The organism is Dyella acidiphila (assembly GCF_014863405.1).
Lineage (GTDB): Bacteria > Pseudomonadota > Gammaproteobacteria > Xanthomonadales > Rhodanobacteraceae > Dyella_B > Dyella_B acidiphila.
The window spans coordinates 56,315-113,985 of the sequence record NZ_JACZZA010000014.1 but is presented as its reverse complement, the minus strand read 5'-3'; the positions used below and the strand labels follow the sequence as shown (position 1 = coordinate 113,985).

The window sequence follows — 57,671 nt, the reverse complement described above, 5'->3', positions numbered from 1 at the left end:
GGCCTTCGCCGCCGGCAGCGGCAACCTGCTGGTCGACGGCGATGGCGAAGCCGGCACCTGCAGCACTGACTGGTCGGCGGTGAATACCGTGCCGGGCTGGACGGTGACGCAAGGCAGCCCTTCCATCGTTTGCTATTCGATCGGCAGCTTCAGCACGCCCAGCGGCGGCTCGGGCGGCAGCGCGTTTATCGCCGACGGCCCATACGGCGACTCCGCCTTGCGGCAGAACGTGAATGTCGCCAGCGCGGCGACCGCTATCGATGGCGGCAAGGTCACCTATAGCTTGTCCGGCTGGCTGGGCGGCTACACCGTCTACAACGGCCAGGCGGTGGTAACCGCCACCTTCCTCGACGCCAACGGCAAGCCGCTGGGCACGCCCGCGCAATTGGCCGGCGTAAATGCTTCGGCCCGCAGCAGCGAAAGCGGCTTCGTAGCGAAATCCGCCAGCGGCAGCGTGCCGGCAGGTACGCGCAGCATTTCCGTGCTGCTGCAGTTCACCGACACCAGTGCTTCCTACAACATCGGCTATGCCGACAATCTCTCGCTGACACTGTCCACGCCGGTCACTGCCGCCAGCCTGCAGGCACCGGCTTCCAGCGTGCCGGCCTTCGACCACGTGTTTGTGGTGATGATGGAAAACACCGACTACAGCCAGGTGATCGGCGACAGCACCGATGCCCCCTTTATCAACAGCCTGGCCAAGCAAGGCACCTTGCTGGACAACTACAGCGGCGTCTATCACCCCAGCGACGAAAACTATCTGGCTATCGCCGGCGGCAACACCTTCGTGCAGGGCGCGATCTATTTCCCCAACATCAAGGTCACCGCGCAGAACATCGGCGACGAACTGGAAGCGGCCGGCAAAACCTGGAAAGCCTATGAACAAGGCATGGGCACGCCCTGCAACACCAGCAACAACAACGACAGCTACTACGAACCGGACGACGCGCCCTTTATCAACTTCACGGACGTCGCGCAGAACGCCAGCCGCTGCGCCGCGCATCTGTTCGACACCACCCAGCTGAGCACCGATCTGCAATCGGCTGCGACCACGCCCAATTTCGCCTGGATCGCCGCGGACGACTATTACGACGGCGAAGCCTCCGGCAACGGTTCGGCCAAGAGCCTGCAGGTGCAGAACGGCTGGCTGCAGCAGACCTTGCAGCCGATCATGAATTCGCCCGCCTGGACGCAACAGCGATCGCTGATCGTGCTGACCTGGGACGAATCGTCCACCGAAACCGGCAACCACCTCGCCACCATCCTGGTCGGCTCGCCGGGCACCGTGCAGGCTGGCTACATCAGCAACGCCAGCTACAACCACTACAGCACCGGCCGCACCATCGAAAATGCGTTGGGCATTGCCGCGCTCACGCATAACGATCAGTACGCACAACCGATCAACGATGCCTTCGCCGCCACCGCGGCCACCAGCACGCCCACGCTGAGCAGCAGCATGCCCAGCGTCAGCCAGGGCACGTATGTGCACTTCGACTACGCCACGCCCGCCAGCCAGCTCAACAGCAGCAACTGGATCGGCATCTACGCGGCGGGCAGCAGCCCCGGCAACGGCGCATCGACCAGCTGGCAGGTGGCGCCGAACGGCAGCGGCACGGTCACCTTCGACACTTCCAGCCTCGCGCCCGGCACGTACACGGTCTGGTACTGCTACAACAACGGCTATACCGAACTGGCCGGCCCGGTGACACTCAACATCACCAGCCCGTAATCCCGCACGGGGTGCGTAGGTTGGGTTACCTCGGACTTGTTCCGGCGGTAACTCAACCTACGCCACTGCTTCAGCCCGATGCACCATCACGCCATGCGTGGAGAACGCCGCGCGCGTAGCGCGGTCCGCCGAGTGCTCGACCACCAGATGCTGGACGCGTGCGAGCTCGACCACTTGATAGGTCGCCACCGCCGCCAGTTTGTCGTCGGTGGCTACCACCACGGTTTCGTCGCTAGCCTCGATCATCGCGCGCTTGAACAACGCCTCCTCGCTGTCGAAACCCCACAATCCATGCGCCGCATCGATGGCGCAGGCGCCGGGAAAACACAGATCCGCGCGCAGCCGTCGCACTTGCTCCACGGCCTGCGCGCCGATGGCCCCGCCAATGGAAGGATTGATGCGGCCGCCGATCATCTGCACGTCGAAGTCTTCACGGTCCAGCAGCAATTGGGCGATTTGCGGCGCATTGGTGATCACGCAGAGGCCGGCGCCGGCAGGTAATGCCGCCGCAATGGCGAGATTGGTGGTGCCTGCATCGATCAACAGGGTTTGTCCTGCCTTCACCAGGCTCGCAGCCTGGCGGGCGAGTGCCTGCTTGCGCAGTGGGTGCTCGGTGCGGCGCTGCTTGAGCGACGCCAGCGTCACCGCGGGCAACAGTGCGCCGCCATATACGCGCTTGCACAAGCCTTGTGCCGCCAGTTCGCGCAGGTCGCGCCGGATGGAATCCTCCGAAACCGCGAACGCCTCGGCCAGCTCCACCGCCACCACGCGCCCTTCGTTGCGCAGCCGCGCCAGGATCCGCTGCTGGCGCTCTTGCGGCAGGGCATTGCGATCGTCACTGGCAGCGGCGGACTTAGCCATGGCGCATCGCCTGGTTGTCGTGTTCCAGCAGGCCCAGTGCCAGCAAATGCTCGCGCAGACCGGCAGGATCGCGGAACCACCAGCCATGCATGCCCAGCGCCTGTGCGGCGGCCACGTTGCGCGCGGAGTCATCGATATACAGCGCGGCAGCGGGATCGACGGCATAGCGCGTAAGCAGCCGTTGATAAATCCGTGGATCGGGTTTCACCAGGCGCTCCTCACCGGACACCACGATGCCCTCGAACCATTGCAAAAAGGGATACAGCCGGCGCGCGATCGGAAACGTCTCCTGCGACCAGTTGGTAAGCGCCAGCAGCCGCACGCCGCGCGCCTTCAAGGCCGCGAGCAGCTCAACGCTGCCGTCGATCGGGCCAAGCAGGGTTTCCTGCCAGCGCAGGTGATAGGCATCGATCAGTTCGGCATGTTCGGGATAGCTTTCGCGCAGCAGCGCGGTGGCTTCCGCCCACGGGCGGCCGGCATCCTGCCGCTCGTTCCACGCGCTGTTGCACACCTCGCGCAGGAACCATTCCATCTGCGCCTCGTCCTCGATCAACTGGCGATACAAACGACGCGGATCCCAGCCGATCAGCACGTTGCCAAGATCGAAAATTACCGTATCAATCGATTTTCCCGTCACCGCACCATCCTCGCCGACAAACCAACCAGCACCAGCAAGCCGGCCACCGCCGCAAAAGCGAGCGACAAGCTGCTGGCATGCGCGACAAACCCGATCAGGGCCGGTCCGCTCAACAAGCCTACATAACCGAGCGTAGTGGCGGTGGCGATCGACACCGCCGGCGGCGCGCCGGCGAGGCGCCCGGCCGCACTGAACATCACCGGCACAATATTGGAAGCGCCCAGGCCGATCAGCACGAAGCCGGACAAAGCCGCCATCGTCAGCGGCACGCAGGCCACCAGCAGAAAGCCCACCACGGCCAGACTCGCCCCCGTCCGCACCGCCCATACCGGGCCATGCCGCGCGATCAACCGGTCGCCGCAAAAGCGGCCCGTCGCCATCGCCACCGAAAAGCAGGCATAGCCGAAACCGGCCGAGGCTGCGGCCATACCCCGCACATCGCGCAGGAACACCGCGCTCCAGTCCAGCATCGCGCCTTCCGCCATAAAGCTGGCGAAACACATCAGCCCCAGCAACCAGGCGCGCGCTGGTGGCATGCCGGGCCGGCTGTGCGCTTCGATCGCCACGCCGGCTGCGTTCGCCTCGCCATGCAAGCCGTTGCGCAGCCACAACACAGTCAGCGCCAAGGCCACCGCGATGGCGATCGCTGCACCCGGCAACGCCAGCCCAAGCGCCAGCAAGGCGCTCAGCACTGCCGCGCCCGACAGGCCGCCGACGCTGAAAAGGCCATGAAAACCGGACATCAGGCGCGCGCCGCTGCGATGCTCCACCTCGACCGCGTAGGCGTTCATCGCCACATCCACCGCCCCCAGCATCACGCCGAAATAGAGCAAGGTGCCGACCAGCATCGCCACACTCGACACCTGTGCGAGCACCGGCAAGGCCACGCACATCAGCAGGCCGGCCGACACGATCACCGCGCGATTGCCCAGCCGGTGCGCCAGCCAGCCCACGAACGGCATCGACAGCATCGAGCCACCGCCGAACGCCAGCAGCGCCGCACCCAGCTGGCCATCATCCAGGCCCAGGCGCAGCTTTACGTACGGCACCATCGGCGCCCAGGCCGACATGGCCATGCCGGAAACCAGAAAGATCAGCCGTGTCGCCCGCTGTGCGGCACGCAGCGACGCTGCATCACCGGCGGTGGCGGCAGCGGGTTCGGAAGTCGTTTTCACACATCACCAGCCTTGCCTACATCGCGAACAAATATATACAAACGTGCACAAACGTGCAAACGGGCGATCGCCTCGTCATCGCGAAGTACAGCCGGCACTGCATGCCATAATGCACGGCCCACCGGAGCCGATGCCGCCCATGAGCCGACGCCTACTCGTTACCCACGCCCTGCCCTATGCCAATGGCCCGCTGCACCTGGGCCACATGCTGGGCTACATCCAGACCGATATCTGGGTACGTGCGCAGCGCATGATGGGTAGCGAGGTGTATTTCGTGGCGGCGGACGATGCACACGGCACGCCGATCATGCTGGCGGCCGAAAAGGCGGGGCTGTCGCCGGAAGCTTTCATCGACGGCATCCGGGCCAACCACGAAGCGGATTTCGCCGACTTCCATTTCAGCTACGACAACTACTACACCACGCACTCGGACGAGAACCGCGAGCTGGCGTCGATGATCTACACGCGCCTGCGCGACAACGGCTACATCGCCCAGCGCAGCATCCAGCAGCTGTACGACCCCGATAAGCAGATGTTCCTGCCGGACCGCTACATCAAGGGCACCTGCCCCAAGTGCGGCACGCCCGACCAGTACGGCGACAACTGCGAAAACTGCGGCGCCACCTACGCGCCCACCGACCTGATCAATCCGTATTCGGTGGTTTCCGGCGCCACGCCGGTGCTGCGCGATTCGGAGCACTACTTCTTCGAGCTGGGCAAGTTCGAAACGCTGCTGCGCGACTGGTTCGGCGGCAAGCTCACCAACGGTGCGCCGGTGGCCAACGCCGGCGTGGTGGCCAAGCTGAAAGAATGGCTCGATGGCGGCCTGAAGGATTGGGACATCTCGCGCGATGCGCCCTACTTCGGCTTCCCCATTCCCGACGCGCCCGGCAAGTTCTTCTACGTGTGGCTGGATGCGCCGGTCGGTTATCTGGCCAGCTTCCTCAATCTGTGCAACCGCAGCGGCTTGAAGTTCGACGACTTCCTGGCGCCGGACAGCGATGCGCAAATGCATCACTTCATCGGCAAGGACATCATCAATTTCCACGGCCTGTTCTGGCCGGCGATGCTGCATGGCGCGCAACTGCGCACGCCCACCGCGCTGCACGTCAACGGCTATCTCACGGTCAACGGCGCGAAGATGTCCAAGTCGCGCGGCACCTTCATCCAGGCGCGCACCTATCTGGATGTCGGCCTGCATCCGGAATTCCTGCGCTACTACTTCGCCACCATGCTCAGCGATACGCCGGTGGACGTGGACCTGGATCTGAAAGCCTTCGAGGAGCGCGTCAATTCGCACCTGGTCGGCAAGTGGGTGAACATCGCCAGCCGTACCGCCGGCTTCGTGCACAAGTTCTTCGACGGGCGCCTGGCCGCGCAGTTCTCGGCCGAGCAGAACGAACTGTGGGGCGTGCTGCTGTCGCATTACGAAGGCGTGCCTGCGCTGTATGAAAGCGGCGAATTCGCCGAAGCCATGCGCCGCTTCGTGCTGATCGCGGATCTGGTCAACGGCCATATCGCCGCCATGGCGCCGTGGGTGATGGCCAAGAACGAAGCGCAGCGCGAAGAGCTGCACCAGGTGTGCTCGTTCGCGCTGGCCGCGTTCCGCCTGCTCGGCGGCCTGCTGAAACCGGTGCTGCCGGTGACGGTGGCCGCGGCCGAACAGTTCCTGGACGCACCGATCGCCGATTTCGACGCCGCCTGCGCCACCTTGCACAACCACACCATCCAGGCCTTCGAGCCGCTGCTCGCGCGCATCGATCCCAAGCGCATCGAAGCCATGATCGAAGCCTCCAAGGAATCGCTGGGCGCCACGCCGGAGCCCGCCAGCGCCACCGTCAAACCCGCCACCAAGAAAGACAGCAAGCCGATGACCGAGAACACCGCCGCACCCGCCCAAGAAACCGCCACCATCAACATCGACGATTTCGCCAAGCTCGACCTGCGCGTGGGCAAGGTGCTCGTGTGCGAATTCGTGGACGGCTCGGACAAGCTGCTGCGCTTCGAACTGGATGCCGGCCCGCTGGGCAAGCGGCAGATCTTCTCCGGTATCCGCGCCGCCTACGGCGAACCGGCGCAGCTGGTTGGCCGCAATGTGGTGTTTATCGCCAACCTGGCGCCGCGCAAGATGCGCTTCGGTTTGTCCGAAGGAATGATTCTTTCCGCCGGCGACGGCGGCAGCGATCTGTTCCTGCTGGATGCGGACCAGGGCGCGCAGCCGGGCGCCACCGTGCGCTAAACACCCTTCCCCATCGCCCCTGTGGGGAGATGGTTGGGGTGAGGGGCCAAGCTCGCGAAACATTGGAAAGATGCGACCGACATGTCTGAGGCGGCATTGATCTCTGCGGCAAATGTGTCTCCTTTCCCCGCCGGGGAGAGGGCGCACATCGTGGCGGCACGATGACCTCGCTCATCGACCGCATCGATGCCCTGCTGCCGCAAACGCAATGCGAACAATGCGGCTATCACGGCTGCCACCCGTATGCGGAAGCGATCGCCAACGGCGAGGCGGACATCAATCAATGCCCGCCGGGCGGCCAGGAAGGCATCGTCAAGCTGGCCGAACTGCTCGGCCGCGCACCGCTGCCGCTGAACCCCGACAACGGCGTGGAAAAGCCGCGCACGCTGGCGCGCATCGTCGAAGCCGAGTGCATCGGCTGCACCAAGTGCATCCAGGTATGTCCGGTGGATGCGATCGTGGGCGCCAACAAGCTGATGCACACGGTGATCGCGGACGATTGCACCGGTTGCGAACGCTGCGTGCCGGCCTGCCCGGTCGACTGCATCGTGCTGGAGCCAATGCCGCTGGCGCAGGTTCAAAGCCAGCCGCATGCCGACGTCGCGCGCGCGCACTTCCAGCGGCGCGAGGCACGCCTGGCCGCCCAGCAGGCGCAGCGCGCAGCGGAGCTGGCGTCGCGCAAGGCGCAGGTGCATGGCGCCAGCCAGAATGTGCTGGATGCATTGGCCCGCGCCAAAGCCAGGAAACAGGAGCCCAAAGCGTGAAGAAAGCGGATGTGATCGACCTGTTCACGCGCTTGCGCGAACTCAATCCGCACCCCACCACCGAACTGGCATACACCACGCCGTTCGAACTGCTGGTGGCGGTGGTGCTGTCGGCACAAGCCACCGATGTCGGCGTGAACAAGGCCACGCGCAAACTGTATCCGGTGGCCAATACCGCGCAGGCGATCGTCGACCTGGGCGAGGAAAAGCTCAAGCGCTACATCAGCACCATCGGCCTGTTCAACGCCAAGGCCAAGAACGTCATCGCGCTGTGCCGGATTCTGGTCGAGCAGTACGACGGCCAGGTGCCAAGCAGCCGCGAAGCGCTGGAGGCGCTGCCCGGCGTCGGCCGCAAGACGGCCAATGTCGTGCTCAATACCGCGTTCGGTCATCCGACCATCGCGGTGGATACGCATATCTTCCGCGTCGCCAACCGCACCGGCCTCGCGCCCGGCAAGGATGTGCGCGCAGTGGAAGACAAACTGGAAAAAGTGGTGCCGGCCGAGTTCAAGCAGGACGCACATCACTGGCTGATCCTGCACGGCCGCTATGTGTGCAAGGCGCGCAAACCGGATTGCCCGCAATGCGTCATCCGCGACCTCTGTACCTATAAAGACAAGACCAAGGCCTAAGCGTAGGTTGGGTTACCCCGGACCTGATCCGGTGGTAACCCAACGATATCGCCACAAAGCGAGTTCGTTGAGCTACCCCGAAACAGCCCGGAGTAACCCAACCCGCACCATCCAACGCCTAAGCGGCCTTGCGCGCACCCTCCACGCGCCGATGCAAAGCATTCCAATCAACCACCAACTCACAACCGCGCGTACCCGCATTACGCCCCCAGTCCGCCAGCAACTCCAGACAGGCCTGATCCACGTGATGCAAACGCTCCACTTCCAGCAGCAGGCGCGTATTCGGCGGCACGCGCTCCAGCGTACGCGCCAGTGCGGGCACCTTGAGAAAGGTTGCGGCGCCATCGAGTTGCAATAGCGCAGTGCCCGGCTGGTCGTGCTTGTCCAGCCCCACCTTGAGTCGCGACGACTGCAAGGCCAGCCGCAATAGCGACAGCGCGAAGCCGATCAGCACGCCGGTCAACAAGTCAGTCGCGACGATGGCGATCGTCGTGGCCAGATAAATCAACGCCGTACCGCGTCCATACTGGGCGAGGCTGTTGATCTGCTTGATATTCACCATCTTGATGCCGGTATAGACCAGGATGCCGGCCAGGCAGGCCACCGGCGTCATGCGCATCAGCCACGGCAGCAGCATGGCGAACACCAGCAGCCAGCCGCCATGCAGGATGGTGGCCATGCGCGTGGCCGAACCGGCCTGCACGTTCGCCGCACTGCGCACAATCACGCCGGTCATCGGCAACGCGCCAAGCAGGCCACACAACATATTGCCGATGCCCTGCGCGGTGAGTTCGCGGTCGTAGTGGGTGCGTGCACCGCTATGCATGCGGTCGACGGCTGCGGCCGAAAGCAGTGTTTCCGCGCTGGCGATCAACGCGAAGGTCAGCGCCGCCACCAGCAGCGACGGCTGTGCCACGGCGGAGAGGCTGTCCCAAGTCGGCAAGGCGATGCCGGCAAACAGGTTGGACGGAACCTCCACTTTTTTCACACCGGTGCCCAACCATTGCACCGTGGCCGTCACCAACACCACCGCCAGCAAGGCACCGGGCACGAACTTCAGCGACGCAGGGCGCAACTTCTCCCAGCCCAGCATGATGGCGATGGTGCACACACCCACCAGCAACGCCGCCACGCTGCCCGCTTCACCGCCGACTGCGCTGGCCAGCGCACCCGGCAACGCGGCGAAATTCTCCAGGCCGCGCGCTTTGGGCATCGCGTCGATCAGCACGTGCAACTGCGACGCCACGATCAGGATGCCGATGCCGGACAGCATGCCCGCCACCACCGCCGGCGAAATCATGCGGAACCACACACCCACGCGCCCGATGCCGGCCAGCACCTGAATCAAGCCGGCCAGCAACACCACCGGCCCCAGCGCCGCAACGCCGTGCTCGCGCACCAGCTCGAACACCAGCACCGCCAGTCCTGCCGCAGGACCGCTCACCTGCAGCGGCGATCCGGCGATCGCCCCCACCACAATGCCACCGACAATGCCGGTGATCAGCCCCGCCGCCGGCGGCATGCCGGAAGCGATGGCGCTGCCCATGCACAAGGGCAGCGCCACCAGGAACACCACGATCGAACCCAGCAGATCGCGCCCGAACAAACCTTGCGAAACATATCCTCGAATCACGGCACGCTCCTTACGCTGCACTGGCCACCGCCGCCGCAAAACGCAGATGCGGCGTGGCTTCGGGCAATTGATCGTGGCCAGCGCGGATTTCGACAAAACGCCCGCGCTGCGCATCGAACGCCTGCAGCTCCGCAAGGGCGATGTCGTAAACCCAGCCATGAATGCTGAGACTGCCGCTGGCCAGTGCCGCGGCCACCACCGGCAGTGTGCGCAGATGTTCGAGCTGGCCCACCACGTTCTCGCGCGTCAGGCATTGCAGGCATTGCTCGTCCGACAATTCGGCATGGTTCTGCTCCACCACATAGCGCGCGACATCGGCATGTTTCAGCCATGCAGCGACGGACGGCATGCTGCGCACCAGTTCCGGTTTGCGCAGCGCCTTCATCGCCCCGCAATCGGAATGCCCGCAGATCACGATGTGCCGTACCTGCAACACGCGCACCGCATATTCGATCGCCGCCACCACGCCGCTCACGTGCTGCGCATACGGCGGCACGATGTTGCCGATATTGCGATAGACAAACAGTTCGCCCGGCTGGGCGTTGAACATCAGTTCCGGCATCACGCGCGAATCGGCGCAGGTGATGAACATGGTGCCGGGGCTCTGGCCCGAGGCCAGCTTCTTGAACAGCTCGCGCTGCAGCGGAAATACCTGCTGGCGGAAATGCTCGAAACCATCGATCAAACGTTTCATGGGGAAACCTCACGTGCAGTAGGCCGCGGTGGTCATGACCACCGTGCAAAGGAATGACGCGATAAAGCGGATGCGCGGCGATGCCACGCCATATGCGCGCTTATCGGTAAATCGCAAAGGCGGCGACGCTAGGCCGCCGCAACCATCACGCGAAGCGTGGCGGCCTCAGCAAGGACGCGGAGGGGGCGCTATAAGTGTCCGCAGCAGCACTCACGGGTGCGGCCGGGACAAGGTAATCCAGCGCGAAACTCAGGGGAAAGAGCAGCGCCGGCTCGTCATCGCTGTCGCTGTCCTGCATGGCAGCGCAATCGCCGCAGGCATCCGCGTCGCCGGCGTTCTGCCAGGCAAGCACCGTAACGCCGGCGGCTTGCGGTGCCACGCCATGCGGCGAGGCATCCGCATGCATCTGCACATGCGCAAACGCGCTGCCGTTCATCAGCACCAGTGCGATGAAGATGCAGAGCGTAAGCAGCAAGGAAGATGTGCGACGTAAAAACATGCGGACAAAGTTATCGGATTGCCATGCTGCACTGCAAGCCGAAACGCATGCATGCGACATGTGTCCGTTCACGTTGGCGATGCACGCACAGCACGCGCATCGCCAACGCACAAAAAGCAAAACGGCGGGCTAAGCCCGCCGTTTTTCCGTCCTTGGGTACAACTCCCTTCAGATAACCATTTACATCGAACAGCGCGCCACCGATTAGAACGGGTAGTAGCGGAAGCTGGTGAAGAACATGTTGTCCGCGGCCGTCGGCGCAAAGCCCTTGTTGTCGGAGTACAGCTGACGGGACAGATGCGAGAACTGCGTAGCGAACTGCACGCGGCCGAACTTGCCCTGGTAGAACTTCCAGGTGAAGCCGATCGTCTGTTCCTTGACGCTGCGGTTCTGGCCCGTGCAATCGGACGGCGCACCGTAGATCAAGCAGTCGCTGTTGTTGTAGCCCAGGTCAGCAGCGCCGTAGCCGAGCGGCTTGCCGTTCAGGCCGAGGGTCTGGTAGCTGTCCTGCTGCTCGCGGCCGCCTTCGGCATACAGATCGAAAGCGTCGGAGACATGCCACGTCAGCGTGCCGAGCGCCATGTTTTCCTTCAGCGGATGCGGCGCGCCGCTGGCCGTGTAGGTGATGTCGTTCAGACCCGAGGTGCCGTAGCGGCCAATGCCCTTGCCGTCCATGCCGGAGAGCTGGAAGTCCAGCACCTTCGGCACCAGCGGCAGCAGCATGCCGAAGCCAAAGCCACCGCCGTGCGCGGTCTGGTTGCTGGTGGCGCCGGGGCCGCCGTTGGCGGTGGTCGGCGTGACGCGGGTGGTGAACTGGCGCGAGATGCCGAACAGTTCGTAGTGGCCCCAACCCGGATCGGCCGCAAACTTCACGAGAATGTCGGGAATCTGGTTGAGCGACACGGTGTTGAGGGTGTCATACAGCGAACCGGCCTGGACCGTCGCGGTGGTGGTCGCATAACCCTTGGTGCCCGTACCGGCGGTGGCGCCGATGCCGGCGGTCTGCGGATTTTCAACCGAGATACCCAGCCACCACTTCTTGTCCCAATCCTTGACCAGGCGCAGCTGCGTTTGGCGAGCCCAGTTGAAGCCCGCGCCGTACTGCGCGTCGATGGTCGGCGGCAGCACTTCCTTGGTCGGGGTGATACCCACGCTGTCCAGGGTCATCAGCGACCACGCCTGACCGCCCAACAGATGCAGGCCGTAGTCGTCCCAATCGATGTTGGTCCACAACTGGCGGATACGCATGTTGAACGAGTTGCTCTCGTTCATGTTCGCCGTCTGGGCGCCACCGAGGAAGTCCGTCTCGTAGTAGCCGGTCACGTGGGTGGTGTCGTTGATATCGCCTTCAGCCTTGATCGACAGGCGGCTCTGGCGCGCGCTGTAGACGAACTGGCTGTTGCGGGCGTTGGTCACCGGATAGCTGGTGGTAGCGCCGCTGGCCGTATTGATCGGCGCGGTGCTGGTGCCACCCTGGAACGGAATGGCGGTGAACTTGGTGGAGATATCATCCGCGGTGTCGCGCGAGCGGTACGCCGTTTCAGCAGCCAGGAAGCCGCCGAAGGTCCACTTCACGCCACCGGTGCCGCCCAGGATATCGCCCTTGTGCTCGGTCGTAGCGGCAACCACCTGCTTCTGCGTGGCCTGCACCTGCGCCTGCGTGGCCTGCACGGACTGCGCCGTTTCGACCTGCGCCTGCTGCTGCGCCTGCTGCTGCGACTCCAGGTCCTGAACCTTCTGTTCCAGTGCCTGGATCTCGGACTTCATCTGCGCCAGTTCGGCGGCGCTGACGGTCACTTTCTGGGACGTCTGAGCAGACACAGCAGTAACGCTGGTCAAGCCCAAACCGGCAGCAATGGCCACCGTGAGCATCTTGGAACGCATGGAATATCTCCGCTTTATTGATGAAGCCACCGGCGCTCTAGTTTTCCCCTGGAGGCAGCCGGCGGGATGCGCGCATCATCGGGCGGGAGGTTTACCGTTAGATGGATGTTATGTGACAGAAGCAAGACAAAACCATACGGTTCGGTCATTCAGCTGTTACACGAATCGGTTATTAGGCGTGCGCCCGGAAGCGCGGCCATGCATGCATATAGATGAAGCGACACCGACGCGGCCGACAGCCCAGCGCCCGCGACCGCTACCGCGCTCTTGTATGCTTGCCGGATGGAGCAACTCAATAACAGTCTGGCGGCCCGCATGGCCGAGCGTTTCCGCGGTTTTCTGCCCGTGGTGGTGGACGTGGAAACCGGCGGTTTCGATGCCGAGCGCGATGCGCTGCTGGAGATCGCCGCGGTCACCATCGGCATGGACCAGGAAGGCAATCTTTATCCCCATCCGGCCGTGTCCACGCACGTGGAACCGTTTCCCGGCGCCAACATCGACCCGCGCGCGCTGGAGATCACCGGCATCGATCCGGACAACCCGCTGCGCGGCGCCCTGGACGAACGCCTCGCCCTGGACCACATCTTCCAGGCGGTGCGCCAGGCGGTGCGCCACAACGATTGCCAGCGCGCCATCCTGGTCGGCCACAACGCCGCCTTCGACCTGGGCTTTCTCAACGCCGCCGTGCGCCGCGTCGGCCACAAGCGCAACCCCTTCCATCCCTTCAGCTGCTTCGACACCGCCACCCTGAGCGGCCTGGCCTACGGGCAGACCGTGCTCAGCAAGGCCGTATTGGCGGCCGGCTACAGTTTCGATTCGCGCGAAGCGCACTCGGCGGTCTATGACGCCGAGCGCACCGCCCTGCTTTTCTGCCGCATCGTCAATCGCCTGCGCCAGTTGGAAGTGCTGGAGCTGGAGCGCGTCGGGAGCGTGCTCCCGGGCTGATGTCATCAAGATTTTGCGATTGTCATCACACTGCAATATTCATCTCATCTCATTGCAACACCCAGACCCTGCAATACGCGGAATCGGCAAACGCTTTCACAGATTCGCCACTTACCGCTCAAGGAGCCTTTGTGTTGACCTCAATCAAATCCCCGTCTCGCCTCGGCGCGCTCGCCATTGCGCTCGCTGCCTCCATGTTCGGCCTGACGGCGCAGGCCACCGACATCACCGGTGCCGGCTCCAGCTTCGTGTATCCGGTCATCTCCAAGTGGTCGGCGGCTTATGCCGAAAAGACCGGCAACCACATCAACTACCAGTCGATCGGTTCGGGCGGCGGCATTGCGCAGATCAAGGCCGGCACCGTGGACTTCGGCGCCTCCGACATGCCGCTGAAGCCGGAAGACCTGGCCAAGTTCGGCCTGGGCCAGTTCCCTGACGTGATCGGCGGCATCGTGCCGGCCTTCAACGTGGCCGGCGTTGCGCCGGGTGCGCTGGTGCTGGACGGCACCACCCTGGCCGACATCTACCTCGGCAAGATCACCACCTGGAACGACCCGGCCATCGTCAAGCTCAATCCGAGCGTGCACCTGCCGAGCTCGCGCATCACCGTGGTGCATCGTTCGGACGGTTCGGGCACCAGCTTCAACTTCACCGACTACCTGTCCAAGGTGAGTCCGGAATGGCAGAGCAAGGTGGGCGAAGGCACCGCCGTGCAGTGGCCGGCCGGCATCGGCGGCAAGGGCAACGAGGGCGTGTCCGCTTACATCAAGCAGATCCCGAACTCGATCGGCTATGTCGAATACGCCTACGCGCTGAAGAACAACATCGGCTACGCCAAGATGAAAAACGCGGCCGGCACCGTGGTTGAACCCAACACCGCCAGCTTCCAGGCCGCCGCCAACACGGCCGACTGGAAGAACGCCAAGGACTTCAACCTGCTGATGACCAATGCCCCGGGCGCCCAGGCATGGCCGATCACCGCCACCTCGTGGGTGATCATGTACAAGACGCCCAAGAACGCCGCCAACACCAAGGTTGCCTTCGACTTCTTCAAGTTCGCCTACAGCAGCGGCCAGGAAGCCGCCCGCTCGCTCGACTACGTGCCGCTGCCCGATTCGCTGGTGCAGCAGATCCAGGCCTACTGGACCAGCGAATACAAGCAGTAAGCTGCACGCTGTCGCAAGGACAGCAGGCAGTGTGACTCCCGCGGCGCGCGCACCGGACGGTTGCGCGCGTCGTTCTGATTGATAGATACAAGCAACCGCGGAAACGCCTCAGCATGCACGCTACAAGCGCCGAACCGCTCGCCCGTGATACCGAACATCGTTCGCGCGCCGATGCCCGTCATGACCTTATCTTCCGGCTGCTGCTGCGCTGCTGCGCACTGATCGTGCTGGCCGCACTGCTGGGTGCGGCGCTATCCACGCTGTGGGGCGGCCGCGACATCCTGTTCAAGGACGGCCTGCACTTCCTGTTCAGTTCCGAATGGAACCCGGTGGAAGACAAATACGGCGCACTGGCGCCGATCGTCGGCACCCTCACCACCTCGCTGATCGCCCTGGTCATCGCCGTGCCGATCAGCTTCGGCATCGCCCTGTTCCTCACCGAGATCGCGCCCAACTGGATGCGCGGCCCGGTCGCCACCGCCATCGAATTGCTGGCGGCGATTCCTTCCATCATCTACGGCATGTGGGGCCTGTTTATCTTCGCGCCCTTCATGGCCAGCATCGAGCCGTGGATGAACGACACGCTCGGCAATATTCCGCTGATCGGCCAGCTGTTCCAGGGGCCGCCGCTGGGCCTGGGCCTGCTCACTGCGGGCATTGTGCTGGCGGTGATGATCCTGCCCTTCATTTCCTCGGTGATGCGCGAAGTGTTCCGCACGGTGCCGGCACGCCTGAAGGAATCTTCGTATGCGCTCGGCTCCACCACCTGGGAGGTGGTGTGGGACATCGTGCTGCCCTACACCCGCTCGGCGGTAATCGGCGGCATCTTCCTGGGGCTGGGCCGCGCGCTCGGCGAAACCATGGCGGTGACCTTCGTGCTGGGTAACTCCTACAACATCACGGCCTCGCTGCTGATGCCGGGCACCTCGATTTCCTCCAGCATCGCCAACGAATTCAACGAAGCGGTGGGCCTGCACCGTTCGGCCCTGATCGCGCTGGGCTTCCTGCTGTTCGTGGTGACCTTCATCGTGCTGCTGATCGCACGACTGATGCTGCGCCAGCTCGCCCGCAAGGAGGGCCGCTGATGTCCGCCGTCTACGCTCGCCGCCGCATCGTCAACGTCGTCGCGCTCGGCCTGAGCGGCGTGGCCACCTTGATCGGCCTGATGTTCCTGGTGTGGATCCTGTGGATCACTGCGCAAAGCGGCTTCGGCGCGCTGAAGCTCAGCCTGTTCACCAAGATCACCGCCTACGGCGCGGATGGCGGCCTGTCCAATGCCATTGTCGGCAGCCTGATCATGGATCTGCTGGCGATCCTGATCTGCGCGCCGATCGGCATCCTGGCCGGCACCTACCTGGCCGAATACGCCAGCACCACCCGCCTGGGCGCAACCATCCGCTTCCTCAACGACATCCTGCTGTCGGCGCCGTCGATCGTGCTGGGCTTGTTCGTGTATGTGATCGTGGTGCTGCCGATCAACAGCCTCACCGGCGGCGCGATCAGCTTCTCCGGCTTTGCCGGCAGCGTGGCGCTCGCGTTGATCGGCCTGCCGGTGATCGTGCGCACCACCGACGAAATGCTGCAGCTGGTGCCGGGCACCTTGCGCGAGGCGTCGCTGTCGCTGGGCATTCCGCAGTGGAAGCTGACCATGCAGGTGCTGATGCGCGCAGCCTTCTCCGGCATCCTCACCGGCGTGCTGCTGGCGCTGGCGCGGCTGGCCGGCGAAACCGCGCCGCTGCTGTTCACCGCCTTCGGCAACATGTACATGACCGCGCATCCGCTGGACAAAATGGCCAGCCTGCCGCAAACGATCTTCCAGTACACCAACGATCCCGACCCGGCATTGCATGCGATCGCATGGGCTGGCGCGCTGCTGATCACCCTGTTCGTGCTGGCGCTGAGCCTGCTGACCCGCATCCTGTTTTCGCGCAAGAAGGTGAGTTATGAATGACCTCGCCGCCGCCACTGCGGCGCCCCTGACCGGCGCTGCGGTGCCTGCCAAGATCAAAGTGCGCGATGTGCACTTTTACTACAACGGCTACCATGCGCTGAAAGGCATCAACATGGATATCCCGGAGAAGCAGGTGACTGCGATCATCGGGCCGTCCGGTTGCGGCAAGTCCACCTTGCTGCGCATCTTCAACCGCATCTACGCGATCTATCCGAAGCTGGAAGCCAAGGGCAATATCGAACTGGACGGCGAGAACATCCTCGACCCCAGCTACTCGATGAACCGCCTGCGCACCAAGGTCGGCATGGTGTTCCAGAAGCCGGTGCCGTTCCCGATGACCATTTTCGAGAACGTGGCCTACGGCATCCGCCACCACGAGCGCCTGTCGCGCGCCGACATGGAAATCCGCGTGGAGCAGGCCCTGCGCAGCGCCGCGCTGTGGGACGAAGTGAAGGACAAGCTCAAGCAGAGCGCGCTGGGTCTTTCCGGCGGCCAGCAGCAGCGTCTGTGCATTGCGCGTGGCATCGCCCTGCGCCCGGAAGTGCTGCTGCTGGACGAACCCACCTCCGCACTCGACCCGATCGCCACCGGCCGCATCGAGCAGTTGGTGGAAGAACTCAAGCACGAGTACACCATCGTGATCGTCACCCACAACATGCAGCAGGCGGCGCGTTGTTCCGACCGCACTGCCTTCATGTACCTGGGCGAGCTGATCGAGTTCGACAACACCGAAAAGATCTTCACCAAGCCGGGCAAGAAGCAGACCGAAGACTACATTACGGGTCGATTTGGTTGATGGCGCAAAGCGCCCACCTTATTCCCCTCTCCCCTCCGGGGAGAGGGCCGGGTGAGGGGCCAACCTCGCGAGATCCAAATCACTCTCGGCGAATGCCCCACCCCGACACTACTGACACGAGGCAACACCCATGAGCGGCAGCAGCAAGGAACACATCATCAAGAGCTACGACGACGAACTGATGCGCCTCACCGGCGAATTGGTACGCATGGGCGAGCTGGCGGTGAGTCAGCTGGAAGCGGCCATCGATGTGGTCGACCGCCGTGACGACCGCGCCGCCCAGCACGTGGTGCACAACGACGACGCCATCGACCAGCTCGAGCAGGAAATCAGCCACGACGTGGTGCGCCTGCTGGCCCTGCGCGCGCCGATCGCCGGCGACCTGCGCAACGTATTTGCCGCGCTGCGCATCGCCGCCGATATCGAACGCATCGGCGACTACGCCGCCAACGTGGCCAAGCGCTCCATCCCGCTGTCGATGGCCGCGCCGCTCACGCCCACCGGCGGCCTCGCCCACCTCGCCGAACTGGCTGCCGAAGAAGTACGCGAAGTGCTACGTGCCTATCGCGATCGCGATGCCGAGCGCGCCTACAAGGTGTGGCAGGACGACGTGGCGCTGGACGAAGCTTATACCGCCTATTTCCGCGAACTGCTCACCTACATGATGGAAGACCCGCGCGTCATCACGCCGTGCACCCATCTGCTGTTCATGGCCAAGAACATCGAGCGCATCGGCGACCACGCCACCAACATCGCCGAGAACGTGTGGTTCCAGGTCAAGGGCGAACCGCTGATCGCCCAGCGCGACAAGCGCGACCTCACCTCCAACCCGGAGCCGGTGAAGTTGGGTGATCGGCCGGATTGAGGGCGTGCTCTGCTGATTGCGGGCCGCACCACCGTCATCGCGGCGCAGGCGGGGATCTAGTGTCTTTCACGCAGTTAAAGTCGCTGGATCCCGGCTTTCGCCGGGATGACGGGCGGGTGGTATTGGGCTAGGTAGACCGGCACGCATCTGCTCCACCGTCATCCCAGCGAAAGCTGGGATCCAGTGTCTTTCGCGCACTCAAGTCGCTAGGTCCCGGCCTGCGCCGGGATGACGGGCGGGGGTATTGGGCTAGGTAGAACGGCGCGCATCTGCCCCACCGTCATCCCAGCGAAAGCTGGGATCCAGTGTCTTTCGCGCACTCAAGTCGCTAGGTCCCGGCCTACGCCGGGATGACGAGCGGGTGGTATTGGGCTAGATAGACCGGCACGCACCTGCTCCACCGTCATCCCAGCGAAAGCTGGGATCCAGTGTCTTTCGCGCACTCAAGTCGCTGGGTCCCCGCCTGCGCCGGGATGCCGGGCGGGAGGTATTGGGCTAGGTAGACCGGCGCGCATCTGCCCCACCGTCATCCAGCGAAAGCTGGGATCCAGTGTCTTTCGCACACTCAAGTCGCCAGGTCCCGGCCTGCGCCGGGATGACGGGCGGGGGGTATTGGGCTAGATAGACCGGCACGCATCTGCCCCACCGTCATCCCAGCGAAAGCTGGGATCCAGTGTCTTTCGCGCACTCAAGTCGCTAGGTCCCGGCCTGCGCCGGGATGACGGGCGGGTGGTATTGGGCTAGGTAGAACGGCGCGCATCTGCTCCACCGTCATCCCAGCGAAAGCTGGGATCCAGTGTCTTTCGCACACTCAAGTTGCCAGGTCCCGGCCTGCGCCGGGATGACGGGCGGGTGGGTTCTGTAGCGGCATTGTTGGGTTACGCTGCGCTAACCCAACCTACGGCGGTTACCACGGCGAGGTTTTCTGCCCGCTCTCCCGCGCCTCGCGCCGCAGCCGCGCTCCGCGCCCGATCCCGAACACGCCAATCAGCAGCCAGGCCAGCTGCATGAAAAACGCCGACGCGTTGAACGCGCCGAACAGCAGCGACAGCATCACGCCGACCGCGCCCAGCACATTCATCACCTGGTATACCAACCCGTTGCCATGCAGCTTATGTGCCTGCAGCAGCAGAAACGCCAGCAGCACCAGCACCACGCCGACATAGCCGGCCCAGTCGTACCAAAAGAAAGTCATCGCGCACTCCTTTGACGCAGCGCCTCGAACAGCACCACACCGGTGGCCACCGACACGTTCAAGCTTTCCATCGTGCCGGGCATCGGAATCTTGGCCACGAAATCGCAGGTCTCGCGGGTCAGCCGGCGCATGCCCTCGCCTTCGCTGCCGAGCACCAGCGCCACCGGTCCCTTCAGATCGATGTCGTAAATGGATTGATCGGTATCCCCGGCCAGGCCGGTGATCCACACGCCGGCATCCTTTAGCGTGCGCAGGGCCCGCGCCAGATTGGTCGCCGCCACCAGCGGTACGCGATCGGCACCGCCGGCCGAAGCACGGCGCACCACCGGGGTGAGGCCCACGGCGCGATCCTTCGGCACCACCACCGCGGTGACCTTGGCCGCCGCCGCGCTGCGCAGGCAGGCGCCGAGATTGTGCGGATCGGTGACGCCATCCAGCACCAGCACCAGCGCGTCGTTGCCGGCCTTTTCCAGCAATCCGGGCAGATCGTTTTCGCTAGCCATCGGCGGCGGTTCGTACAGCGCCACGATGCCTTGATGGCGCGCTTCGCCAGCCAGCTTGTCGAGCTGCTCGCGCGGGCGATGATGCACCGGAATCTTCAGCGCCTTCGCGCGCTCGGCCAGCTCGTGCACGCGCGCATTGCGCTGGCCGTTTTCCACCAGCACTTCGCGCACGCGTTCGGCGTCATTGCTCAGTGCGCCTTCGACCGGGTTGATCCCGACGATCCAACTCTCGCTCATCGTTTGCCTTTCGGTTTCTGCGGGGGCCGCTTGGCGGCATGCGGCTTGGGCTGGGCGCCCGTCTTGTCCTTGCGCGGCGCGGATGCCGTCGGCTTGCCGGCGGCGCCCTTCTTCACCGGCTTGCCTTCACCGTGCTTGGCCGCACCGCGGTCGCGCCCCGGCACCGGCGGCAACGACGGCAGTGCGCCGCGGCTGCCCGGCAGCGAATAGCGATCGCCCGATGCGCCGTAATCGTAGCGCTTGCCGGTCGGCGCAGGCGCCGCCGCTTGCTTCTGGCCCGGCGGCACCAGCCGGAAATCGATCTTGCGATCTTCCAGGCTGGCGCGCAGCACCTGCACGCGCACGTGATCGCCCAGGCGGAACTGCAGGCCGGTGCGCTCGCCCTTCAGCAGATGGCGCACCGGATCGAAATGGTAATAGTCGTTGGACAGCTGGCTGATATGCACCAGGCCGGAGACCTTCGATTCCTCCAGCTCCACAAACAAGCCGAACGAGGTGACGCCGGTGACCGTGCCTTCGAACTCCTCGCCCACATGCTTGGCCATCCAGGCGCAGCGGAAGCGTTCGTCCACATCGCGCTCGGCCTCTTCCGCCCGGCGCTCGCGCTGCGAGCAATGGATGGCCATGGCCGCCATCGCGGCATCGTTATACACATAGTCGGACGGCTTGCCGCCCACCAGCGCATGGCGAATCGCGCGATGCACGAGCAGGTCCGGATAGCGGCGGATCGGCGAGGTGAAATGTGCATACGCCGTCAGCGCCAGGCCGAAGTGCCCGCGATTGTCCGGCTGATAGGCCGCCATGCTCTGCGCGCGCAACAGCACCGACTGGATCAGCTCGCGCTCCGGGCGATCCTGCACCATGCGCAGCACGTCGGAGAAATCGGCCGGCGTCACTTCTTCCACCGGCGGCATGCGCAGCTTGAACTCGCGCAGGAACTGCTGCAGGTCTTCGTACTTCTCCACCGGCGGCGGCTCGTGCGCACGGTACAGCGCCGGAATCTTGCGCTTGGACAGATACAGCGCCGCCTGCACGTTGGCGGCGATCATGCATTCCTCGATCAGCTTGTGCGCATCGTTGCGCTCCACCGCACCCACCGCCTGCACTTCGCCGGTCTGGTCGAGGCGAAACTTCACTTCCGGCGTTTCAAAATCGATGGCGCCACGGCGGCGGCGCTGCTCGGCCATCGCCTTGTACAGCGCATGCAGGTTTTCCAGCTGCGGCAGCACGTCGGCCACTTCGTGCCGCGCGTCCGCGTCCTGCAGGCCGATCGCCTGCCACACCTTGTCGTAGGTAAGGCGCGCATGCGAGCGCATCACCGCATCGCAAAACTTGGCCTTCGCCACCTCGCCGCTCGCATCCACCTGCATATCGCAGACCATGCATAGCCGCTCTACCTTCGGGTTGAGCGAGCAGATGCCGTTGGACAAGGTCTCCGGCAGCATCGGCACCACAAAGCCGGGGAAATAGGTCGACGTGCTGCGCTCGTAGGCTTCCTTGTCCAGCGCCGTGCCCACGCGCACGTAGTGCGACACATCGGCAATCGCCACCACCAGCCGCCAGCCGCCGCCGCGCCGCGGCTCGGCATACACGGCATCGTCGAAATCGCGCGCATCCGCACCATCGATGGTCACCAGCGGCAGCTTGCGCAGGTCGACCCGGCCTTCGCGCTCGGCCGCGGTCACTTCCGGCTCGATCTGTGCCGCTTCGCGCAACACTTCCGGCGGCCATTCGTGCGGCAGGTTGTGGCTGGCAATCGCCATCTCCACCAGCAGCGATGGCTGCAGGCGTTCGCCCAGCACCGAACGGATCGCGCCCAGCGGGCCGCGCTGCGAAGTGGGCGGATCGGTGATCTCCACCACCACGATCTGGCCCGAACGGGCGCCCTGCTCCTTGCCCGGCGGAATCATCACGTCCTGATGCAGCCGGCGATCGTCCGGCACCACCACGGTCACGCCGTTATCAATCACCACCCGCCCGACCAGGCGCGGCGAACGGCGCTGCAGCACTTCCACGATCGCACCCTGCCGGCGGCCGCGGCGATCCACGCCGACTACGCTGGCCAGCACGCGGTCGCCGTGCATCACGCTGCGCATCTGATACGGCGACAGATAAAGATCCTCGCCGCCTTCGTCCGGCCGCAGAAAGCCATAGCCTTCGGCATTGGCCAGCACCAGGCCGGGGATCAGGTCCAGCTTGCGCGCCGGCGCATAGCCGCCGCGCCGCCCCAGCAGCAGCTGGCCATCGCGCACCATCGCATTGAGGCGCTTGGCCAGGGCGGTGATGCTCTGGACATCGTCCAACCCCAAAGCCTCGGCAATGCGCGCCTCGGTCAGCAGCTCGCCGCGCTCTTCCAGCAGCGTGAGGATCGCCTCGCGGCTGGGAATGGGACGCTCATAGCGCTCCGCCTCGCGCTGGGCGAATGGATCGCTGCGCGAGGCCGCCACCTCTTCGCGCGCCTCCCGGGGCCGCCGACCGCCCTTCGGCTCGCCGCCGCCTACCTTGGGAACCTTCGCCGACTTGCGCGGCGCCTTATCCTTGCCTGGATCTTTTCGCTTTGTCATACCCGTAAGTATCGCCTCGATGATTAACGAGATGAACCGTTTCGCCGGGCCATCCGATGAAATCGCAGCATGGCGATTCACCAGGTGAAGAAATAGTTGACAAGGTATCGGATGATCCTTACTCTACGCGGCTCGCACAGACCGAAAGTCGAAGCGGCACCTGCCCAGGTGGCGGAATTGGTAGACGCACTAGTTTCAGGTACTAGCGGGTAAAACCGTGGAGGTTCGAGTCCTCTCCTGGGCACCAAATATCGAAGAACCAAGGCACCGCAAAGGCCTTGGTTTTTTAGCTTCTGGGGTTTGCATGACCCGCGCATCCACCCACACGATTTCATCGATCGCTGTGGCCGTTGATGACGCCGGGCATTGCTACCAAAGCCGCATTTTGGGCAGTAGCCGCACATTTGCTATTTGCCATTTGAGCCGACGGCCTATATTGTGCGCGGGCTGAGTTTCGAGGGCCGCCGTGATTTGCCGCCCGATGCTGTAGATGCAGGCTTCACTACACCGTTGTACACGCCTCCTCCTTGCGACCAGCCTATCCGCCGTTACCCGGCTTTACTCGTTACAAGGAAAAATTATGTCCCAGCAAGAAACCGGCACCGTAAAGTGGTTCAACGACGCCAAGGGCTTCGGCTTCATCAGCCGCGACCAGGGTGGCGATGATCTGTTCGTCCATTTCCGTGAGATCCAGTCCCAGGGCTTCAAGAGCCTGACCGAGGGCCAGAAGGTCTCCTTCAACGTGACGCAGGGCCAGAAGGGTCTGCAGGCTTCGCAGGTCCAGGTGATCTGAAGCAGCACGTGCAAGTCAAAAACAAGAAGCCCGGCTTTATGCCGGGCTTCTTGTTTATGGGGCAACGCATTTCGCCGGCAACCCGCGTATCTCCAAGATGCCGGCCGATCATGCATCCTTGCCGGGCGGTGTAACCGTCCCAGGATCATTCTTTGAGACGTCGCGTGCCGCGACTTTCTTGGCCTGTTTCGTATCCTGCTTTTTCTTCTTCGCGATTTCGCGCTGGCGCTTCTCAAAAGAGTAGTTGACCTTCGGCAAGATGGCGCTCCTGTATGCAGTGGTGGGAAGTGTTTGTCGACACCATCATGGGAGTGATCATCCAGCACTGCAAGCGTGTAGTGGTGAACGGCAGATCCACTGGCGCCTGATGGCTGTGCCGATACGCTCCCTCCCCTGCTCGGCAGGGGAGGGTTGGGTGGAGTTGCACGCGCTTGCCTCAAGCCACCCACCAGACGGCAAGCAGCTAGCCCTTCCGCTCCCCGAGATAATGGCTCAACGACTCCAATGAGGCGTGCATCCATTCCAGTTGCCGCGCATTGAACGGCATCGGCACGGTGCGCTCCATGTGTGGATGCTGTTGCTCGAAATTCCGATACGCCTGCAAAGCGTCCTCCAGTACCGCCATACCCAGTGCAATGCCCTCACCGGGCTTGAAAGAGAATGTCGTAGGGCGCACTCGCCCGTCATGAGCCTGCTTGGTCATGATTTATATCCTTGGCTTGGTTTTAGTTAGTAAAACGCTAGAAAAACGTACCGCCTGGCCACCATGCCTCCGCCCCATGGAGGGAGGCAGACAGTGTGGAAGGCCTGGAGACGGACGACTTCACGGAGCAGCCATGGGCTGCATAGGTGCACCGGCGCTAGGTAGCAACAAAGACGTAGCGCTGCGTGGTGGTGGACTTTCGAAAATGGGACCGTTGCGATCCGAAGGGCAAACACGTGCCGTATGATCAATGGTAGCCATGATCAACTCCTACTTAGTTGGTGGTGGTCAGCGGGTCGTGCGAGTTGCTGCTCTCACGATCCGCGCTTCGCTCTCACATCGCTGCAAGAGTCATCGACGCCGGGCGTAAAAGGTGGCGTCGATGACGGTACCAACGTTAGCAAATATGCGGGTACACAAACCCCATTCGAAATCCGGTTGATGTGTAGGCATTGGCGTACAAAGGCATCAGGCGATGCCGCCGAAAGCGCCGGTTATCCCAACAGCACCCCGCAAAAAAAACGCCCCAGCAAGCGGCTGGGGCGACGGGGGAACGCCAACGTCGGCGTGCGGTAACTTAGAGCTTGAAGTTGAGGCTCAACATATAGGTGCGGCCGTTCTTGTAGGAGTTGAGCGGAATGTTCGGGTTGTCGTCGTAGGCGTAATAGGTTTCGTTGAGCAGGTTGGTGGCTTCCAGCGATACCTGCAGATGGTTGTTGATCTGGTAGCCCACCGACGCATCCAGTTCGGTGTAGGCATCGGCCATCTGCTTGGCGCCGATCGAGCCGATCTGGGTGAAATACGCCGAGCGCCAGCCGAGGTTGACGCGCGTGGTCCACGCCCCGCTCTCGTAATACGGGGTGATGTTGTAGGAATCGCGCGAGTTGTACGGCAGGTTGTAGCTGTTGGTGGTGGTGGCGTCGGAATAGGTGTAGTTGGCGTATACGCCGAAGCCGTAGCCGATATCGCCCTGGTAGGTCACCGACACGCCCTTCACCTTGGCGTCGGAGGCATTGATCGGCACGGTGGTCTGGTAGATGTCGGTCTGGTGCAGGGTGAAGTTGTACAGCGGCTCCAGCACCGTGGTGGAAAGGATGTACTGGGAGATGTTGCGATAGAAGAATTCCGCCGACACGATGCTCTTGGGCGTGAAGTACCACTCCAGCGAAGCGTCGTAGTTGGTGGACTTGTACGGCTTCAGATCCGGGTTGCCGCCGGAGGCCGTCAGCGAAATATCCTGGGTGGCCACGTACGGCGTCATGTCCTGGAAGCGCGGGCGGGCAATCACTTTCGCGGCAGCCAGGCGCAGCAGCAGGTCATCGGTGAGGTTGTAGGCGAAGTTGGCCGAGGGCAGCACGTCGCCGTAACCGTGCACCTTGGTCAGCGGCGCATACGTATCGTTGCCGGCGTAGGTGTAGCCATCCACTGCATCGCGCGTGTACACGTAGCGCACGCCGATATTGCCGCGGTAGTCGTTGCCGGAGAAATTGCCCTGCAGGTAGCCGGAGCGCGTGTGCTCACCGATGTGATAGCTGCCCGACTGCACCAGGCTCAGCTGGTTGGCGCCCGGCAGATTGTTGATGTAGCTGGTGATGGCGCCCTGGTCCACGGTGATCCAGTTGCGCATGGTGTCGGTGGCAGGCAGACCGCTGAGGTAATTGCCGGGCGTGTTCACGCCGGCAAACTGCGCCAGCGTGAGCTGGTTGGCGGGATCCGGATCCTGCACCGGCGGCAGCGTGGCGTTGTAGTCGTTCTGGCCGTTCAAGTGATTGGTGGCCTTGATGCCGGCCTGCAACTGGGTAAACGGCCCGAGGTTGATGTCGTGGCTGAAGTCGAACTGGAAGTAGCGCTCGCTATCGTAGGACGGCGCGTAGTTGAGACCGGTGGCATCCAGGTTCGCTGCGGAGGCATCGGTGCCAGGCACGCCGTAGTTGATCAGCGGATTGTGGCCGTCCATCGACCAGTTGTAGGGCCCCAGGGTCTTGAACGACAGCAGGTAGATGCCGTCGGAACCGCCCATGGAACGCGTGTAGCCGACCTGGCTGGAAGCGTCCCAGCCTTCGCCGTACCAATCCGCGCGCAGGTTGTAGCTGCTGGTCTTGATCTTGCTGTCGCGGTAGTAGGCATCCAGATGCGTGGGCGCGTTGGCGTTGTACGAGCCGCTGGTGGCGCTGCTATTGGTGGGGCCGATGCCGAGTGCATCCTGCGCGTTGTCGCCCCAGTAGGCGTAGCGGCTCTGGTTGAAGTTGGAAAGATTGTCGACCGTGTACAGGCCGGTGAAATTCAGGTCGAAGCCCTTGGTCGGCTTCCACTCCAGCGCCACCTGGCCGCCATCGCGCTTGCGCTGCTGCTGGAACCACGCGGTGTTCATGGAGGTGGGATAGCTGCCGTGCGCATTCGGCGGCACGATGCTGGGCGAGAAATAGTGATCGCCGCCGGGCTGTGTCTGCGAGTCGGTAGGATCGTTGAATTTCTGGTAGCCGAAAATTTCGGTGCCGTAGCGGTCGACGATGCGGTCGTCGTGCATCAAGGTGCCGAGCACGCCGAAGGTGTCGTCGCTGTTCTTCCAGCTATACAGCACGGAAGCATTCGGCTTGCCCTGCTCCGCATTGCTGTTGTAGCCGTAGCTGACGGTGCCGGTCAGCGTATTGGCCTTCAGGTCGAGCGGACGGCGCGTGTTGACGATCACGGTGCCCCCGATGCTGCCTTCGTCGATGCGCGCCTGCGGGGTTTTGTACACCTCCGCGGTGCCGATGATTTCCGGCGACAGCATGGTGTAGTCGAACGAGCGGCTGTCGGGGTTGTCCGGATCGCCGGCCCAGTTGGTGGAGGCCAGCGTCTGGCCGTTGAGCAGCAGGCGATTGAGCGCCGGATCGGTGCCGAGAATGCTCACCCGCTCGCCTTCGCCGAAGGTGCGATCCACGGTAATGCCGGGCAGATGCGAGAGCGATTCGGCCACGTTGTTGTCGGGGAACTTGCCCACGTCTTCGGCCGTGATGGCATCGACGATGGAATCGGCATTGCGCTTGATGTCGAGCGATTTCTGCAGACTCGCGCGGTAGCCGGTAACGGTTACTGCAGAAAGCGTCTGGGTGTCTTTGGCGTTTTGCGGCTTCGCGCCGGACTGTGGCTGGTCCGTCGGCGAGGAAGAGGTCTGCGAGGTATTGGTGTCCTGGGCCTGGGCCTGGACGCTGAACATCAGCGTTGCAGCGATGGCTGCCGAAAGCACTGCCTTGCGGTACATGATTCTCCCCATTTGTTCTTTTGGCGGCGCAGGGCCGGCGCCACAGCAGGCGCAAAAGCCCTCTCATGAGCCGTGTTTTGCACAGCCCTGCTATTGGTGTTGCAAGGGTTTTCCTGTCGCTGGCGGCGCCCCTCTTCACGCATTGCCAGCTGACTTTTTATCCATGCCTTTGCGGCTCGTGGGCGGCCGCATAAATGGCGCTGGATAAGCGCTCGACTTGATATATCCGCTAGCTCAAGTCGGGTTATTGGTAAGCCAGGAAAGCGGGGCTGTCAACAAAATTTCTATCGATCTAAATTTCACATTCGGCATGCTAAGCCCATGACTTTCATGGAATAGATAGTTATCGCCATGCTGCAGGGCAAAAGATTTACGTGATTAAATTTGGATCGATTCAATAATCGTCGAAATTTCTTGAGTGTTGCGGCGCGGGATTGGCTTTTCTAAATGCGCGGGGCAATGGGGTATTAGGCAAATGGCATGTGGCGCGTTCCGCGGCATGGGGACTTCACCCCACCCCAACCCTCCCCTACTTCGACGCCAAGCTAGTCCCGTGGGACACGTAGGGAGGGAGTGCATTGCGCAAATGTGGGAATACCGCAACTCGCCGACACAGCTCCCTCCCCTGCTTTGCAGGGGAGGGTCGGGGTTGCACGCGCTTGCCTCAAAACCCAAAGGCAACGCGCGGACCGCGTAGGTTGGGTTAGCACCGCGTAACCCAACGATGTCGCTACGAAGATGGATCGTTGGGTTACGCGGTGCTAACCCAACCTACGTCAGCTGCATGCTTAAAGTTCGCGCAAGATGCGGAAACCCACGCGCCCACTGCGAATGCTCGCATCCGCTCCCTGCCGATACGCCGAATTCGCCTGCTCGGGCGAACTGCCCCACGAGCCGCCGCGCACCACATGCACCGAGCAGCCGGGATTCACCCACGCACTGCCATCCACCGGCGCACGCACGTAGTTGTCGTGCCAGCAATCGGTCATCCATTCGGAAACGTTGCCGTCCATATCGAACAGGCCGAACGCATTCGGCGCAAAGCTCATCACCGGCGCCGGGCCCCAATAACCATCGTTATAGCCCTGGAAAGCATGGCTCCAGCGGCGCCCGCTCGGCGAGCGGTCGAACGAACCGGTGAGGTTCTCCACCTTGCTCTTGGGCGTGCCGCTGCCCCACCAATAACGCGTGGTGCTACCGGCGCGCAGCGCGTATTCGAATTCCGCTTCGCTCGGCAGCCGGTATTTTTTGCCGGTGCGCTGGCTCAGCCACTGCACATAGGCATTGGCATCGTTCCAGGAAATATTCACCACCGGCAGATTGCTGGCAGCGGTGTGGCCGGCGTAATCGTCCTGCCAGTTAGCGCTGGCATCATCGCGCATCACGCCGGTGCGCTCGTCGTACACGCTGGCGCCGCCGGCAGTGATGGATTCGGGCTTGTAGCCGCTGGCACGCACAAATTCGCGGAACTGCGCCACGGTGACATCCGTTTGCGAGAGCGCGTAACCCTTGCTGAGCGTGACCTGATGCTGCGGCATCTGGTTATCCGCGCGGCCCGATTCGTTATCCGGCGCACCCATCATGAAATCGCCGGTGGGTACCACCAGCATGGTGGGCGACTGGCCGTTCATATCCACAAAGTGATCGGTAAACACCTGGCCCGGCTTGTAGTTGGCATACAGGCGCGCGTTGGTGAGTTGTTCTTCGAATTCGGCAATGCCGGCCAGCTGCGGACTGATCGCCTGCGCCTGCCCGGCCAATTGCTTGGCCAGCGCGATATTGCCGGCATCCAGCGCCGAGCGCGCTTGCGCCAGCACACCGGTGGCGCGTTGCTGGCGGATGTTGTCGACCTGACTGCGCACATCCTGCAATTGCGGCGAATCGGCGCGGATCGCCTGCGCTTCGGTAATAGCCGCTTCGGCGCCGGCAAAATCGTTCTGCGCCACGGCGGCCAGCGCGCGATCGAGCACCACGTGCTGTACCTGCAGAATGCCTTGATCGGCCACGGCGTTTTCCGGATCCAGCTGCAGCACTTGGCGATACAGATCCAGCGCATCGTTGCCATCGGGCTGGTCGGCCTTGCCCTGCTGCAGCAAACCGGCGGCCTTGGCCAGCATCGGGCGCACCGTCACCAGCGTCTTCATGCTCGCTTCCAGCGGCGCGACATCGTTGGCGGTGTTGGGAATGGCCTTGAGCTGATCCAGCAGGGCGGCAGCCGATTGGGAATCGCCAATGGCGATGTCCTGGGTGACTTCGGCAATTAGATGTGTGCGCACTTGATCCAGGCCCTGCACCGCCGCGCGGCTGTCGGGCTTGAGCTTGATGGCTTCCTCATACAAGGCCGCCGCGCTGTTCTTGTCGCCGGCCACCTGCCCGGCCAGGAATGCCTTGCCGGCGCGCTCGATCAGCGCACGCACGGGCGGCGGATCGGCGGTGAGCTGTTCCGGCAGCGGCGCGTTGGTGCGTTTGAGGCGCGCGGCGATCACCGCGGTAGGCGCCAGCGTAAGCGGCGGCCCGGCGTTGATTTCCTCCTGCGGCGAAGGCGGCACATTGGCAGCCCGCACCGGCGCGGGCCGCGAAAAGCCGCCGGCTACCGGGGATGGCGGATTGGCCACTTCTTCCGGGCTGACGTGGAAGATCTCCGGAAAAAAGTGGTACGTAAGCCCGAACGCCAGCACGAGCACGCCGAGCGCTCCACCGAATGCGCGCTGACGTTGGACGGTTTCCTTGCTCGGCATGGTGGGCGTTCCGGGGCTGGCCTGCTATGGTTCGCCGCTTACCATATGGCACCCATGATGACGGGGCAATCGCGGATCGCGCGCCCGTTCATCCCGAGGAAATCGCATGCCCCTGCCCGTAGAGCCGCCCCAGGCCGACTGGATCGATCAACACAGCCAGCTTGAGCAATGGCTAGCCCCGCTTGCCTCCGGCGATGTACTGGCGCTGGACACGGAGTTCATGCGCCGCAATACGTTCTATCCGCAATTGGCGCTGCTGCAATTGGGCCTGCACGAACGCTATGCGCTGGTGGACCCGCTCGCCTTCGACATCGAGCGCGCCCTGCAGCCGCTGGAAAACCCCAACGTCATCACCGTGATGCACAGCGCCAGCGAAGACCTGGAAACGCTGGCCCCCTGGCTGCCGGAAGGCCCGCGCGTGCTGTTCGACACGCAGATTGCCGCAGCCTTTGTGGGCATGGGCCTGGGAATCAGCTATCGCGGCCTGGTGGCGGAATTCACTGGGGTAGAGCTGGACAAGGGCGAAACGCGCTCCGACTGGATGCAGCGCCCGCTCACCGGCTCGCAGCAAACCTACGCCACGCTGGACGTGGTCTATCTGCAGACCATCCATCAAAGGCTGTCCGAACGCCTGGCCCAGTGCGAGCGCAGCGCATGGCATGCGGAAGACTGCGAACGACTCAAACGCAAAAGCTGCCAGCGCCACGGCGATACACAACCGCAGCTGGCCCTGCGCAGCGCCGCCGAGTGGCCGCCGGAAAAGCAGGCCCTGCTGCGCCGCATCCTGCTATGGCGCGATGCCGCCGCACGCCGCCTCGACCGCCCGCGCCCCTGGCTGCTGGAAGATTCCCTCATCCTCAGCCTGGCGCAGCAACCGCCCAGGCATCAGGACGAACTGGACCAGCGCAGCAGCGGCCAACGCGCCCTGCGCTCGCCGCAACGCGCCGAGTTGTTCGAATTGCTGGCGCCGCCGGTCAGCAGCGAAGAACTCGCCGCCACCAGCGCGATCCCGCCGTTTCCGCAAGGCCAGGCCAAGCAGGCGCTCAGCGGCATGAAGGAGCTGATCGACCGCCTCGCCACCGAACTGGATCTGCCCCCCGGCCTGCTCTGCTCGCGCAAGGTGCTGGAGGAATACGTGGTGACGCGCACCTGGCCGGAGGTGCTGGAAGGCTGGCGGCACGCGATTCTGCACGACCGGCTCAGCGCCCTGCTGCCCGGCTGAGGGCCGGCAACAAGGGGCTTGGCGCCCCCGCGGCTCCGCTGCTACCATGTGCAGCTCGCGTGGGGCGGTAGCTCAGCTGGGAGAGCGTCGCGTTCGCAATGCGAAGGTCGGGAGTTCGATCCTCCTCCGCTCCACCAATTCATTCCAGACCAGAAGCCCCGGAAACAACCTGTTTCCGGGGCTTTTTATTGCCGGCTACCGCGCGCAGCGCGGAGCAGATCTCAATGTGTGCGACCGGCGGATGCTCTAATCGCGCGCCGATTGTCAGATGCACCGATGGACACCATGCCACCTATCACTTCCAGCCATTCCACTGGCCGCACGCTTGCCGTGGGGATCCGAGCAAAGATTTGCATCACCGCCTCGCTGCTTGCTATCAGCGCCGTCGCCCTAAGTGCTCCCCGCCCGCCGAGCAATTTCTTCGGCGGCGTGCTCCATGCACGGGGGCCGCATGGGGTCTACACCGAAATCCGGTTCGAACCGCATCGCCTGGTAGCGCAAGTGCATGAGCCGCATATGTGCGTGCTGCATGCGCACCTGGTGCACGGCGATCCGCACGCCAGCCGCTATGCGATCGAGCCGCCGCAGGGTGGGCGCTTTTGCGATGAGCTGGTCGACGGGGAAATTGTGATCAGGCCGCATTCGCCGAATGAAGTGAGTGCGGAATTCCGGTCGATGCGCATGGATTGGTCGGGGGAATTTCGTCGGCGTCCGCCTGGGCACTGAACGAAATCGAGCGCAGATAATTAAAGCTTTTAATGATCTGCGTCCTGATTTTTTGGCTGACTTTCCAAATGACCTGGCTGTCGTTCCCGCGAAAGCGGGAATCCATCTTCGCTCTTGCACCGGAGCACAGGGATTCCCGCTTTCGCGGGAATGACGGCATCATGGAATCCGCCTGCATAAACGAAAATTCGAGCGGTCTGGGACGGAGCTGCTTAAAGCTACTGACCAGCTGTAGATTACGGTGACCGCTGAACAGGGTTCCGGCACGGTCTGAACAATGCGCTGGTGTCGATCACCTTGCTGCCGCCCCCCAATCAGACCATCCGGCCGCCCGCCGTTTCACGTTTGGCTCAACTGGGACACGACGCTCGGACTGACTTGGTCTGGTACGGGGCGTGTCACGCGGCTCGTTGTCGTAATGAAAGCCATACGAGCAACGCAGCCAGCACGGTCATCACAAGCGGAAACGCAGGATTGAACAGTGCCTTGGCGTAACACAGGTAAGTTCCAAGTCCGACGGTGCATGTGATGATGCACGCGCCCACGGGTGTCCAGCGCGGCCATAAAATGAGAAGCGCACCGACCGCGTCGAAAAATCCCGAAACGTAACGAAACCACTGTCCCCAGCCGATGGCATCAAAGAATGGGACCGTGCCCATGCTGCCGGTGAGTTTTTCGATGCCAATCACAAGAAACGTCACGCCCAAAATCACTCGGAGAATCCACGTCACCACGCGCTGTGCTTTGCGATTCGGTCGAGGAGTCATTGTCGTCCCTTATCCATAGAACACGCTTGGCTTTATCATAGGCGCAATCCCCGGTGGCTTTATATCAGGTCGGAAAAATAGAGCCATGATCCGTCGCACACCGTCGAATGGACGCCATCGCGGGAGTAAGGGCAGTAAGGTTCTCGACGATTTCATAGACGTATTCCGTCATTGGCCTTGCGCAAGCCGGCGTAGAAGCTGAGCGAACGCGGCCCTGGCTAACGAGATCTAAACATACGTGCGCCTCTTGCAGCTTCGTGACCGACAGTCGCACTAATTCTGCGTTCTCAAAGCGTACCTGTATTGCACGAAGCATGCCGCGCGTTAACTGGCTTCCTCGGCTGCAACACTACGTTTTAGCTCTTGAACAATAGCGTCGAGTGGTACACCCCGCTTTCGTAGACGGTGAAAACGTCCTCTTTGGGTCGGAAGCCGACGCGCTGGTCAGGACAACCAAATGACCGCGTCGTAATCGAAATCGGCGTTCTGGCAGAGTGCTCTCCTTTCTCTATTCTCTTGACCCGCGAACCACCAAAAAGCACGTGTTGTGATTCCTGTATGTCACCGACGTGTCCTTTTCATGGTCATGATGAACGATCAACGAAGTTTCTGTATATCCGGAGTCCTTGCCTGGAAATCCTATTGAGCCGTTGTCTGCGGGGATCGCTTGAACACGAGAAGTCCGAGGAATACTTCCAACTTCGTTTGCCAATAGAGCCTCACTTGGACAGAAGCCGTGTTTTATCTCAACTCGAAGTTCCAGCACGAATGTATCTGCGGTATCTGGCAACCACGAGATAACCACATGGGTAATATTCAAAGAAGAGTGAGGTGGATCGTATACCGCGTAGAACCTAGGCCATTCAGCATGAATCAGTGGTCCATACCAGGTCAGTGCGCCAGGTTTATCGCGATAGGGCGCTATTTCGGGAAGCTTCAGCTGAGCCGCGACAGCCATGACGTCAACTTGGTCGTTGGTCCGCGCAAGGCTCGCAATGCCCGCAGCAATGCCATAGCCGGGCGCTGCAGGTGAAATATTATTTTCGGGTGCTGACGTTGCAGACATACACGCTAAAAGGCCATATCCAGCAACAATAGAGGCAACGAGTCGGGGACGATTCACGGGTTCTCCAAAGAACATCTCCAAAAGAGCTGGATGTAGTTAACTAGTCCGTCTTTGGTCCGCTCCGGGTCGAAAGCGAACCTAACACTGCGGGTGACAACGTTTAGCGGGAAACGATATTAGTCGACCAGCACAATATCCAGGCCGTAAAGCAATCCAATGGCCTCGGACCGTGTGAATGTCGCATCTTTGATGACGTTTTCGCGTATGTCGATGGCGTAACCCGTGGCCTCACTGAAATCGGCTTTCGCCAACATCGTCCTGCCAAACAAGGATTCGGTGAAAACGGAATAGACGAAACTGGCTTTTGTAAAGTCGGCCTCCCTTAGGTCCGCGCCGACGACGCGACACTCTTCCATGATCAACTCTGGGAGCGATAGCCCGAAAAAATTGCAGTAGTCCAACAGCGATTTCTTGAAAGTCAATTTCCCTGGTGAGGCATAGCGAGGCCAATCAGCCTTGGTCCAGTCCACGCCCAATAGCTTGCATTCCTCGAACACGGCGCCGACAAATTTTGTGTTCAACAGCTTGGCATTGCTCAAATCGCACGATAGGAATTCGCAATTTACGAACTTGCATTGCTTGAGCGTCGCCGTGTTGAACGAACACCTCGTAAAAGAACACTCTTCGAAGGTCTTCTTTTCCCATGTCGCATCGGCCATATCCAAGTCCGAAAAGCTTTCTTCGAAGAACTCGCTGCGTTCAAGCCTTTGCTCATTCATAACGTCCCTTCGCATCTCCATCGGCGCCATTGAGCCGAGCTACTGACGATCGTACGGGCGAAATGCCCGCTTGGGGCAAAAGCGGCCTTCGCCCAAGGGCAGTGCGTCATTAACCAAGGGCGCACACGCCGGATGAACGCACCTACTTTTCCGCAGCATGTGCGTCAGCCTGGAGACAGTTTCCGATCAGTTAGCGACAATGAAAAACACCGGCTCGCACCGTCGCTGCACGCAAGTTCTTACTCGTTGCAGAAGCCTCCTCACGCGGTGCTAGCATGAGTCGTCGATCACGGTTGTGACGGCTATCTGGTAACAACGTATACCGGAGCGTGCCATGGGGGAGAAGGGGGATCCGCGCGTGCCGGCGATCGTCTTGGGCCGTGGCCCGACCGCGCTGGGCATTTTGCGTTGTCTAACGATGGCCGGCATCCCGGCTTATGTCGCCTGCCCTGCTTCCGATCACGTCACCCACTCGCGTTGGTATCGGCCCACACCTGGGCAGAATGCGTGGGATGGTTCACTCGGGCCGCATACCCATGAACTGCTGCGCCAGATGCCGTTGCAAAAAGCGGTCGTGATTGCCGGTGCCGACGACGCCGCACTGTGGCTGACAGACCTTCCGAATACCGACCTGGCGTCGCGCTATTTTCTCAGCACGAGCTCACGCGAGACGCAGGAAATTCTGCAGGATAAGTCGCGCTTTTCCGCATTCCTGCAAAGCGTGCATGTTCCGCACCCCCGCACTTTTCGCATCGAATGCGACGCCGATATCGAAGCGATACCCTTCGACGATCTCGACCGCGTTTTCATCAAACCGGTGAACTCGCAAAAATTCAGCGACGTCACCGGCGTAAAAGGCATTTGGGTCACGCGCAAAGCCGAACTGCACGATGCATGGCGTCCCCTGCACGAGCAGGGCTTTCGCCTGATGGCACAGGAATACGTACCCGGCACACCGTCGGATCATTATTTCGTCGACGGATTTATCGATGGAAGCGGCGAAATGGCCGGCCTGTTTGCGCGCCAACGCATTCGCATTTCACCGCCGGATTTCGGCAACAGTTCGTACTGCCGCAGCATTCCGCTCGAACAGCTGCAAACACCGATCGACGATGTCACGCGACTGTTGACGAAGCTGAACTATCGCGGCATTTTCAGCGCGGAGTTCAAACGCGATAAGCGCGATGGCGTTTACCGCATTCTTGAGGTCAATACGCGCGCCTGGACCTACGTGGAGTTTGCCGCACGTTGCGGCGTCAACGTTTGCGAAATGGCTTATCAGGACGCGCTCGGCTTACCGGTGCATCGCGCGGCGGTCGACTACAAGGTAGGCGCCGGCTGCGTCGATTTCTATCGAGATTTCAACACCGTTCGCGTGCAAAGCGTGCAAGCACGCGGACCGCTTCCTAACATTCTGCTGCAGTGGATGGGAGCGCATTTTCACTCCTTCCGTTTGAACGATCCAAAGCCGGGCCTGCACTTTGCCACGCAGATTTTGACGCGGCGACGGAACGGCCGCACGTCAGGCTAATCGCCTCATTCGGGCATAAAGTTCAAGCATGGTTCGCTCCAACGTCGCCGATCCGCCACTATCAGCGCCCTGCCGAAATTGGCCCTGATACAAGCAGAAGCCGGATGCTGATGAATGAGCCTACTTCGCCGCCAGCGCAGCCCGCGCCTCCGCCAGAAATTGCTTGAACTCATCCGGCGTGGCCAGGTTTTTGCCGATCTCCTGCAGCACTTCTTCCAGATCGGATGCGCTGGAAAATGCTTCGTCGCAAATCAGCGCGGCAATCGGGCCAAGGAAACCCAAGGCGACTTTTTCAATCACCTTGCGCTGCGCCAAAGGATCGGCGTTCGGTGAAACACTGCGGCTTTGATCAGGCGCGGCTTGCCTCTGGGCGCCAGCATGGCTTTCAAAACCGCCAAGCAACCACTGCAACGCCGTTTCGCTCAGCAGCGTCTTCCCAGCTCCTTCTCCGACGGCGCTGGGCTGAAAACTGGCGCGGGCGGTGGATACATTAGCCAGCTGCCTGACTGCGTCGTCGTTGCGATAGCGGCTGAAGGTAACTTCGTCGATGCGGCCGTTGCGCAACAGAACAGTGGACGACTGGTTACCCTCGGTCGCGATAAAAAAGTAGCCCGAGGCCTTCTTTTGCGCGAGCTTCTGCAGCTCGCGCAGCACCTCGATCAACGGGCGAAAATTATTGACCATGTCGATTTCCAGCCTGGTTCTGCCACCGCATCAAGAACGCATCACTCAGCGCTTGCTCAACCGATCCATCGCCAGCCGGACACTGTTTGAAAGGCGGGCAATGGCCTTGGCCAAGGTGCCGATCTCGTCCTTGAGCGCAACCTCTGCAATGACGTTATCGAACTTGCCCATGCTCAAGGCGTCGGCCACTTGGGTCAGGTTCTGAATCGGGCGCAGCACGCGGTTCTGGATCAGCAGGTACTGCACGCCTAGCACCAGCACGCACATCAGCAGGCCGACCAGGCCGATCCATACGGTCTGCTGCACGATCAGTTGGTCGATATCGCTATTGGGATAGGCTGCCACCAGCGTAAAGCCCCAGTTGGGGACGTTGTATTTTTCAACCGTCCAATCGGTCGGCTGTTGCTGGATGATTTTGCTTATGAAGGAAGCGTCGGCGGCGGCCGCGGTATTGGAGTGGAAACGCGGCACGTCCTTGCTATCGAGCAACGCGATAAAGCCGGATCCGAGCACGCGGCTATTGCTGATGACCTTGTTCAAGACATCCAGGTCGGTTTTGTAGCCCACGTACCAGATACCGATGGGCCGGGGATCGCCATGGTCGTAGATGGGCTCATACCCGGTCACGTAGGGATTGCCCAGAATATCGACCACTCCATAAAACGACCTGCCCTGGCGGATTTCCCCGATGACCGGCCCCTTGGGGTCGAGCATGGTGCCCACGGCACGGGTGCCGTCGGCTTTCTTTACATTGGTGGAAATGCGGACGTAGTCGTCGCCAGTCTTGGTGAAGAGCGTGGCAGTACCACCCATCACTGCCGTAACGCTATCCACCAGCTGGAACACGTTGGCTTGCGATTTGCCGCCGAGCAGCAGGTCGTTGGCCTGGCGTCCCGCCACCGTCACCGGCTGGCCCGCGCTGGCCACACCCTGTTCATCGCCTTCCTGGCGCAGCAGCAGCATGGAGCTTCGCACCCGGTCCAGCATGATCGAATGGGTAACGTCGAGCAGGCTTTGCAGCGCACTGACCTGACCGTCGATCGACGCCCTGGCTTCGTTGCGCACGCGAGCGGCCTCGACGTAGGCGAGCGTGATGGCGGTTGCAATCACCGCCGCCAGACCCAGCGCAAGCACCGGCAGCAGCAGGCGCGCCCTCAATGAATTTCCGAACATTTGATCTTTCCCCTGACGGCGCGTGCCGGGCGAACATGTCCCGAGCGACCGCTTAGCAACTTTAATGACAAGTTATGTGACGCAATATTTCAATAAATCTAGCTTGTTTCGTGCAGATCATCCAACGCGGATTATTTGGTTTTCGCTGAAACTATTTTGTGCCGATCGGCAACTGCAATATTGGCAGTTATCAAATGGACGGCCGAATCCAGGCCGTCGACCAGTCCCGATGCAAGCAGCGCAGTCGGCATGACCGACTTCGGTGGCGCGGATCGTCCAGTACTGGTTCGGCGCCGGAAACAAAGAATCGGACGGCAAGCAGCCAGCAGGTAAAACAGGCATGTTCCCCGGGCCAAGCACTCCCGGTAAAAACTAGCGACCGCCCATGTCAGTCTCGTGACTTTCGGCCAAAAACAAGGCTTGGCGGCGATTCTTGTGAACGGGTTCGTCGCCCCCTTCCATCGGCGCCGGGACCGACCATCCCCGGCCTGCCTTCCCGGGGGATCATCCCGCACTTGTGGTCAGGCCCATTTCATGTATACAGTGTATACATGACAAGCTCCCCCACCGCCGTCAAGGTCGCCACCGCCGCCCGCGAGCTGCTGGAACAGGAGGGTTTCGAGGCCGTGAGCATGCGCCGCGTGGCCGGCATGGTCGGCATTACGCCGATGGCGATCTATCGCCATTACCCGGATCGGGAAGCGCTGTTGAATGCGATGACCGATGCGGGCTTCGAGGAACTGGCTGCGTCACTGAAACGGCGTCGGTTCCGCGGCAGCCTGGAAGCACGCCTGCTGCATATGGCGAATGTTTATCTCGATCACGCGCTGCAAAATCCCCGGCTATTTGAATTGATGTTCCTGCGCAAGCGCGAAGGTGCGCGGGTGTATCCGCAGGACTTCAAGGCACGCCAGTCGCCCACCGCGAATCAGATGGCTGATCTGGTCGAGGAAGGCATGGCCAGTGGCGAACTACGCCAGGACGACTTGTGGGAAGTGGTGTTCGAGATGGGTGCTTTATCACATGGGCTGATCATGCTTTACCTCGGCGGGCGCATGGCGCTCTCGCCCGATCAGTTCCGCGCTTACTACCAACGATCATTCCGGAGATACATCCATGGCATCCTGGCTTGATTCCAGAGGCGTCGGCGCCAGTGCGGCGGCGATTGTGCTCAGTGCATTGCTGTTGTGGTGGGGCACCGGCCTGGAGCCGCTGTGGCCGCTGCTGTGGCTGGCGCCCATTCCGGTGCTGCTGGTCGCCACGCGGGCCTCGGTCGGCCGCACGGCCATCGTCGCATTCGCTGCATGGTTTATCGGCACGCTCAATATATGGCACTACCTGCACGGGCTGATCGAGGTGCCTGCTGGCGGTTTGCTGATCAGCTTTGCCGCCATGGCGGGGTGTTCACTGTAGCCGTGCTGCTGTTCCGGGCCTTATTGCGTCGCGGCGCCCATGTAAGCGCGCTATTGGCGTTGCCGGCGACATGGGTATCGTTCGAATACATCGCCAATCTCACCAGCTCCTCAGGCACGGCCGTCAGCCTCGCGTATTCGCAGCTTCGCTTTCTGCCATTCCTGCAACTGGCGGCGCTGACCGGTCCGTGGGGCATGAGTTTTCTGTTGCTCCTGTTTCCGGCAACCGTGGCGATCGGCATCGCGCTATATCGTGGCGCACCCCGGCATGCCATCCGACTGATCGGGGTGAACCTGGCCGTGCTTGCCGCCGTGCTGATTTTTGGCGCCGTGCGCCTGGCCACGCCGGTCGGCGGCCAGTTGCTGAAGGTTGGACTGGTGGCGTCGGATGCGCCCGGCAACGACGACGTAGCGGCAAAAGGCGCGCCCACCGCGGCACTGCTCCAGACTTATGCCGATGCAGCGACCAAGCTTGCGAGCCAGGGTGCCGAGGCCGTGGTGATTCCCGAGAAGATCGGCACCCTGGTCGATGGCGAGTCGCCGGCATCGGACGCGACCCTGCAGAGCATGGCGGACCGCAGCGGCGTAACCCTGGTGGCGGGCGCGGACCATATGGCAGCGGACGCCGAATACAACGCCGCCCGCGTATACGTCCCGCATGCAGCAGCACTGGAATACCACAAGGAGCACATGCTGCCGCCGTTCGAACTGAAGTTCACGCCCGGCAAAACGTTGACCCTGCTGTCGCGTCCGAGCGGCACATGGGGTGTCGCCATCTGCAAGGACATGGATTTCACCGGCTTGTCGCAACGCTATGGCCATGCCGGTGCCGGACTTATGCTGGTACCGGCCTGGGATTTCGATGTGGACTGGATCTTCCACGGCCATATCGCCCTGATGCGCGGCGTGGAGAACGGCTTCAGCATTGTTCGCGCGGCCAAGAACGGCAGCCTCTATGTAAGCGACAACCGCGGGCGGGTGCTGGCTGAAGTACGCACCAACACCGCACCGTTCGCTACGTTGCTGGCCGACGTACCCGTTGCGCATGCGACCACGCTCTACCAGCTTCTTGGCAACTGGTTCGCGTGGGTCGCATGCGCACTGCTGTTGTGGGTAATCATGCAGTGGCTGCGGCTGCGCAAGCGGCCGCTCGATGAGCTAGCCAGGCCCACCTGATCCAGGCGCTGTCATAGCTGCCTGGAAGCAATCTGCGATCAGTCGGCGAAACATTGATGGCCGTGCGGGCCCGGATGCGTGCCAGGCGGACATACCAGGCCGGTCCTGGCATCCTCGACGCAGCCGCTCAAGGCGGCGAGCATCAGGGCACAAAGAATAAGCAGAATGCCGTGTTTCATGTTTTTCATAGCAGGACGCCCCTCTAGCGTTTGATGATCCACTGACTTGCCTACGTTGGAAAATCATGACCGTGGACTTGCCGTGATCTCCTCGTCGCCGTAGCCCGCGACATATCTACAAAACGCAAGCAGTCCATCTGCGCTGACCGAGCACGCCTCGCTGTGTGGGATGCGGTTCAGCAAACTGCCATACCTAACGCACGCTGAGCGTGCGCTCTGTGCGATGGTCAACATCACTGCTTTCCGCTCCGTTGTTCTCGATAACGTTGTCGCTGGCGTCTGAAAGATGGCCTACAACTTCAGTGGGCATGCTTGAGACGCCACCTCATTGCGTGCGGAGTGGAAGCCGCCCAAACGTCAGCCTGGCGTAATGCCATATGCCATCGCCGCAGGACGCGCCGACCTGTACTCCTGCCCAGCATGCACCCTCGTCCCAGCGACAATCGGGACCCAGTGCCTGCTGTGCAGAAAGACGCTGGATCCCGGCTTTCGCTGGGATGACGGGCAATAAGGCACTCAGCAACAGAGCGCACTTCAAAAAGGACGAACCATGCTCAAGGCCACCCGCTCCGCTCTTTTCATCGTCCTGCTTTGCGCCGGCACCATGGCCGAGTCCCGGGCGCAATCCGACATCAATCCGCCACAAGCTTCCAACCTGTTGGCCACGGTCAAGATCGATCCGAATGCCGCGCAGAAATCGATAGCCCCCTCGTTCCTGGGGCTATCGATGGTCCTCAGCGAAACACGCTATACGATCGGCACCAGCAGTTCATCCAACCCTTATTTCCAGCAGTTGCTGCAGAATCTGCTCGCGCACGGCAACGGTCCGATGGAGATCAGGGTGCTGAGCGACAAGGCTTTCAGCCCAACCACCGTCTCGGACGATCTCCCTGCACTGTCGAATCTTTATCGGGACATGCAGACCACGGGGCATGCCGTGAAGTATTTCGTCGGCGTGGATTTTTCCGGCAATTCCGACACCAACGACAACGAAGACGGCGCGGCTGCCAGCGAAGCGGAAACCATTCATCGCATCCTGCCGGACGGCAGCTTGCTGAGCTACGAGATCGGCAACGAACCGGATCTCTACAACACCAGCGGCATCCGCTCGGGCTACAACTACCCCAAATACAAGCACGAATACGAACAGACCGCCGCCGCAATCGAAGCGAAACACACGGGCGTGCCCATGGCGGCGCCCGTGTTCTCCGGCTACCCAGGCGGCTTCATGGACAATGTGGACGGCTTCATCCTTGCCGAGCATGCACACCTGGGCATGCTGGACCTGCATTACTACGGAGGCAGCCATTGCAACGGCAAAACCACGCCGTCGGATTACCTGCTCTCCAGCGAAGCCATCAATCACATCACCTCAACCGCGCGTCCCGACAATGTCGCCGGCTACATCCGCACCCTCAATCAGGTCGGCCGGGGCAATTTCCGCATCGGCGAAATGAATTCGATCGCCTGCGGGGGGCAGGATGGGGTGAGCAACACCTTCCAGTCCGCGCTGTGGTTCCTGGACGAGGCCATGAGCTATGCCAGCGCCGGAGTAAGCGGCGTCAATCTATTCACTATCCAGAATGCCAGCGCCTACTACAGCCCATTCCGCTTCAATCACACCGGCAACTTCCCCTCCAGCCACTACGGCATTGCCCAGATCAATCCCATCTATTACGGCATCCTGGCAGCGGCGGACATGTTGCAGTCCAAAGCGGCGATGCTTCCGCTGAAGCTCTCCACGCCGCTCAATATCAAGGCATACGCGACCAAGGACGAGCACGGCGTGGTGCGCGTGCTGCTGATCAACAAGGAGGAAACGGCATCGGGCGATGGCGATATTGCGCTGTATTTGCCTGGCCGCGACGATGCCGTCGTTTCGGCCTTGCGCGCCACCAACAACGATTACCGCGTCAGCGACTACACCCATTACACCACTCATGACGAAATCACGTTTGCAGGCCAGACCTTCAAAGTGACGGAGGGCCCGCAGGATGGGCACCTGCATGGCATCGCGGAACGCATTACGGTACGGCCCATCGACGGCCTGTACAGAATTCCACTTGCACACGCGAGTGCCGCTGTCGTGGAAATCCATCGCGACAACAGCCTTGGAGCGGAAGGTGAAAAGGCCGGCCAATGATGCGGCGGATCGCTGCAGCGCGAAACTTCTTGCGAAAGGATCGGCCCGCCCTTCGTTGTTCCTTTCGCGAGCATCCGTCTTGTCATGCCGGCACATTATTTTCGGCACAGTGACACCCAGCTCCGGCTTGCCATAGCATCCCCCAATGACCAACCTCCCTTTAGCTCCGAATGACACGCCTCGCGGCAGTCTGGCCTGTGTAGGCATGGGCATGACGCTGGGCTCCCATCTGACGCCGCTGGCACGCAGCCATATCGAACAAGCGGATGTGGTTTTCTCCGCACTGTCCGATGTGGCAGTGGAGAAATGGCTGGCGCGCATGAATCCGGATGTACGCAACCTGCGGCCCTATTACAAAGAGGGCAAGCCGCGTATCGAGACCTATCAGGAATGGGTCGACCTGATGTTGACTGAGGTGCGCGCCGGCAAACGTGTTTGCGCGGTGTTCTACGGTCATCCGGGGATTTTTGCGTGGTCGCCGCACAAGGCGATCGAAATCGCCCGCGCGGAAGGTTTCCAGGCGCATATGGAGCCAGGCATTTCCGCCGAGGATTGCCTCTACGCCGACCTGGGCATCGATCCCGGCAGCCACGGTTGCCAGCACTTCGAGGCCAGCCAGTTGCTTTTCAGCGAACGACGCATCGATCCTGCCGGCTATTTGGTGCTTTGGCAGGTCGCACCGCTGGGAAACTGGTCGGTGGGAGCGTTTCCGAAGGGCCCCGCGTATCGGCAAGTACTGGTGGATCTATTGAGCCAGGATTATCCGCTTGAGCACGAGATCATTATTTACCGCTGCGCGACGCTGCCGATCGAAAAGGCCAGCATTCGCCGCGCCGCGCTGCGCGATCTGCCGCACCTGCAGTTGGGTACTGAAGAAACCGTAGTACTGCCGCCATCCCAGCCCGTAAAACCGAATCTCGCCATACGCGCACGCCTGGCGGAATTGGACAAGCTGGAACAGGCAGACATTTCAGCGTAAGCAAGTCATCCCCTCCGTCGCTATTTGACGGCTACCGATAAAAGGAACATGGCATGTTGGACACGATCGAATGGCTGGAAACCATCGGCCAGAACGCAAGCTTGCGCCACGCCCCAGCCGAACAGCTTGTATCCACGCTGGATCAGGCCGGTGCTTCGGCCGCGCTTAAAGCCGCGGCCATGAGCGGCGACAAATCCAAGCTGTCCAGCGAATGGGGTGGTGGCGGCGACGGCGGCACCGGTGGCGGCGAAGGTCCGTTCGGGGTCGACCATAGCTCGCACTCCGCCTGGATTGATAACGATTGATGGAACCTGGCATTCGCTACTCCGCTTGCCGAGCAGGCGGCCGCACCACCCACCTCACACAGGGAATAAGCATGTTAGACACGATCGATTTGCTGGAAGCCATTGGCAAAGATGCTTCGCTGCGTCACGCATCCAGTGAGCAGCTTGCGCATACGCTGGAACAGGTCGGCGCTTCGACGGCACTGAAGGCCGCGGCGATGACGGGCGACAGATCCAAGCTGTCGGCCGATCTGGGCGGCGGCGATGGTCCGATTTTTGTCGACCATCATTCCAACGCGGTGTGGACCGAGCAGCATTGATCCTGCATCCATCCACGATGACTTTGCGCAGATCACTTGATCGGGCAAAGGACCATCAAACGCAATAACCGAGAGCAAGTTCCGGATATTGCGCCGACAAAGCTTCCCGCCATGGCCTGCTTACGCGGCCATGGCTTTTGTTTTTGAGGCATATGCCTGCGAAACGGCGCCTGCCGACTATCGCCGGCTGCGCATCGCAATATGATTATTCTGATCTGGCGTTTTTTCTTATTACCTAAAAAACCGTCGACAGACATCGATATCAATTAACGAATCAATTCATTCGCAAAACACAAAAATCACTCTCAGCCAAATGCCAGAATAACGGTAATCGTTTACTTCGAATAAATCGATCCAATTAACAGCATTTTTCACAGGCCCATCACACCCCTCTGTGGCCTGCTGAGCAGTGTCTCTTAGCTACCGCCCCGCACCCGCTGCGTGCGCAGCTCAGGAGCCGAATGGCCGTTGATGTTGGCGGCATCACTCACCATCCAAACCAGGGTATAGAGGGGAAAGATTTATGTTCAAGCTATCTCGTGCCGCGCTCGCCGTGCTTATGGCCATGGGAGCGACGGGAGTCGCCTTTGCCGGCAATCCGCCGAGCACGGGCTTGGGCCAGGCGTGGCCGAATGCCACCGACGTCAGCAGCAATCCGCACTGGCATGTGTATGTGTTCCAGTTGAACGGCATCAAGTACGTGCAGGTGAACGATCTCAACGGCAACGTGCTCGGCGCCATCGGCACGGCCGGCGGCCAGTTCATCACCTTGCCGATCGGCGAATCCGCGCAGCACGTGTCGACGTCGCCACAGACTGCATCGAGCAGCGCGCTGGCCAAGTCCGCTGGAACGGTGGTCTACCAGGATGGCGCCACGGTTATTACCGCCACGCCGCAGGCCGATGGCAGCACCCAGCTGAGTGCGCTCCCGATCAGTGAAGATACGACGTGCTCCGGCAATGACCCGGAGGAATGCAACAAGCACGGTTCCTGATGCGAACCTGAGCAGTGGCTGCCCGGCAATTAATCGTTGCTGGGCAGCACCGGATCGAACAGCAGCGCCGAGATGCGCCACCCGTCGGACCAGGCACGGGTGCGCGTACGCCCACCGAACAGCCCCGCCCTGTCCCTGATCGCCTGCAGGCCCAGGCCGCTGGTTGAGCGCGCGATGCGCGGCAGCAGATCGTCCCAGCGCGCCTGCTTCAGGCGAACCGGATCGGCATGGAAATGCACGCTCACGATCGCCCCCTGCCGGCCGCCGGCGTGGATGCCGCGAATGCGCAGCTGGATATCGCTGATGTCCTTGCGGGCGCAGGCTTCGGCCACGGCTTCCCAGACAATGCGGTAAATGGTCAGGCGCAGCGTGTAGGAAAGCTGGCTCAACGGGCCACGCAGATCGCAGGAATAGGTCAGTCCGCCCTCTTCGAGCAGGCCGGCCATGGTGCCGTCCTTGAGCGCATTGAGCAGGCCGCGATCACGCAATGCGCGCGGATACAGGCTGTCCGCCAGACGGTGCAATTGATCCTGCGCTACCCGCGCCTGGCGCTGATAACCGCGATCGTCCACCGCTGGCTGCAACTGCCGCAGCCGTCCCATGATGGTGGCGAAACCCATCTGCACGCTTTCCTGGATCTGCTCCACTGCGTGCGAGGTCATGCGCAGCTGCATTTCGCCGATATAGACGTTGCGCTGAGCCAGCGCATAGGCCATGCCGATGTCGTATTCCTCGCGCTTGGCGCGCCCATCCAGCGCCGTGATGCGCGCGCCCATCAGCAGCATGGTGGAGATGGCGAAGGCGAGCACCACTTCGGCCTGCAGCGTACTGGGATCGCGCAGCTCCGGCATCAGCAGCATCACCGCACCGCTGGCCAGCGTGCCGCCCACGGCGCCGCCTTTCGAACCATGTCGCAAGGCCAGCCACACCACCGGCAGGAACATCGCTACCTGCACCATCTGGCGCATTGGCGCATGCGGCGGCGTGTTGATGCCGAGCCAGAGCAGGAACGCGAATACCGGCAGCGCCAGCGCCGCCGTTTCAAAGAAAACCGAATTGTTGACGGCCCGGCGATACAGCACCCGCCAGCCGGCGCCACGTGACAGCTGGTGGATGAACAAGGCCAGCGGCGTCACCGTCAGCGCGCCCAGGTAGTTGCCGATCAGGTAGCGGGAAATCAATTCCAGATTGTGGATCTTGTAGCCCGGCGGAAGCTTCATCACGTAGAACAGCAGCATGCTGATCGACATCACGCATATCGACACCAGCAGCGCGCCACCCAGCAGCGCGCCCATGTCGACGGAATAGTCTTTGGCCACCGGGCGCAGGCGTTCACGTATCCAATACATGAGCGGCGCCACGTACAGGCTGGAAGGGATGGCATTGAGCACGGCCCAGGCCATGCCGTAGTCCGGGCCGCACTGGAAACTCAGTCCGATGAAATAACCCGACTCGCCCACGATCAGCGCCGGCCAATACGCATACGGGGCCAGCAAGAAGACGGTCAGGCGCAAGCCGGTGAGAACGTTCCACTGTGCGATCGAAATCTCGCGGAACAGGCCCACAGCGAGCCCATAGCCCACGGCAATCGCTAGATGTCGCGCCCATGGGCGCGCCCAAAGCCCCTTCCCCATTCGATTCACCCCGTGTAAGTGACGAAGTCCATTACATCGTATGCGTGTGGACGTCTAAACGGCGCGATGATTCGATTCCCGGCGTGAAACTGTAGTGAAGCGTGGAATGTCCTATTTTTCAGGCTCATCGCGCACGCAAAGTGCGATTCCCGCGACATGCAATGTGCGATTCCTGTCACAGGCATCGGCGCCGTTGGCGGCCCAGCCCGCCCTGCATGCTCGCCTCGACATTGCTGACCGAACCTGCCGCACCGGGCAAGGAGGCGGGACAAGGCCTTGATAAGCCTGATTAAGGCTAAAATCCCCCCAACCTCTGTCACGCTGTTTCTATGCGCATACCCGGCTGCACGGCCGGCATGGAGCCACACGTCTTCCATGCCCGGACAATCTCCACGTTTACCTGCCAGCGCCTGCCGTGAGCCGGCCCGGACAGCTCGGCTATCCCACCGTCGAACCGGGCCTGATGGTGATTCACGGCAATCGCCAGGAAGATCTGCGCGATCTGCTGGCGGCATGGCTGCAGCGTACGCCGCTGGCGCCGCTGGAAAACGAAATCATGCTGGTGCAGAGCAACGGCATTGCGCAGTGGCTGAAGCTAGCGCTGGCACGCCCTCCGCAAGCCGGCGGCCTGGGCATCAGCGCCGCCGTGGACATGCAGCTGCCGGGGCGTTTTCTATGGCAGGCCTATCGCGCCGCGCTGGGCGAAGCCGCCGTGCCGGCCACCTCGCCATTCGACAAAAGCCGGCTGGCGTGGCGGCTGCTGCGCCTGTTGCCGGAATACCTGGACGATGCCGCGTTCGCGCCCTTGCGCAACCTGCTCGGCGAAGGCCGCGACTGGCGACGCCAATACCGGCTGGCGCTGCAAGTAGCCGACCTGTTCGACCAATACCAGGTGTTCCGGGCCGACTGGCTGGACGACTGGGAACACCGTAACGATGTGCTTCGCGATAACTTGCGACAGCGCGCGACCGAATTGCCCCCCGCGCAACGCTGGCAGCCGCTGCTCTGGCGGCGCCTGCTGAACGATGTGCCGGCGGCTCAACGCGACAGCCACCGCGCGGCGGTGCACCGGCGCTTCATGCAGCAGATGCAGGCCGCCGATTTCCAGCCGCAGCACCTGCCGCGCCGGATCGTGGTATTCGGCATCACTTCGTTGCCGCAGCAAGTGCTGGAAGCGTTGACGGCGCTGGCGCGCTTCAGCCAAGTACTACTGCTGGTTACCAATCCCTGCCGGCACTATTGGGCGGACATCATCGAGGATCGCGAGCTGCTGATGGCGCAGCAGCGGCGCCATGCCGCCAAGCCGGAGCTGCCGCCGGAGCCGCGCTACGAAGATCTGCACCTGCATGCCAACCCGCTGTTGGCCGCATGGGGCAAACAGGGGCGCGACTTCATTCGCCAGCTCGATGCCTTCGACCAGCCGGACCGCTACCGTGATCGCTTTGCGTCGATCAAGCGCAGCATCGATGTGTTCCAGGACATCGGCAACGACTCGCTGTTGCATCAGGTGCAGCAGGCCGTGCTGGATCTGGAGCCGGTGTCGGCGCAGCGCAAAGTGTTGCCTGATGAACGTACATCGCTGCATTTCCATATCGCGCACAGCCCGCAGCGCGAAGTGGAAATCCTGCACGATCGCCTGCTCGACCTGTTCGAGCAGGCCGCGCGCCAGGGCCGCCCGCTGGCCCCGCGCGATGTGATGGTGATGGTGCCGGATATCCGCACCTATGCACCGCATGTGCAGGCGGTGTTCGGGCGCATTGCGCAGGATGATCCGCGCTATCTGCCCTATAGCGTGGCCGATCAGCCGGGCCGTGGCGCATCGCCGCTGCTGGTGGCGCTGGAGGCGCTGCTGGGCCTGGGCGAATCGCGCTTCACCGCCAGCAACGTGCTCGATCTGCTTGACGTGCCCGCGCTGCGCCGCCGTTTCGATATTCACGAAGACGAGCTGCCGGTGCTGCGGCGCTGGATCGACGAAGCTGGTATCCGCTGGGGCCTGGACGGCGAGCAGAAGCAGACCCTGGAACTGCCTCCTGACGAACAGAACAGCTGGCGCTTCGGCCTGCGCCGCATGCTGCTGGGCTATGCCACCGGCGATGCGCCATCGCTGGACGACATTGCGCCGTATGCCGAAGTCGGCGGCCTGGACGCGCGTCTGCTCGGCCCCTTGAGCGAATTGCTGGACACGCAGGAACGCTACTGGCAACTGTTTTCCAGCCATGCCACGCCACAGCAATGGAGCGAGCGCCTGCGCCGCCTGCTGCGCGACTGCTTCGACACGCGCGGCGACGACCTGGATACGCTGCGCATCGACCGGCTGGAAGAAGCACTCGATGCATGGCTGGATGCCTGCCACGAAGCAGGCTTCAACCAGGCGATACCGATCGCGGTGGTCGGCGAGGAGTGGCTGCAGGCGATCGATCAGGCGCACCTGTCGCAACGGTTTATGGGCGGTGCGGTGAACTTCGGCACCTTGCTGCCGATGCGCGCGATTCCGTTCCGCGTGGTGTGCCTGCTGGGCATGAACGATGGCGATTATCCGCGCCGCCTTTCGCCGCCCGACTTCGATTTGATGGCGCGCGCCGGCCAGCATCGCCCCGGCGACCGCTCGCGGCGCGAAGACGATCGCTACATGTTTCTGGAAGCGCTGCTGTCGGCGCGCGATGTGCTGCACATCAGCTGGATCGGGCATAGCGTGCGTGACAACAGCGAGCTGCCGCCCTCGGTGCTGGTGGGCCAGCTGCGCGACTATCTTGCCGCCGGCTGGCGGCTGCCCGGCGATGAACGCGGCGCCGGCGACATGGACAGCAGGCTGTTGGCGGCCATCACCACCACGCATCCGCTGCAGGCTTTCAGCCCGCGCTATTTTTCCGCCGATGCGGCATCGAACCTGTTTACGTATGCATGGGAATGGGCCCATGCACGCCGCGGCATCGCCCCTGCGGAGGATGCTCCACTGGCGCCATGGCAAGCCGAGCCGGTGCTGGCCGTGGCCAAGCTGCAGCGCTTTCTTGCCAGCCCCGCCGCGAGCTTCTATGCCGAGCGCTTGAAAGTTCGCTTCGACGAAACCGATACCGGCCTGGCGGATGACGAGCCGTTCGCGCTCGATGCACTGGAAAACTACGCGGCCAAGGATGCCTTGCTACAGGGGGCGCTCGCCGCCGGCGAAGACCACGCAGCGGCCACGCTGACCGACGCCACCCGGCAATTGCGCCAGCAAGGCGTGCTGCCTGCCGGCGGTTTCGGCGCACTGGCGATGGACGATATCGGCCACGACGTGCGGCAGATTCTCAAGCGCTGGCATGGCGCGGTCGCCCGCTGGACGCAGCGGCTGGATGTGCAGGAACTGGATTATGTGTACCGCGCCGGGGCCATCGATACATTCCGCGTAGAAGGCTGGCTGGACGATATGCGTGCGGCTGGCGACGGCAGTCTTGCGCGGCTGTTGCCGATCGCCGGTCGGCTGCGCCAAGGCAAGCACATTCGCTACGACCGCCTGCTTGGCGCCTGGGTGCTGCAGCTATTGGCCAATGCGTGCGGCATCGCCATGTCCACCCACATGCTGGCAGCCGATGCCACCGTGGTGCTCGAAGCCTGCACGGATACCGAAGCGGCCGCGCTGCTCGATCAGCTGCTGGATACCTGGCAGCAAGGCATGCAGGCGCCGTTGCCGATCGGCCGCCGCAGCGCCTATGCATGGCTGCTGGCGCAGGCCGCCGGCAGAGATCCGCACGATGCCGCGCAAGCCAGCTACGAAGGCATCGATGTGCCGGGGGCGCCCGCTGGCGAAGTGCATTACGAACCCTGCCTGGCGCGTATGTGGCCGAGTTTTTCAGCGCTCTACGCCGCCGGCTTCGAACACTGGCTGGCGCCTTATCGCGGTCTGCTGGAGCACGCCCGCATGGAGGCTGAGGCATGAGCACGATGCAGCCGCTCGATCCGCTGCGCCTGCCGCTGCAGGGCATCCGCCTGATCGAGGCCAGCGCCGGCACTGGCAAGACCTGGACACTGGCGGCGCTGTATCTGCGCCTGGTGTTGGGACACGGTGGCCAGACACCGCAGCTGCCCGCACAGATTCTGGTGGTGACCTTTACCCGCGCCGCCACCGCCGAATTGCGCGAGCGCATTCGCGAACGCCTGGCAACCGCCGCGGCGGTATTCCGCGGCCAGCAACCGGCCGATGCGTTCCTGCAGCAGCTGATGGCCGACTACCCTTCCAACGATGCGCGCGCCGCCGCCGCGCGCCAGCTCGACTTGGCCGCGCAATGGATGGATGAAGCGGCCGTGCACACCATCCATGGCTGGTGCCAGCGCATGCTGGCGCAGCATGCTTTCCAGGGCAGTGAAGCCAGCGATGAAGTGGCCGACGACAACGCGCGCATCGGCGAAGCCGTGCGTGATTACTGGCGCCGTTTCTACGCCACGCTGGAGCAGGCCGATGCCGCCTGCGTCGCCCGGCATTGGCACGATCCGGCTGGCCTGCAGCGTGCGGTAAAGTCGCTGCTGCGCCTGCCGGCCAATCATCTGCGCGTGCAGACCCGGCCGCTGCCGGTGGTGGACGATCTGGTACAGGCGCTGCAGCGTTGCGAAGCACCGCGCCGCGCTGCGGAAGCTGCCGCGCACCAGGCTTGGTCGACCGATATTGACGCCATCGAGCAAATGCTGCGCGAGGCGGTGCTGAGCAAGGCGCTGAAGAATTCCATTTTCCGCCCCGACAGCCTGGAGCGTGAGCTGGTCGCGCTGCGCGCATGGCTGGAGGGTGCCGACACCGACCCTGCCCTGTTCGCGCGCTACACACAGGCCAAGCTGAATAGCGCCGCAAGCAAAAATGCGCTCGCGCCACAGCATGCGGCATTCACCGCCATGCAGGCGCTGAGCGACAATCTGGCCACGGCCACGCCACTCGAACCGCTGCTGCTTGCGCACGCCGTGCCGTGGATCAATGCACGCGTCGAGCAGATTCGCGAACGCCAGGCCACGCCGGGCTTCGACGATATGCTGCGCCAGCTGGAACAGGCGCTGGCCGGGCCGCATGGCGAGCAACTGGCCGCCACCATCGCCGCGCAATACCCGATCGCCATGATCGATGAATTCCAGGATACCGATCCGCTGCAGTGGCGCATCTTCCAGCGCATCTATGCAGCGCGCGCGCAGACCGGGCTGTTGCTGATCGGCGATCCCAAACAGGCGATCTATGCATTCCGCGGTGCGGATATCCACACCTATCTGGCCGCCCGCGACGAAGCACAGCCGCCCACCTGGACGCTGACCACCAATTACCGCTCCACCCCCGCACTGGTGAAGGCGGTAAACCGCGTGTTCGAACATGCGCAGAGCCAGCCGCTGGGCGCGTTTGCGTTCGGCAGCGGTGCACGCGATCTGTCGTTTGCGCCCGTACACGACAGCGGCGACAAAGCGGTGCTGCACGATGGCGAGCAGGCATTGCCGGCGATGCAGCTGCAGGTACTGGCCACCGACAGCAGCCTCAGCGGCCGCGCCTATATCGAAGCCGCGGCGGCGCATGCTGCCGCACATATCGTGGACCTGCTCGACGCCGCCCAAGCCGGACGCTGCGCTTTTGCCGCGCCAAAAGGCACGCGCACGCCATTGCGCCCGCGCGATATCGCGGTGCTGGTGCGCAGCGGACGCGAAGCGGCTGCGGTTCGCGCCGAACTGCGCCGGCGCGGCGTGACCAGCGTGTATCTGTCCGAACGCGATTCGGTATATGCCTCGGCCGAAGCGGCCGACGTATTGCTATGGCTGCAAGCCTGCGCCGCCCCCGGCTACGACCGCGCGTTGCGCACGGCCCTGGCCAGCGTCAGCATGGATCGCAATCTGGCCGAACTGGACCGGCTGCAACACGACGAAGCGTATTGGGAACATTGCGGCGAACAGTTCCGCCTGTTGCAGGCCACCTGGCAGCGCCATGGCGTGCTGGCGATGCTGCACAACCTGCTGCATGCCTTCGACCTGCCGGCGCGCCTGCTGGCCAAGCCGTATGGCGAGCGCGCGCTGACCAATCTGCAGCATCTGGCCGAGCTGTTGCAGCACGCCGCCACGACGCTGGATGGCGAGCATGCGCTGATCCGTTATCTGGCCACGCAGCTTGCACGCGCCGCCGAACGCGATGCGGAAACCGCCGAGGAACAAGTGGTGCGGCTGGAAAGCGAGGCCGATCTGGTCAAGCTCGTTACCATCCACAAATCGAAGGGCCTGCAGTATCCGGTGGTGCTGCTGCCGTTTGTCTGCCGTGTGCAGGATGCGCCCAGAAACAGCCTGCAAGCCTGGCACGACGATCTGGGCCAGACCTGGATCGACCTGGAGCCTGACGATGACGCCAGGGCGCGCATCGAACGCGAGCGCCTGCAGGAAGATCTGCGGTTGCTGTACGTGGCGCTGACCCGCGCCGAACAGGTTTGCTGGCTCGGCGTGGCCAGCACCGTGGACGGGCGCAGCAAGGCACCGATGCTGCCGCGCTCGGCCTTTGGCTACGTGCTCTCCGGCGGCGCAGCGATCACGCCCGAGATCTTGCTGGAACGATTGCAGGCCTTGCGCGGCGACGTGCCGGACATCGATATCCGCATCGCTACCGAACCGGCCAGCGCGCGTCATTACCATGCACGCGAAAGCACGCCCGTACCGCGCGCCGCACGCAGCTACCGGTTGCCGTTGCCGGAACCCTGGTGGATCGCCAGCTACAGTTCGCTCGCGCACGCCCCTGGCGAAACCCTGCGCCCCGCAGCGCCGGAAACCGCCACGCAGGACGTGCTTGCCGAAGCCGCACGCGAGCCGACCGACCGCATCGCCACCGAGCTGGAGCAAGGCATTCACGCCTTTCCGCGCGGCGCCGAACCCGGCACCTTTCTGCACGATCTGTTCGAATGGGCGGCCGAAATAGGCTTCGCGCAGGCCGCCGACGATCTGCCGGCACTGGAACAACAGCTCACCCGCCGCTGCCAGCGCCGCGGCTGGCCGATGTGGGTCGCGCCCTTGCTGCAATGGCTGCCGGCCTTTCTCAAGACGCCGCTGGCGCTGCCGGATGGCGGCAGCATGGCGCTGGCCGATCTCGACGATCGCCGCCGCTATCAAGCAGAGCTGGAATTCTGGTTCGAGGCCAATCACGTCGATACCCAGCAACTGGATCAGCTGGTTTGCCGCTACACCTTGCAGGCGGCGCCACGCCCGGCGCTGCCGCCCACACGCATCAACGGCATGCTGAAAGGCTTTATTGACCTGATCGTCGAGCACGCCGGGCGCTATTACGTGATCGACTACAAATCGAACTGGCTGGGCGACAACGCAGCGGCGTATACGCCGGAGGCGATGCGCGAGGCAACCCTGCAATCGCGCTATGACCTGCAGTACGCGATCTATACGCTGGCCCTGCATCGCCAGCTGCGCGCGCGGGTGGCCGATTACGATTACGAGCGCGATATCGGCGGCGTGCTTTACCTGTATCTGCGCGGCGTGGACCAGGCCGGCCACGGCGTGCATGCCGAACGCCTGCCATTTGCGCTGATCGATGCGATGGACCGCCTGTTCGCCGAAGGAGCGCGCGTCCATGTCGCATAAGGCCATGCTCGCCATGCTGGACGATGCGGTCACGCACCATCTGCTGCGGCCATTGGATCTGGCCTTCGCGCGCTTTATCGGCGAACGCGATCCGCAGGCCGATCCACGCCTGTTGCTGCTGGCCGCACTGACCAGCCAGTTGCTCGGCGAAGGCCATCCCTGCCTGGATCTGCAAGCCTTGGAAGCGCTGGCCGCCGAACACGCCTGGCCGCGCGAGTGGCTCGATCTGCTCGCCACCACAGCGCTGCCGGTATCGCCGCTGTTGGCGAGTGCCGATGGGCTGCCGGCCAACGCGCCGCTGGTGCTGGACCGTCATCGGCTCTATCTGCGCCGTTACTGGCGCTACGAATGCGGCGTAGCGCAACAGATGCTGGCCCGGCTTGGCGCGGTGGATATTGATGATCACCGCCTGCGCGCAGAACTGCGGCAACTGTTTCCGCCGACCGACCACGCGCATGTCGACTGGCCACGCGTGGCCTGCGCGCTCGCCGCGCGTGCCGCATTCAGTGTGATCACCGGTGGCCCCGGCACTGGCAAGACCACCACCGTGGTGCGCCTGCTCGGCCTGCTGCAGACCTTGCAGTTGCAACGTGCGGCGGCACCCCTGCGGATCCGGCTGGCCGCACCGACCGGCAAGGCGGCCGCGCGCCTGAACACCTCCATCGCGCGACAGATTGCCCAGCTGGAAGTACCCGACACCGTACGCGCAGCCATTCCCATGCAGGTGGAAACACTGCACCGCTTGCTCGGTGCGCGAGCGGACAGCCGCCGCTACGCGCATGACCGCCGCCATCCCCTGCACCTGGATGTGCTGGTGATCGACGAAGCCTCGATGATCGACCTGGAAATGATGGCCGCGGCGCTGGATGCGCTGCCACCGCATGCCCGGTTGATCCTGCTGGGCGACAAGGACCAGCTCTCCTCGGTGGAAGCGGGCTCGGTGCTAGGCGACTTGTGCCGGCGTGCCGAGCAAGGCCATTACCGCGCTGACATCGCGACATGGCTGCGCGAAATCAGTAGCGACGATGTCAGTGCCTATGTGCGCGAGGACGCCCAGGCATTGGATCAACACATCGCGATGCTGCGCCATAGCCATCGTTTCGCCGCCGATAGTGGCATCGGGCAGTTGGCGGCCGCCGTCAATGCGGGCGATGCACCGCAAGCGCATGCCCTGCTTGCCGCCCCTTGCAGCGACATGGCGTGGCTGGCCAGTGCCGCGGCGGATACGCCGCTGGCGGCGATGGCCCTGGACGGCGACGCCGACCGCTTTGCATCCGGCCATGCATCGGACGACGCGCCGCAAGGCCTGCGCTTCTACCTGCAATGCCTGCAAAACCAGCGCCCCGCCAACAGCGCGGACATCGCGGCCTATCAGCAGTGGGCGCACGCCGTGCTGGAAGCGTTCAATCACTTCCAGCTGCTTTGCGCAGTGCGCCAGGGGCCGGCCGGCACCGAGCGCCTGAACCGCGAGATCGCTGCCAGACTGCACGCCACCGGCTGGATCGAAGCCGACCGCGGCTGGTATGAAGGCCGGCCGGTGATGATGACGCGCAACGACTACAGCCTGGGCCTGATGAACGGCGATGTAGGCATTGCCCTGCGCATGCCGGGTTCGGATGGTGTGGTGCGCTTGTATGTCGCCTTCCCCGCCACGCGCGACGCGCAGGAGCAAAACGGCGCGCAGGTGCGCTTTGTGCTGCCCTCCCGCCTCGGCGACGTGGAAACGGTATACGCGATGACGGTGCACAAGTCGCAAGGTTCCGAATTCGAGCACACCATGCTGGTGCTGCCGGATGAGGATTCGCCGATTCTCACCCGCGAACTGCTCTACACCGGCATTACCCGCGCACGCCGCTGGCTCAGCCTGGTCGGCACTGCCGCCAGCATCGAGCAGGCCTTGTCGCAGCGCACGCGGCGCTATTCGGGGCTGGCTGAGCGCTTGTCGAGCTAGCGCACTACCAGCAGCGGCCGTTGGCAGGTTCGGCGGAGCTATCTCGCGCCGGAAGGGTGTTGCCGCGATTGTCGATCGACAGGCTGCCGCACTCATCGGCGGCCTGTGCAAGGAGCGGGTGGGCGGTGGCAACAAATGACTGTGCCTGGTCGCCATCGACGTGTAGCGTCAGTTCGTAGTAGCCGTTCGGTGTTGTGGCTGCCTTGCTGTAGCCGAGCTGGGCCAGCTCGTCCGCATAGCGCTGATGCGTGGCATACCAGCGCTCCTGGCTGTTGGCGATGGCTAGCAAGGCCTGTTGCGCATCCGCGCGGCGTGCACGCCGTGCATAGCGGCCGTAGGCGGATACGGCCATGGCGGAAAGTATCGCCACGATGGCGACCACCACGATCACCTCCAGCAAGCTGAAACCGCGTGCGCGATGCATGCATTTCTCCCGTGCGTTTATTCGACGGGCATCACCGCAAACCAGGAGCGTCGGCGCCATAAGACGCTGTCGAAAGTCAGTGGCGCTGCCAAGGCACCATGCGCGGACATCAGCTTGCTGCCCGGCAAAATCAGCTTGCCGCCGCCGATCTTGGTCGCTATCGGCAGCGTGCCGCTGCCAGAGGTGCGGTCCAGCATGGCACCGGCATGGT

The 57,671-nt window shown here is 62.8% G+C and carries 47 protein-coding genes and 2 tRNA genes (2 of these 49 running past the window's edge); 27 read left to right on the top strand and 22 right to left on the bottom strand.

Annotated elements, in window-relative coordinates; translation table 11 throughout:
• On the top strand, positions 1-1,729 hold the 3' portion of the coding sequence (locus IGX34_RS19490; protein ID WP_192557412.1) for an alkaline phosphatase family protein. It extends 74 nt beyond the left edge of the window; 1,729 of the gene's 1,803 nt are visible here — the last part of the coding sequence; its start codon lies beyond the left edge, outside the window; it ends in the stop codon at positions 1,727-1,729.
• A 57-nt stretch (positions 1,730-1,786) separates the two neighbouring features.
• Here IGX34_RS19490 and IGX34_RS19485 read toward each other — a convergent pair whose 3' ends face one another.
• Genes IGX34_RS19485 through IGX34_RS19475 form a run of 3 tightly spaced genes read right to left on the bottom strand, consistent with a single transcriptional unit; the run spans position 1,787 to position 4,402 of the window.
• The gene (locus IGX34_RS19485) at positions 1,787-2,590 is read right to left on the bottom strand and encodes a DeoR/GlpR family DNA-binding transcription regulator (protein WP_192557411.1); all 804 of its coding nucleotides are present in this window, start codon (positions 2,588-2,590) and stop codon (positions 1,787-1,789) included.
• Positions 2,583-3,227, bottom strand: a complete 645-nt coding sequence (locus tag IGX34_RS19480; RefSeq protein WP_338015516.1) for an HAD family hydrolase — start codon at positions 3,225-3,227, stop codon at positions 2,583-2,585. Before IGX34_RS19480 ends, IGX34_RS19485 begins: the two co-directional genes overlap by 8 nt.
• Complete coding sequence (locus IGX34_RS19475) at positions 3,224-4,402, bottom strand: MFS transporter (protein WP_338015515.1); 1,179 nt, start codon at positions 4,400-4,402, stop codon at positions 3,224-3,226. The genes IGX34_RS19480 and IGX34_RS19475 overlap by 4 nt, the downstream gene beginning before the upstream one ends.
• A gap of 139 nt (positions 4,403-4,541) precedes the next feature.
• Here IGX34_RS19475 and metG point away from each other — a divergent pair, with 139 nt between their 5' ends.
• The 3 genes from metG (at position 4,542) to nth (ending at position 8,037) form a co-directional block, all read left to right on the top strand.
• Positions 4,542-6,641, top strand: coding sequence for a methionine--tRNA ligase (metG, locus tag IGX34_RS19470; protein ID WP_192557410.1), 2,100 nt, complete (start codon positions 4,542-4,544; stop codon positions 6,639-6,641).
• A 161-nt stretch (positions 6,642-6,802) separates the two neighbouring features.
• Entirely contained in the window at positions 6,803-7,405 is a 603-nt protein-coding gene (locus IGX34_RS19465) for an RnfABCDGE type electron transport complex subunit B (RefSeq protein WP_192557409.1), read from the top strand.
• Positions 7,402-8,037, top strand: a complete 636-nt coding sequence (gene nth / locus IGX34_RS19460; RefSeq protein WP_192557408.1) for an endonuclease III — start codon at positions 7,402-7,404, stop codon at positions 8,035-8,037. Before IGX34_RS19465 ends, nth begins: the two co-directional genes overlap by 4 nt.
• 118 nt (positions 8,038-8,155) lie before the next feature.
• On the opposite strand, the gene IGX34_RS19455 is transcribed toward nth, so the two are convergent.
• From IGX34_RS19455 to IGX34_RS19440, 4 genes are all read right to left on the bottom strand, one after another.
• Positions 8,156-9,784, bottom strand: a complete 1,629-nt coding sequence (locus tag IGX34_RS19455) for a SulP family inorganic anion transporter (RefSeq protein WP_192557407.1) — start codon at positions 9,782-9,784, stop codon at positions 8,156-8,158.
• Positions 9,681-10,364, bottom strand: coding sequence for a carbonic anhydrase (locus IGX34_RS19450; protein WP_192557406.1), 684 nt, complete (start codon positions 10,362-10,364; stop codon positions 9,681-9,683). The genes IGX34_RS19455 and IGX34_RS19450 overlap by 104 nt, the downstream gene beginning before the upstream one ends.
• Before the next feature lie 145 nt (positions 10,365-10,509).
• A complete protein-coding gene (locus IGX34_RS19445) occupies positions 10,510-10,863 on the bottom strand; it encodes a hypothetical protein (protein ID WP_192557405.1) in 354 nt (117 codons plus the stop codon).
• 204 nt (positions 10,864-11,067) lie between these two features.
• A complete protein-coding gene (locus IGX34_RS19440) occupies positions 11,068-12,747 on the bottom strand; it encodes a coiled-coil domain-containing protein (protein WP_192557404.1) in 1,680 nt (559 codons plus the stop codon).
• Positions 12,748-13,029: 282 nt separating this feature from the next.
• Between IGX34_RS19440 and rnt the strand changes: the two genes are divergently transcribed.
• The 6 genes from rnt to phoU all read left to right on the top strand — a co-directional run bounded on the left by rnt (position 13,030) and on the right by phoU (position 18,470).
• Complete coding sequence (gene rnt, locus IGX34_RS19435; protein ID WP_192557403.1) at positions 13,030-13,692, top strand: ribonuclease T; 663 nt, start codon at positions 13,030-13,032, stop codon at positions 13,690-13,692.
• Positions 13,693-13,823: 131 nt separating this feature from the next.
• On the top strand, positions 13,824-14,858 hold the full coding sequence (gene pstS / locus IGX34_RS19430) for a phosphate ABC transporter substrate-binding protein PstS (RefSeq protein WP_338015513.1): 1,035 nt from the start codon (positions 13,824-13,826) through the stop codon (positions 14,856-14,858).
• A 113-nt stretch (positions 14,859-14,971) separates the two neighbouring features.
• Positions 14,972-15,943 (top strand): phosphate ABC transporter permease subunit PstC, encoded by a 972-nt coding sequence (gene pstC / locus IGX34_RS19425; protein WP_192557401.1) that lies wholly within the window; start codon positions 14,972-14,974, stop codon positions 15,941-15,943.
• Positions 15,943-16,809 carry a phosphate ABC transporter permease PstA gene (gene pstA / locus IGX34_RS19420; protein ID WP_192557400.1) on the top strand — a complete coding sequence of 289 codons (867 nt, stop codon included), beginning with the start codon at positions 15,943-15,945 and terminating at the stop codon, positions 16,807-16,809. Before pstC ends, pstA begins: the two co-directional genes overlap by 1 nt.
• Positions 16,802-17,605: a phosphate ABC transporter ATP-binding protein PstB gene (gene pstB / locus IGX34_RS19415; protein WP_192557399.1), complete on the top strand. Its 804-nt coding sequence runs from the start codon at positions 16,802-16,804 to the stop codon at positions 17,603-17,605. The genes pstA and pstB overlap by 8 nt, the downstream gene beginning before the upstream one ends.
• A gap of 130 nt (positions 17,606-17,735) precedes the next feature.
• Positions 17,736-18,470: a phosphate signaling complex protein PhoU gene (phoU, locus tag IGX34_RS19410; RefSeq protein WP_192557398.1), complete on the top strand. Its 735-nt coding sequence runs from the start codon at positions 17,736-17,738 to the stop codon at positions 18,468-18,470.
• 907 nt (positions 18,471-19,377) lie between these two features.
• On the opposite strand, the gene IGX34_RS19405 is transcribed toward phoU, so the two are convergent.
• Genes IGX34_RS19405 through rnr form a run of 3 tightly spaced genes read right to left on the bottom strand, consistent with a single transcriptional unit; the run spans position 19,378 to position 22,969 of the window.
• On the bottom strand, positions 19,378-19,665 hold the full coding sequence (locus IGX34_RS19405) for a CBU_0592 family membrane protein (protein WP_192557397.1): 288 nt from the start codon (positions 19,663-19,665) through the stop codon (positions 19,378-19,380).
• Positions 19,662-20,405 carry a 23S rRNA (guanosine(2251)-2'-O)-methyltransferase RlmB gene (rlmB, locus tag IGX34_RS19400; RefSeq protein ID WP_192557396.1) on the bottom strand — a complete coding sequence of 248 codons (744 nt, stop codon included), beginning with the start codon at positions 20,403-20,405 and terminating at the stop codon, positions 19,662-19,664. Before rlmB ends, IGX34_RS19405 begins: the two co-directional genes overlap by 4 nt.
• The gene (gene rnr, locus IGX34_RS19395; RefSeq protein ID WP_192557395.1) at positions 20,402-22,969 is read right to left on the bottom strand and encodes a ribonuclease R; all 2,568 of its coding nucleotides are present in this window, start codon (positions 22,967-22,969) and stop codon (positions 20,402-20,404) included. Before rnr ends, rlmB begins: the two co-directional genes overlap by 4 nt.
• Before the next feature lie 162 nt (positions 22,970-23,131).
• Between rnr and IGX34_RS19390 the strand changes: the two genes are divergently transcribed.
• A tRNA-Leu gene (locus IGX34_RS19390) sits at positions 23,132-23,216 on the top strand.
• A 333-nt stretch (positions 23,217-23,549) separates the two neighbouring features.
• Positions 23,550-23,762 carry a cold-shock protein gene (locus IGX34_RS19385; protein ID WP_192557394.1) on the top strand — a complete coding sequence of 71 codons (213 nt, stop codon included), beginning with the start codon at positions 23,550-23,552 and terminating at the stop codon, positions 23,760-23,762.
• Positions 23,763-23,870: 108 nt separating this feature from the next.
• On the opposite strand, the gene IGX34_RS19380 is transcribed toward IGX34_RS19385, so the two are convergent.
• From IGX34_RS19380 to IGX34_RS19365, 4 genes are all read right to left on the bottom strand, one after another.
• Positions 23,871-24,020 (bottom strand): hypothetical protein, encoded by a 150-nt coding sequence (locus tag IGX34_RS19380; RefSeq protein WP_192557393.1) that lies wholly within the window; start codon positions 24,018-24,020, stop codon positions 23,871-23,873.
• Between the two features lie 205 nt (positions 24,021-24,225).
• On the bottom strand, positions 24,226-24,465 hold the full coding sequence (locus tag IGX34_RS19375) for a hypothetical protein (protein ID WP_192557392.1): 240 nt from the start codon (positions 24,463-24,465) through the stop codon (positions 24,226-24,228).
• 577 nt (positions 24,466-25,042) lie between these two features.
• Positions 25,043-27,709 carry a TonB-dependent receptor gene (locus tag IGX34_RS19370; RefSeq protein WP_225737622.1) on the bottom strand — a complete coding sequence of 889 codons (2,667 nt, stop codon included), beginning with the start codon at positions 27,707-27,709 and terminating at the stop codon, positions 25,043-25,045.
• 788 nt (positions 27,710-28,497) lie between these two features.
• On the bottom strand, positions 28,498-30,447 hold the full coding sequence (locus tag IGX34_RS19365; RefSeq protein WP_192557390.1) for an SUMF1/EgtB/PvdO family nonheme iron enzyme: 1,950 nt from the start codon (positions 30,445-30,447) through the stop codon (positions 28,498-28,500).
• Positions 30,448-30,553: 106 nt separating this feature from the next.
• Between IGX34_RS19365 and rnd the strand changes: the two genes are divergently transcribed.
• From rnd to IGX34_RS19350, 3 genes are all read left to right on the top strand, one after another.
• Complete coding sequence (gene rnd, locus IGX34_RS19360) at positions 30,554-31,669, top strand: ribonuclease D (protein WP_192557389.1); 1,116 nt, start codon at positions 30,554-30,556, stop codon at positions 31,667-31,669.
• Positions 31,670-31,730: 61 nt separating this feature from the next.
• A tRNA-Ala gene (locus IGX34_RS19355) sits at positions 31,731-31,806 on the top strand.
• Positions 31,807-31,945: 139 nt separating this feature from the next.
• Positions 31,946-32,395, top strand: a complete 450-nt coding sequence (locus IGX34_RS19350) for a hypothetical protein (protein ID WP_192557388.1) — start codon at positions 31,946-31,948, stop codon at positions 32,393-32,395.
• Positions 32,396-32,793: 398 nt separating this feature from the next.
• On the opposite strand, the gene IGX34_RS19345 is transcribed toward IGX34_RS19350, so the two are convergent.
• From IGX34_RS19345 to IGX34_RS19335, 3 genes are all read right to left on the bottom strand, one after another.
• On the bottom strand, positions 32,794-33,162 hold the full coding sequence (locus IGX34_RS19345; RefSeq protein ID WP_192557387.1) for a DoxX family protein: 369 nt from the start codon (positions 33,160-33,162) through the stop codon (positions 32,794-32,796).
• Positions 33,163-33,670: 508 nt separating this feature from the next.
• Positions 33,671-34,285, bottom strand: coding sequence for a hypothetical protein (locus tag IGX34_RS19340; RefSeq protein ID WP_192557386.1), 615 nt, complete (start codon positions 34,283-34,285; stop codon positions 33,671-33,673).
• Between the two features lie 119 nt (positions 34,286-34,404).
• Positions 34,405-35,007, bottom strand: coding sequence for a pentapeptide repeat-containing protein (locus tag IGX34_RS19335; protein ID WP_192557385.1), 603 nt, complete (start codon positions 35,005-35,007; stop codon positions 34,405-34,407).
• A gap of 334 nt (positions 35,008-35,341) precedes the next feature.
• Between IGX34_RS19335 and IGX34_RS19330 the strand changes: the two genes are divergently transcribed.
• Positions 35,342-36,538 (top strand): carboxylate--amine ligase, encoded by a 1,197-nt coding sequence (locus IGX34_RS19330; RefSeq protein ID WP_192557384.1) that lies wholly within the window; start codon positions 35,342-35,344, stop codon positions 36,536-36,538.
• Positions 36,539-36,658: 120 nt separating this feature from the next.
• On the opposite strand, the gene IGX34_RS19325 is transcribed toward IGX34_RS19330, so the two are convergent.
• Positions 36,659-37,222, bottom strand: coding sequence for a DUF8082 domain-containing protein (locus tag IGX34_RS19325; RefSeq protein WP_192557383.1), 564 nt, complete (start codon positions 37,220-37,222; stop codon positions 36,659-36,661).
• A 45-nt stretch (positions 37,223-37,267) separates the two neighbouring features.
• Complete coding sequence (locus IGX34_RS19320) at positions 37,268-38,395, bottom strand: Cache 3/Cache 2 fusion domain-containing protein (RefSeq protein ID WP_192557382.1); 1,128 nt, start codon at positions 38,393-38,395, stop codon at positions 37,268-37,270.
• A gap of 551 nt (positions 38,396-38,946) precedes the next feature.
• On the opposite strand from IGX34_RS19320, the gene IGX34_RS19315 reads away from it, so the two are divergent.
• The 8 genes from IGX34_RS19315 (at position 38,947) to IGX34_RS19285 (ending at position 45,882) form a co-directional block, all read left to right on the top strand.
• Positions 38,947-39,528, top strand: coding sequence for a TetR/AcrR family transcriptional regulator (locus IGX34_RS19315; protein ID WP_192557381.1), 582 nt, complete (start codon positions 38,947-38,949; stop codon positions 39,526-39,528).
• Positions 39,512-39,808: a hypothetical protein gene (locus tag IGX34_RS22215; RefSeq protein ID WP_225737621.1), complete on the top strand. Its 297-nt coding sequence runs from the start codon at positions 39,512-39,514 to the stop codon at positions 39,806-39,808. The genes IGX34_RS19315 and IGX34_RS22215 overlap by 17 nt, the downstream gene beginning before the upstream one ends.
• Complete coding sequence (locus IGX34_RS19310) at positions 39,796-40,983, top strand: nitrilase-related carbon-nitrogen hydrolase (RefSeq protein WP_338015512.1); 1,188 nt, start codon at positions 39,796-39,798, stop codon at positions 40,981-40,983. Before IGX34_RS22215 ends, IGX34_RS19310 begins: the two co-directional genes overlap by 13 nt.
• A gap of 729 nt (positions 40,984-41,712) precedes the next feature.
• Positions 41,713-43,305, top strand: coding sequence for a glycosyl hydrolase family 79 C-terminal domain-containing protein (locus IGX34_RS19305; RefSeq protein ID WP_192557380.1), 1,593 nt, complete (start codon positions 41,713-41,715; stop codon positions 43,303-43,305).
• Between the two features lie 145 nt (positions 43,306-43,450).
• Entirely contained in the window at positions 43,451-44,284 is an 834-nt protein-coding gene (locus IGX34_RS19300) for an SAM-dependent methyltransferase (protein ID WP_192557379.1), read from the top strand.
• 53 nt (positions 44,285-44,337) lie between these two features.
• Entirely contained in the window at positions 44,338-44,589 is a 252-nt protein-coding gene (locus IGX34_RS19295) for a hypothetical protein (RefSeq protein WP_192557378.1), read from the top strand.
• Between the two features lie 71 nt (positions 44,590-44,660).
• Complete coding sequence (locus IGX34_RS19290) at positions 44,661-44,888, top strand: hypothetical protein (protein ID WP_192557377.1); 228 nt, start codon at positions 44,661-44,663, stop codon at positions 44,886-44,888.
• Positions 44,889-45,411: 523 nt separating this feature from the next.
• On the top strand, positions 45,412-45,882 hold the full coding sequence (locus IGX34_RS19285) for a hypothetical protein (RefSeq protein ID WP_192557376.1): 471 nt from the start codon (positions 45,412-45,414) through the stop codon (positions 45,880-45,882).
• 29 nt (positions 45,883-45,911) lie between these two features.
• Here IGX34_RS19285 and IGX34_RS19280 read toward each other — a convergent pair whose 3' ends face one another.
• Positions 45,912-47,465 (bottom strand): MASE1 domain-containing protein, encoded by a 1,554-nt coding sequence (locus IGX34_RS19280; RefSeq protein WP_192557375.1) that lies wholly within the window; start codon positions 47,463-47,465, stop codon positions 45,912-45,914.
• A 466-nt stretch (positions 47,466-47,931) separates the two neighbouring features.
• Between IGX34_RS19280 and recC the strand changes: the two genes are divergently transcribed.
• The 3 genes from recC to recD are packed head-to-tail and all read left to right on the top strand — an operon-like array spanning position 47,932 to position 57,036.
• A complete protein-coding gene (gene recC / locus IGX34_RS19275) occupies positions 47,932-51,432 on the top strand; it encodes an exodeoxyribonuclease V subunit gamma (RefSeq protein ID WP_338015511.1) in 3,501 nt (1,166 codons plus the stop codon).
• On the top strand, positions 51,429-55,085 hold the full coding sequence (gene recB / locus IGX34_RS19270) for an exodeoxyribonuclease V subunit beta (RefSeq protein WP_192557374.1): 3,657 nt from the start codon (positions 51,429-51,431) through the stop codon (positions 55,083-55,085). Before recC ends, recB begins: the two co-directional genes overlap by 4 nt.
• Positions 55,075-57,036: an exodeoxyribonuclease V subunit alpha gene (recD, locus tag IGX34_RS19265; RefSeq protein ID WP_225737618.1), complete on the top strand. Its 1,962-nt coding sequence runs from the start codon at positions 55,075-55,077 to the stop codon at positions 57,034-57,036. Before recB ends, recD begins: the two co-directional genes overlap by 11 nt.
• A 4-nt stretch (positions 57,037-57,040) precedes the next feature.
• Here the strand turns inward: recD and IGX34_RS19260 are convergent, their stop codons facing one another.
• Together IGX34_RS19260 and IGX34_RS19255 are read right to left on the bottom strand one after the other, a co-directional pair.
• Positions 57,041-57,460 carry a type IV pilin protein gene (locus tag IGX34_RS19260; protein WP_192557372.1) on the bottom strand — a complete coding sequence of 140 codons (420 nt, stop codon included), beginning with the start codon at positions 57,458-57,460 and terminating at the stop codon, positions 57,041-57,043.
• A gap of 17 nt (positions 57,461-57,477) precedes the next feature.
• A protein-coding gene (locus IGX34_RS19255; RefSeq protein WP_192557371.1) for a pilus assembly protein crosses the window boundary here: on the bottom strand, positions 57,478-57,671 show its 3' end. 1,999 nt of this gene lie beyond the right edge of the window; only the last 194 of its 2,193 coding nucleotides appear in the window; its start codon lies beyond the right edge, outside the window; its stop codon occupies positions 57,478-57,480.

Bases quoted from the DNA above. Each gene is read 5' to 3' on its own strand.
- IGX34_RS19485 (WP_192557411.1), bottom strand. From the start codon at position 2,590: ATGGCTAAGTCCGCCGCTGCCAGTGACGATCGCAATGCCCTGCCGCAA.
- metG (WP_192557410.1), top strand. From the start codon at position 4,542: ATGAGCCGACGCCTACTCGTTACCCACGCCCTGCCCTATGCCAATGGC.
- IGX34_RS19465 (WP_192557409.1), top strand. From the start codon at position 6,803: ATGACCTCGCTCATCGACCGCATCGATGCCCTGCTGCCGCAAACGCAA.
- IGX34_RS19455 (WP_192557407.1), bottom strand. From the start codon at position 9,784: ATGCGCAGCGCGGGCGTTTTGTCGAAATCCGCGCTGGCCACGATCAAT.
- IGX34_RS19450 (WP_192557406.1), bottom strand. From the start codon at position 10,364: ATGAAACGTTTGATCGATGGTTTCGAGCATTTCCGCCAGCAGGTATTT.
- IGX34_RS19445 (WP_192557405.1), bottom strand. From the start codon at position 10,863: ATGTTTTTACGTCGCACATCTTCCTTGCTGCTTACGCTCTGCATCTTC.
- IGX34_RS19440 (WP_192557404.1), bottom strand. From the start codon at position 12,747: ATGCGTTCCAAGATGCTCACGGTGGCCATTGCTGCCGGTTTGGGCTTG.
- rnt (WP_192557403.1), top strand. From the start codon at position 13,030: ATGGAGCAACTCAATAACAGTCTGGCGGCCCGCATGGCCGAGCGTTTC.
- pstC (WP_192557401.1), top strand. From the start codon at position 14,972: ATGCACGCTACAAGCGCCGAACCGCTCGCCCGTGATACCGAACATCGT.
- pstA (WP_192557400.1), top strand. From the start codon at position 15,943: ATGTCCGCCGTCTACGCTCGCCGCCGCATCGTCAACGTCGTCGCGCTC.
- pstB (WP_192557399.1), top strand. From the start codon at position 16,802: ATGAATGACCTCGCCGCCGCCACTGCGGCGCCCCTGACCGGCGCTGCG.
- phoU (WP_192557398.1), top strand. From the start codon at position 17,736: ATGAGCGGCAGCAGCAAGGAACACATCATCAAGAGCTACGACGACGAA.
- IGX34_RS19405 (WP_192557397.1), bottom strand. From the start codon at position 19,665: ATGACTTTCTTTTGGTACGACTGGGCCGGCTATGTCGGCGTGGTGCTG.
- rlmB (WP_192557396.1), bottom strand. From the start codon at position 20,405: ATGAGCGAGAGTTGGATCGTCGGGATCAACCCGGTCGAAGGCGCACTG.
- rnr (WP_192557395.1), bottom strand. From the start codon at position 22,969: ATGACAAAGCGAAAAGATCCAGGCAAGGATAAGGCGCCGCGCAAGTCG.
- IGX34_RS19385 (WP_192557394.1), top strand. From the start codon at position 23,550: ATGTCCCAGCAAGAAACCGGCACCGTAAAGTGGTTCAACGACGCCAAG.
- IGX34_RS19375 (WP_192557392.1), bottom strand. From the start codon at position 24,465: ATGACCAAGCAGGCTCATGACGGGCGAGTGCGCCCTACGACATTCTCT.
- IGX34_RS19370 (WP_225737622.1), bottom strand. From the start codon at position 27,709: ATGTACCGCAAGGCAGTGCTTTCGGCAGCCATCGCTGCAACGCTGATG.
- IGX34_RS19365 (WP_192557390.1), bottom strand. From the start codon at position 30,447: ATGCCGAGCAAGGAAACCGTCCAACGTCAGCGCGCATTCGGTGGAGCG.
- rnd (WP_192557389.1), top strand. From the start codon at position 30,554: ATGCCCCTGCCCGTAGAGCCGCCCCAGGCCGACTGGATCGATCAACAC.
- IGX34_RS19350 (WP_192557388.1), top strand. From the start codon at position 31,946: ATGGACACCATGCCACCTATCACTTCCAGCCATTCCACTGGCCGCACG.
- IGX34_RS19345 (WP_192557387.1), bottom strand. From the start codon at position 33,162: ATGACTCCTCGACCGAATCGCAAAGCACAGCGCGTGGTGACGTGGATT.
- IGX34_RS19335 (WP_192557385.1), bottom strand. From the start codon at position 35,007: ATGAATGAGCAAAGGCTTGAACGCAGCGAGTTCTTCGAAGAAAGCTTT.
- IGX34_RS19330 (WP_192557384.1), top strand. From the start codon at position 35,342: ATGGGGGAGAAGGGGGATCCGCGCGTGCCGGCGATCGTCTTGGGCCGT.
- IGX34_RS19325 (WP_192557383.1), bottom strand. From the start codon at position 37,222: ATGGTCAATAATTTTCGCCCGTTGATCGAGGTGCTGCGCGAGCTGCAG.
- IGX34_RS19320 (WP_192557382.1), bottom strand. From the start codon at position 38,395: ATGTTCGGAAATTCATTGAGGGCGCGCCTGCTGCTGCCGGTGCTTGCG.
- IGX34_RS19315 (WP_192557381.1), top strand. From the start codon at position 38,947: ATGACAAGCTCCCCCACCGCCGTCAAGGTCGCCACCGCCGCCCGCGAG.
- IGX34_RS22215 (WP_225737621.1), top strand. From the start codon at position 39,512: ATGGCATCCTGGCTTGATTCCAGAGGCGTCGGCGCCAGTGCGGCGGCG.
- IGX34_RS19305 (WP_192557380.1), top strand. From the start codon at position 41,713: ATGCTCAAGGCCACCCGCTCCGCTCTTTTCATCGTCCTGCTTTGCGCC.
- IGX34_RS19300 (WP_192557379.1), top strand. From the start codon at position 43,451: ATGACCAACCTCCCTTTAGCTCCGAATGACACGCCTCGCGGCAGTCTG.
- IGX34_RS19295 (WP_192557378.1), top strand. From the start codon at position 44,338: ATGTTGGACACGATCGAATGGCTGGAAACCATCGGCCAGAACGCAAGC.
- IGX34_RS19290 (WP_192557377.1), top strand. From the start codon at position 44,661: ATGTTAGACACGATCGATTTGCTGGAAGCCATTGGCAAAGATGCTTCG.
- IGX34_RS19285 (WP_192557376.1), top strand. From the start codon at position 45,412: ATGTTCAAGCTATCTCGTGCCGCGCTCGCCGTGCTTATGGCCATGGGA.
- recB (WP_192557374.1), top strand. From the start codon at position 51,429: ATGAGCACGATGCAGCCGCTCGATCCGCTGCGCCTGCCGCTGCAGGGC.
- recD (WP_225737618.1), top strand. From the start codon at position 55,075: ATGTCGCATAAGGCCATGCTCGCCATGCTGGACGATGCGGTCACGCAC.
- IGX34_RS19260 (WP_192557372.1), bottom strand. From the start codon at position 57,460: ATGCATCGCGCACGCGGTTTCAGCTTGCTGGAGGTGATCGTGGTGGTC.